We start from the raw sequence: 57,671 nt of genomic DNA on the forward strand, positions 1-57,671 counted from the left end.
AATTTAGAAGTCAGTATTATAGGGAAGCTCTCAATTATCTGAACCGGTTCTGGAAAGAGATTTTTGCCTACTTGGATGATGGTGAATTACCTATAGACAACAATCTGGCAGAGCGAACCATTCGAAAGCTGACTACCCAACGTAATAATTCACTTCATTATGGTAGTGATGCCGGTGCTGGGATGGCTGCAACATATCATAGTGTGATTGGAACGGTAAAGCTTCATGGCAGTTCTGTCTGGAACATCATCGGAACTTTTTTCAAAAATATTATTAACGGATGCAGGGATTATGTTAACATGGTTCCTGACAAAATCACTTTGGCTACCAGCCAATGTTAAATTCAAGACTAATTAATTAACAAAACTCGGTTTAGGGCACTGAAAAGTGCCCTTTCGAAGGGGGATGCCCTAAATTGAGTGCTTACAAAAAATGGCTATTAATTGAAAGTGATAACTTCGCTGCCCACCCAATTTATAGAATTATGTATAGCAGTGAAGATCTGTAAAGTTTTTACTTTCATTTAGGGCACTGAAAAGTGCCCTTTCAAAGGGGGATGCCCTAAATTGAGTGCTTACTGAGATTCTCTCTAATACAGACAAGTTCTTGTTTGCGGACAAAAGTAAGGCTTGTCTTTTTGTTGAAACCTATAACTATGCTTCTCATAATGGGGAGTGTTCGTTGCAATTGACAGAAAGCCACAGAACTTCCGCATCATCATTGTTACTCCAACTCAATGGTATATCCATTCTTCTTTTAGCACAATGGTAGAGTCCTACAGTTCCTTTGCTCTCCGCAAATGGAGAAACTTATTGAGTGGTTCAGAAGTGTAGTCGAACTTATGGTAAATCTATCTATGTGTAGTATACTTATTCTCAAGCAGGAGAAATTGAGGTGATTGACTATAGATGCTCTTTATAATAATTTGAAAAATATTAAATAATAATGGCAAAGACAGTTTATCTTGGTATGATAGGCGATATCATGCACCCGGGTTACATTAACATCATTAACAAAGCTACTGAGTATGGCGATGTGATAATCGGTTTGTTCACTGATAAGGCGATTGCTAACCACCGTAGACTTCCTTATCTCACTTGGGAGCAAAGAAAGAACGTTGTTGAGAGCATCAGGAACGTATCAAGGGTGGTCCCTCAGGATGATTGGAGCTATGTCTCTAATCTCCTTAAGTACAAGCCTGATTACATCATTCATGGTGACGATTGGCAGGTTGGTCCTGACAAGTATATCCGTGATGAGGTATTCAAGGTAATGGAAAAGTTGGGTGGTGAGGTTATCGAGATTCCTTACACCCAAAACATCTCTGCTTCTGGTATCAAACAAGAGATTGATGCTCTTGGTGTAACTCCTCAGATGCGTCTTTCTTCTCTCCGTCGCCTTATTGCAGCTAAACCGATTGTACGTATTCTTGAAAGTCACAATGGTCTTACTGGCCTCATAGCAGAACATACTAAGGTAGAGGTGAATGGTCAGGAGCGTGAATTCGATGGCATGTGGGCTTCCTCCCTTACCGACTCTACCTCTAAGGGTAAGCCTGATATTGAGGCTGTCGATTTGACTACCCGTCTCCATGACCTCAATGATACCCTTGAAGTAACCACAAAACCTGTTATCTTCGATGGCGATACTGGTGGCAAGATTGAACACTTCGGTTTTACCGTTCGCACCCTTGAGCGCTTGGGAATCTCTTGCGTTATAATTGAAGATAAGGTAGGCTTGAAACAGAATTCACTTTTTGGTACTGATGCTGTACAGACTCAGGATACAATCGAAGGTTTTCAGGCTAAAATCCGTGCGGGTAAGGAGGCGCAGATTACTCGTGACTTCATGATTGTCAGCCGTTGTGAGTCTCTCATTGCTGGTAAGACTGTAGATGATGCTTTGGAGCGTTGTCATGCTTACGTAGAGGCAGGTACTGACGGTATAATGATCCACTCCAAAGAGAAGTCTGGAGAGGACATCAAGGAGTTTTGCTTGCGCTTTCGCGAGAAGAATGCTCATACTCCTATCATCGTTGTGCCTACTACTTATAACCAGTTCACAGAAGAGGAACTTGCTGAATGGGGTATTAATGTAGTGATTTATGCTAATCACATGCTTCGTTCTGCTTATCCTGCAATGGTTAAATGTGCAGAAACCATCCTCTATACTAGCCGTTCGCTTGAAGCATCTGAGCAGTACTGTATGCCTATCAAACAGATTCTTAATCTTATTCCAGGCACAAAGAAGAAGTAAACATTAATTTCTTACCCCTTAAACTATTTTACAAATGGTAAGACCCGAATTTTTTGTAAATATACTCAAGGAACAAGGTATAGACTTTTATGCTGGTGTTCCTGATTCGTTGCTCAAGAACATTTGTGCATATATTACCGACCACCTTCCTGCTGAGCAGAATATTATTGCTGCTAACGAAGGAGGGGCCATGGGTATTGCTGTAGGTTATCATTTGGCAACAGGTAAGGTGCCTGTAGTTTATATGCAGAACTCTGGTGAAGGCAATATCATTAATCCGTTTGCCTCTCTTACCGACAAGGACGTTTATAACATTCCTGTGCTCCTCGTTATCGGTTGGAGAGGGCGCCCTGGAGTTCACGATGAACCTCAGCATGTGAAGCAAGGTAAGGTGACAATCGGTTTGCTTAATACCATGGGTATCAACTATGCTATTCTGCCAAAGGATGAAGAGGGAGCTGCAAAGCAGATAAAAATAGCTGTCGACTTCATGAAGGCAACCAACGAGTGCTATGCCCTTGTGATAGAGAAGGATACTTTCGATACCTATAAGCTTCAGAGCGTTGAGGTAAACGAACTGGCAATGTCTCGCGAAGAGACGATTCAGAAGGTGGCTTCAAACATTGAAGATAATGCTTGTATCGTATCAACTACTGGTATGATTTCTCGCGAGCTCTTTGAGGCACGTACTGCTTGGAGCCAAGGTCATGAACGTGATTTCCTTACTGTAGGGGCGATGGGCCATGCTTCCCAGATAGCTCTCGGCATAGCTCTCCAAAAGCCTGAGCGTCGAGTATATTGTTTTGATGGTGATGGAGCCAGCATCATGCACATGGGTAATATGGCTATTACAGCCAGCATGAAATGCAAGAATTATGTGCACATTGTGTTCAACAATGGCGCACACGATTCTGTTGGTGGTCAGCCTACTGTTGGTCTCAAGATTGATTTTTGTGCAATTGCTCAAGCTGTAGGCTACAAGGCTGCTTATAGTGTAGAAACTATGGAGGCACTTGAAGCAAAACTTGCAGAATTCAAGAACGCAGAAGGTCCTGTTTTCCTTCAGATTTGCGTAAAAAAGGGAAACCGCAAGGACCTTGGCCGTCCAACTACAACTCCTATTCAGAACAAAGAGGCTTTTATGGAATTTCTTAACAAGTAAAGTATGAAAGTAATTCTGTTTGCTGATATACACGCCAATCTTTCTGCTTTTGAGGCGGTTCTAGCTGATATTGAGAAACACTATCAGCCAGATGCCATGATTAGTCTAGGTGACTTTATCGACTATGGTATGCGTTCAAATGAAATTATTGAACGTATACAAACTGTTAATATTCCATTACTTGCCAATTTGAAGGGCAATCACGAGAAGGCTTTGATTGATGGGGAACTCTCATGTTTCTCTTCAGAAAGAGCTCGTGTGATGTCCAAATACACAAGAAACCATCTCACTCAGACATCTATTGATTATATAAGCAATGTGATGCAAGAGCCAATGCAAGAGTTGGAAATTGGTGGTAAGAAAGTACTTCTTTTACATGGAACTATTGATGATCCCTATTGGGGAAAACTGACTCCAGCAAAAGTGGAAGATGAAAAGTATCAGGATTTTGACTACGTATTGAGCGGTCACATTCATCAACCTTTTAAGATAGATGTATTCTTCAAAGTTGACAATCCAATCATGCGCAATCAGAAACGTACGACTTTTATCAACCCAGGTTCAGTTGGACAACCTCGCAATCAGAATCCATATGCACAATATGTGTATATCAATTTTGAAACGGGGGAAACCCATTTCAATGCAGTTCCTTACGATATTGAAGCTGAACAATCTCTTTTCCCCAAAGAGATAGATACTTTTTACAGCGAACGATTAAAATTTGGAATATAAATGAAGAACTTATATGTAATAAGTGGTGTTACTGGCATGACGGGTAGTGAACTGTCTCGTCAGTTTGTTTCTCAGGGTCATACGGTAATCGGTTTCGACAACTTCTTTGCAAGTTCTATTGATACCGTTAAAGACATTATTGACAATCCCTCGTTCATCTTCTATAATTACGACATTAACAAAGTCGCTCAGATGGATGAAGTATGCGATAAGGCGAAAGAACTCAAAATTGAGTGCGATGGTCGTCTGGTGTTTATCAATTGTGCTGCTGTTGTCCATACAAAGCATTTCTATGAGGTAGAGAGTACTTTTCAGACTAACGTCCTTGCTATGAAGGATTTCTTGGAGCGTGCCATTTCTATGAGGGCTGATACTTACATTAATTGTTCAACTTCGGAGGTTTACTCAATGCAGTCTTGGAATGAGAATGGCGGTGTGAAAGAATCTGATTATTTGGCAATGTCAACAGCGGAACATAGCCAACGTACAAGTTATGCTTGCGGCAAGTTGATGACTGAATTCTTTATGAAAGATGCTGTTGGCAAGGGACGAATTAAAGGTTGTTCTATTCGCTTTGCTAATGTATATAGCAGGCACGAGCGTTTTGCAGAGCACATTATCCCTCATATCATTGATAATCTGCTTGAAAGCCATACCGTAACCCTTCTTGAAAACTCGAAGGTGAACAAACGTACCTTCCTTCATAATATTGATAGCTGTCGTGCCGTTATGGAGCTCATCGCTTCTGAGGATGCTCTTGATGGTACTGTTTATAATGTGGCTACTGAAGAGGAAATTGCCATTATTGATCTAGTCAAGACGATTGCAATAAAAATGGGCATCAACGATGTGGATATCCGTTTCGAAGGTTACCGAAAGTCTGATCCTGAGCGTCGATTGCTCAATACGGACAAGATTCGTACCCGTACTAGCTGGAAACCTATCATCACTCTCGATGAAGGCCTCACGATGTGTGTAAATAGTATCAAGAAATGAAATATTTGATTATAACTGTTGCTGGAACGGCTACGCGTTTTAATCGCGACACTAAGGAAGAAACCCTCAAATGCTTGTATTATACCGATGAACCTCAATACGCTCTTCTTGCTCAATTGCTGAAGAATTGTGGTGAGTACGATAAATATATCCTTGTGGGGGGCTACCTTTATGAGAAGTTGGGAAGATTTGTAAAGAACGAACTCTCTGGTTATGGCAAAAAAATAGAACTTGTTTACAACGAGCATTTCAAAGACTATGGCTCCGGCTACAGTTTATACAAAGGTATAGAGGCAATAAAGGAGGCAGGTGATGTGACTTTCGTAGAAGGCGACTTGTTCTTTATGGCTACAGATTTCAGGCAAGTGTATAATTCGCCAAAGAGTGTGATTACCATTAACCGAGAACCAATCTACTCGAATAAGGCAGTTGCGTTATACATTAACGTTGATGGCAAACCAAGGTATTTATATGATACGAACCATCAGACATTGACTGTATCAGAGCCATTCAAGGCAATCTTCAACAGTGGTCAGATGTGGAAATTTTCTTCATCTGAGAGGCTTTTGAAGACTGTTGATTCGCTTACAAAAGAACAACTTCAAGGTACTAATCTTGAAATAATTCAGGCTTACTTTAGTGATATGAATAGTGAAGAGTATGATGTAGTGACTTTCACTGACTGGTTCAACTGCAATACTGTTGCAGATTATGATATTGTAAGAAAATTGATGTAAAAATGAATATGGCTGTATTAGAAAGAGATTACAGAATAGATGGAATAAAGTGGTTGCTCATTGTATTGGTTACATTCGGTCATGTAATAGAACCTGCTTTAAGCAATCCTATTGCCAATAAGCTCTATTCTATAATCTACATTTTTCATATGCCATTATTTGTCTTTATCAGTGGTTATTATGCAAATGTTAAGGATAAAGAAAAACTGATTAGTAAAGGTTTTATGCTTTTGGAAACATTTTTGGTTGTGATGATTCCTCAATGTTTTTATTATGGAAGTATCATCCCTTTACTAAATCCGGAGAACTCAGGCTGGTATTTAATCAGCCTAATAACTTGGTATATTATTTTTCTGTTGATTATCAATAAGCTAGTTGGCAAAATTGTCGTACAATATAATGGGTGCGGGGGGCAGTTATTGATATTCAGTTGCTTGTTGGCCGTATTTGCATACATGCTTCCGTTGAAACAATTTGGTAACCTGTTATCGTTCCAACGGTCGTGTATGTTTCTACCATTCTTTATGATGGGTTTCTTGAGAAGAGTAAAAGGCCTGCCTATTATTCCTGATGTTTCAAAATGCATAAAGCTTGTTTTGGCTATAGCCTCTTTAGTATGTTTTGCTTTTTGTCTCATCTATAGTGGCCGTATACTACATGTATTAGAGTTTAATAATGCCAATGTGTGGCACATGTCAAATTTGTACAATCAAAATATAGGAATGCTTCTTGTTTTGAAAGTATTGGTTTATATTGGATCAATTATTACTACATTCGCTGTTTTAATGTTTGTGAACCTCCCCAAGTCGATATGTGCTTATGGATCAAAGACTTTAGCATATTATGTAATACAAGGCATGTTTGCACACATATTATCAACCTATTTGCAAGTTAATTTTTACCAGGCCTTGTTTCTCTGTGTTTGCATATTAATCCTTACAACAGTTCTATTACGATTTGTTGATTCTAAATTTATTACAAACCCGTTTTCTACTTTATTAAAATGGAAATACTGAACAGAAAACTTTCCCTTCTCAAAGGGAAGGTTGAAAATAGTCAGCCAATAACTATTATGATTATTGGTTTGGGTAGCGTTGGATGCTACTTGTTGGATTATCTTGTATCACTAGGTGATTCACAACTTCGTCTTGTTGTGGTAGGACGTAATGCAGAAAAGATGCAGATGGATATAAATATTATTCGTACTGCTTCAACCATTCGTCATCAGTGCCGTAGCGAGATTAAGGTGGTTGATAACTGCGACCTTAACGATGTGAACAGCATTGCAGCTGTACTTGAAGCAGAAAAGCCTGACTTCATAGTAAATAGTAGTCGAGTTTACTCTGGTTTGAAGTATGGTAGCATCTCATGGAGTAATCTTCGTGCATACGGCATTTGGACTCCGCTTTCTATTCGATATGCAAAGAATATAATGGAGGCATACGATAAGGCCAACTGTGAGGCAATCTCAATCAATACTTCATATTCCGATGCTGTTATTCCTTGGCTAAAGTCTGCGGGTAAGGCTTATTTTGACTTTGGTAGTGGTAATTTGAATCATCTTGTGCCTCGTATAAAATTCTATATTGCAGAGAAATATGGTATAAAGAATTTTAATGACATTGATGTAACTATTGCGGTATCACATTTTCATGATGTTGTCATTTCTAAGGAAGGTCATGCAGAAGGTCAGGACATCTTGCTTGATATAAAGTTTCAAGGCAAGGATATGGATTTTAATAAGGAAGAACTTCTTAAATCCTGTTCTATAGCAATGCCTGTAGATCAGAAGCGCAATATGATGAATGCTTCCAGTAATTTTGATATCATATTCTCTGTGCTTACTGCTCTTCGAGAGGAAAAACAAGTCAAAATACATACTCCTGGGGTAAATGGTGAAATTGGTGGTTATCCTATAATTATTGATGGAGTAACTGCTACTGCCAAGTTTGATGAGTCTGTATGGACTATAGACCAGATGCGTAAAGCTAACCGTGAGTCAATTTATTGTGATGGAGTAGAGAATATAACTGACGCTACTCTCGTCTATACTGATGAACTTGTAGCTAAGGTAAAGAAGTCGTTTAATGTTGATTTGCCTAAGTCGGTAAAGTTTGTGGATATTGAAAATGTAGCAGATTTAATTATCAATCAGATAATTAAACCTCAAGTGTTTATTTTTGTGCAATAATTTGTAAACTAATGGCAGATAATAGATTGTTGTTAATTTTCTGTATAATCTTTAACTTATAGTTTTATGATATACACAGCTATGTAAGCACTTTAAAAAGTTCAAAATGAAATGTTAGCCTTCGTTGTAAATTAAAATTAGCAAGATATGTATAGCAGCGAAGATTTAGCAAGTTTTTATTTTCAGTACCAGACCAAGGCTTTACCTCATGTCAAGTTCCTCCAGTCCTTTTGTATGAAGCATAAAGTTCCTATAATATTTTTCATAAGTGGTATAAGGATACGCGTAATAAAATAATTACAGTTCTATATCTCCGATTGTTCAAATGAAAAATGTAATAAATATGGATATCACAACAAAGATAAAAAGAAGTAAATTACTTTATTACGTCTACTATTACGTAATGTCAGGTTTGGTAAATTTGTACAAGTTGTTCTTGAAGCCAGACGGTAAACTCATGCTTTTTGTATGTTATGGTGGACGTCATTATTCCGATAGTACGCGAGTGATTTATGAGGCCATGTTGAAGGATGAACGTTTCAAGGACTATATCATATATTGGGCTTTTAAGAATCCCGAGAAATATCCATTCATTCCAAATACGGTTAACGTCAACAGCCTTAAGTATTTCAATATAGCCTTGAGGGCTAGAGTTTGGGTGACGAACGTAATTGTGGAACGAGCACTCAATTTTAAAGGCATCAATACTTACTATATGCACACAACTCATGGAGTATTATGTAAGTTGGATGGTAAAGATGCTATTGATTCTGCTAATTTCAGGACTTTATCAACATTCAAGTGGGATTGCTGTTTTGCATCTTCTGATATTGAGAAGTATGTGTATGCTGGCATGTTCGGAATACCAATAGGCAAGATGCACGTAATCGGTATGCCTAAGAATGATATTTTGGTGCATTATACGGAAGACTACAGAAGTGAATTGCGCAAGAGAATTGGAATTCCAGAAGGAAAGAAGGCTATTTTGTATGCACCAACATTTAGAGAAGAGGCTAACTTTAAAGAGGTATTTGATGTGGATGTAAACCTTTGGAAACAGAATCTGGGCGATGATTATGTTTTGTTATATAGAGCTCATCCAGTCATCAGTTCGGATACAAAACAGAACAATGATTTCTTTATTGATGTAACAAATTATGAGGTCGTAGAAGACATTATGATTGCTTCTGACCTTCTTGTTTCTGATTATTCGGGCATTATTTTCGACTACTGCATTATGGATAAACCAATCTTCTTGTGGCCATACGATTATGATAAGTATAATGCCATCAGAGGTCTGTATTTTGACATTCGTAAGGAACTTTTGTATAAGGAAGATCAAGGTGAACTGACTAAGGTGATTAAGGAGGCAGATTTTAAAAAGGTAGTCGAGGAGTATGTTATTCCGTTCAAGAATAAGTATGAAACAGAATATGGAAATGCAACCAGCAAGGCTCTTGATTTGATTTATAACAACATTCAATAATAAATAAACTCTTTATAATAGATTGGATCTTCTTGTCTTCCTGTATATTGAGGACATCATTGTTATGTTTTCATGTTACTATATGTCTTCTTGTAAGGAAGAAAAAGAGTATGCATCGTAAGAAAGTTTTGCTGATTTTTTCTAAGACTCATATAGGCGTGACTGCTTAATAAATAGCGGGTACGCTATATAGGTCGCTTGTAATTGTAAGGAAATATTGCGAGGATTGTAAAATATAGGGATTAAGATGAGGATATTATTGTTAGCTAATAATGTGGCAGGGTTGATTAGTTTTCGCTTTGAAGTAGTAAAAGCTATTATTGAACAGGGGCATTTCATAACTATTTCTGCGCCTTTTGATAAAAGAATGAATGAGTTGGAAGCTATAGGAGCAAAATGTGTGACGACTGAAATAGACCGTAGAAGTACTAATCCTGTAAAAGATTTTATGTTGATATGCCATTATGTAAATCTTATAAGGAAAGAAAAACCAGATGTGGTTTTGTCCTATACAATCAAGCCCAATGTTTATGGAGGGATGGTTTGCAGATTATATGGTATACCTCAAATTGTGAATATTACTGGACTTGGAACTGCTGTTGAAAAAACATCAAGAATTCAGAAGATTGTATTTTTGCTTTATAAGATTGGTTTGAGAAAATCAAGAAGAATCTTTTTCCAAAATGAGGAAAATAAAAGATTTTGTGAAATGCACAATCTGACTCCTGATTGTGGTTCTATAATCCCAGGATCGGGTGTAAATTTAATCCGTTTTCAATTGATGGATTATCCAAATGATGACACGGTGAAATTTATTTTTATTAGTCGTATAATGAAACAGAAAGGGATAGAACAATACCTTGATACTGCGATTGCTATTCGTGAAGAGTATCCTAATACGGAATTTCATATTTTGGGTTATTGTGAGGATGCATATCAGGAGAAATTGAAAAAGTTGAATAATAATAAGACAATAATTTATCATGGGATGACTTCTGATGTCCGTCCTTTTATTGCAAACGTGCATTGTATCGTTCATCCTACTTATTATCCTGAAGGTATGTCGAATGTTCTTTTGGAAAGTTGTGCGAGTGGAAGACCTGTCATCACGACCAATCGTAGTGGTTGCAAAGAAATTGTAGATGATGGAGTTAATGGGTTTATTGTTGAACAACAGAATTCCGAAGATCTTATAGGTAAAGTCCGTAAGTTTCTTGATTTGTCTTTTGAAGAGAAGAAAAACATGGGCATAGCAGCAAGAAAAAAAGTTGAAAAACAATTTGATAGAAATATTATAGTAAAGGCTTATTTAGAAGCTATAGATAGTATTGGTAGCTAGTTGTAATAGCTTATGTACAAAAAACTTTTTAAACGAGTTACAGACTTTTGTGTAATCTTTATCGCTTTAGGCGTATTGTTTGCTCCTTTACTTATCATTACACTTTGGCTGTACTTTGCCAACAAAGGTGCAGGCGTATTTTTCATGCAGGAACGTCCGGGAAAGAACGGAAAGATATTCAAAGTAATCAAGTTTAAGACTATGACGGATGAGCGGGATGTGGATGGAAATCTGCTTCCGGATGCTCAGCGTTTGACTAAAGTAGGACGCTTTGTACGTTCCACTTCGATAGATGAACTTCCCCAACTGATAAATGTATTGAAAGGGGATATGGCCCTGATAGGCCCTCGTCCTTTGCTTCCCCAATATCTGCCGTTATACAGCAAGGAACAGGCGCGTCGTCATGAAGTCCGTCCGGGGATTACGGGCTGGGCACAAGTGAACGGTCGCAATGCCATCAGTTGGACACGGAAGTTTGAACTAGATGTGTGGTACGTGGATCATTGCTCTTTTTTACTTGATTTGAAAATCATTTTTATGACAATAAAGAAGGTCTTTGTACGCGAAGGTATTAGTTCGGAAACTTCGGTTACGATGGAGGCTTTTACTGGAAATAATTAATATTGGAAAATGTATTTATATGGTGCCAGTGGTCATGCCAAAGTGATCATTGATATATTGCGTGCGAATAATGAACCGATTGAAGCATTGTTTGATGATAATGAAAAAATCCATACTCTTTTTGACTATCCCGTATTACGTTCGTCGGAAGTCTGTGGTCCGTTGATAATCAGTATCGGGAATAATGGTGTTCGTAGAAAGATAGCAGAAAAGCTACAAGTGGAATATGGCCGGGGTTTTCATCCTTCGGCAATTATTTCGGAAAAGGCTGTGATAAAAGAAGGTACTGTTGTAATGCAGGGGGCTATCGTTCAGTCAGATTGTCGTATTGGGAGTCATTGTATCATTAATACAGGTGCTTCGGTAGATCATGAATGTAGGCTTGGGGATTATGTACATATTTCTCCTCATTGTACACTTTGCGGTAATGTACAAGTGGGTGAGGGGACATGGATTGGTGCCGGTAGTGTAGTCATTCCTGGAGTAAAGATTGGGAAATGGAGTATTGTAGGTGCTGGTTCAGTTGTCACAAAGGATATTCCGGATGGGGTTTTAGCGGTAGGAAACCGATGTAAAGTAATCAAGAATATAGTTTTGTAAATCATATATATATATCTTATGGACAAGCAAATTTATCTCTGCCTCGCCCACATGAGCAAAGCCGGATTGGAACAGAAATATGTGAAGGAGGCATTTGATACCAATTGGGTAGTACCTTTGGGACCTAATGTAAATGCTTTTGAGGAGGATTTGAAACAGTTTACGGGCGGCACACATGAAGTGGTGGCACTGAGTGCGGGTACGGCAGCAGTACATTTGGCATTGATAGCTTGCGGTGTCGGTCCGGGAGATGAAGTGCTGGTACAGAGCTTTACTTTCTGTGCCTCTTCGCATCCTATCACTTATCTGGGTGCCAAGCCTGTGTTTGTGGGTTCTGAGCCGGAAACTTGGAATATGGACCCTGTGCTGCTGGAGGAGGCGATAAAAGACCGTATCGCCAAGATAGGAAAGAAGCCAAAGGCGATTGTTCCGGTGGCTCTCTACGGTATGCCTTACGATTGCAAACGGATTATGGAAATTGCCGACCGTTACGATATTCCGGTAGTGGAGGATGCTGCCGAGGGCTTTGGCTCTAAGTTTGACGGACGGATATTGGGCACTTTCGGTAAGTTCGGTGTGTTGAGTTTCAACGGGAACAAGATGATTACGACTTCGGGTGGTGGCGCCTTGGTTTGTCAGAGCGTGGAGGACAAGAATACCGTCATGTGGTATGCCACGCAGGCGCGTGATGCTTATCCTTACTATCAGCATACGGCCATTGGCTACAACTATCGTATGAGTAATATTTGTGCAGGTATCGGTCGCGGACAGATGACGGTGGTACAGGAACATATCGACCATCACAAGCATGTGCAGGCTCTTTATGAGGAACTGTTGAAAGAGGTGAGGGGCGTGCATATCCATCGGCAACCTGCCGATTCGTGTTATGACTCTAATTACTGGCTCTGTACGGCTACGCTGGATGCCAATGTGAGGGTACAAGGTCAGGAGAATGCCTATAAAGAGGTGATAAAAACAGCCGTAGGCGGTGCTGCCGGTGTGATAAAAGCTGTGGAGAGTGCCACGACAGACTGTCAGCCCAATGACAACGTGGAGGCATTGCGTGTGTTTATGGCGGCAAACCGGATTGAAACCCGTCCGGTGTGGAAGCCCATGCACAAGCAGCCTGTATATGCAGATGCAGTGGTTTACACCAACGGAGTGGAGGAGGAAATCTTTAAGGTAGGTTTTTGTTTGCCAGCAGGTCCGTGGGTGACAGATGAAGATGTGAAATACATCGTTGAAAAGATAAAGGAAGCCATTCTCTAAGTGTAGTTGCGCAAAGCGCATTAATCCATCAATCATAACCATGAACGTATTAGTAACTGGAGCTGCCGGTTTTATCGGCAGCAATCTCTGTATGCGCCTGCTGGAGGAACAGCTCGATACCCTTGTAGTGGGTTTGGACAATTTGAATACCTATTATGATGTGAACATTAAGCAATGGCGGTTGGAGCAATTGACGAAGTTTGGAAACAGATTTGTCTTTGTCAAAGGAAACATAGCCGACAAAGCACTTGTCGACAAGCTGTTTGATGAGTATCAGCCGCAAATTGTTGTGAATTTGGCAGCACAGGCGGGGGGGCGTTATAGCATCACGAATCCGGGTGCCTATATCGAAAGCAATCTGATTGGCTTTTATAATATATTGGAAGCCTGCCGCCATTCGTATGATGAGGGCAGGGAGGGGGTGAAACACTTGGTCTATGCTTCTTCGTCGAGCGTGTATGGCTCGAACAAAAAGGTGCCTTATTCTACCGATGACAAGGTGGATAATCCCGTGAGCCTCTATGCTGCTACAAAAAAAAGTAATGAACTGATGGCACATGCTTACTCTAAACTTTATGACATTCCGTCCACAGGTCTCCGTTTCTTTACGGTATATGGTCCTGCAGGTCGTCCGGATATGGCTTACTTTGGTTTTACCGATAAGTTGCTGAAAGGTGAGAAAATCAAGATATTTAATTATGGGAACTGTAAGCGCGACTTTACGTATGTGGATGACATCGTAGAAGGCGTGATGCGTGTGATGGCAAAAGCTCCTGAACGTAGGATGGGTGAAGATGGTCTGCCTATACCGCCTTATAAAGTTTATAATATAGGCAATAATCATCCTGAGAACTTACTGGATTTTGTCCAAATATTGCAGGAGGAACTGATAAGGGCAGGTGTATTGCCTGCCGACTATGACTTCGAGGCACATAAGGAATTAGTACCGATGCAACCGGGTGATGTGCCTGTGACTTATGCGGATACTACTGCTTTGGGACGGGATTTCGGTTTCAAACCGAATACTTCGCTTCGGGAAGGCCTCAGAAATTTTGCTGAATGGTATAAGGACTTTTATATGAAATAATCCATCATTGATTTATATAACCCAATTGAACTGACATGAAAGATTTTGAGAAACTGCGGATTGCTGTAGCCGGTACCGGATATGTAGGACTGTCTATTGCGACACTGCTGGCACAACATCATAAAGTGACTGCTGTGGATGTGGTATCTGAAAAGGTGGAACTGATTAATAATAAGAAGTCGCCTATTCAAGATGAATATATCGAGAAGTATCTTTCGGAAAAGGAACTCAATCTGACAGCTACGCTGGATGGCAGGTCTGCCTACAAGGAGGCTGACTTTGTAGTAATAGCGGCACCTACCAATTATGATCCTCAGAAAAACTTTTTCGATACGCATCATATAGAAGATGTGATAGACCTTGTTCTTGAGGTTAATCCGGATGCCGTGATGGTGATTAAATCAACCATTCCTGTGGGGTATTGCCGTTCGCTTTATGTGAAGTATGCACCAATGTTCCAGTATAAATCGGAATTGAAAGGAAAAAAATTTAACCTGCTTTTCTCTCCGGAGTTTCTAAGAGAGAGTAAAGCTCTTTATGATAACTTGTATCCTTCGCGTATTATCGTTGGTTATCCGAAGATGATTGATTTGGAAGGCCGGGTGTCAGCGGAAGAGAATGCGGCAGTTCGTGCCATCGGAAATCCTGAGGTGGAAGAACTTGCACGTATATTTGCCCGGCTGCTGCATGAGGGTGCATTGAAAGAGAACATTGACACGCTCTTCATGGGCATGAAAGAGGCAGAGGCGGTGAAGCTCTTTGCAAACACTTATCTGGCACTGCGTGTGTCGTATTTCAATGAACTGGATACATATGCCGAGATGAAGGGGCTGGATGCGCAAGCCATAATCAATGGTGTAGGTCTGGATCCCCGTATCGGTACACATTATAATAATCCCTCTTTCGGTTATGGTGGGTATTGTCTTCCCAAGGATACCAAACAGTTGCTTGCCAACTATGACGATGTGCCTCAGAATATGATGTCGGCGATTGTGGAGAGTAACCGTACGCGTAAGGACTTTATAGCCGATAGGGTGCTGCACATTGCCGGTGCATACGGAAGTAACAGTGTATATGATGCGGAGAAAGAAAAGGAGGTAACTATTGGTGTATTCCGGTTGACCATGAAGTCAAACTCGGATAATTTCCGCCAAAGTTCCATTCAAGGGGTAATGAAACGTATCAAGGCTAAAGGTGCCAAACTGGTGATTTATGAACCTACATTGGAAGATGGCAGTACTTTCTTCGGCTCGCTTATCGTGAATGACTTGGAGGAATTTAAACGTATCTCGCAGGCCATTATTGCCAACCGCTATGATGCATGTTTGGATGATGTGGCTGACAAAGTCTATACGAGAGATATTTTTAAACGTGATTAAATAAGGTATCTTATTTATATCTGTTTCATGAAGAGATTCTTTGTTCTGCATCAATTATCTTATAATTAATACTTTATCACTTTTCTCAGAAAAACTACTCCCAAGCACCTTTTTTCTTTGGCTACATAGTTTTTAATCCTCACCTTTGCATCGTTGATCAACGAAACGTGTGAATAGGAAAACGAATTTAAATCTCTAAAGAAAAAAAGTATGAGTGTAATTTTTAGGACGGTGGAGAGACCGTCGGACCCCAGGGTTGAAAACTCTCCCAAGAAGTATTATCCGCAGTTGGTAACATTGGGGCAAAGCGTGGATTTGGCGTTTATTGCACAGAAGATGCAGGACCGCTCTTCTCTGTCTATCGGTGACATCAAGAGTACGATGCAGAACTTTGTGGAAAAGCTGAAAGAGCAGTTGCTGGAAGGAAAGACGGTTAATATAGCCGGGCTGGGTGTCTTTATACTGGCAGCCAAATCGAAAGGTGAGGAAAAGGCTGATGACGTGACAGCCAAGAGTGTGGAGAGCGTCCGTATCTGTTTTCAGGCGAATAGGGAACTGAAGATATCGAAGGCTGCTACCCGTGCTGGAGAAAGGCTGGATTTGGTGAGTTTGGATGATTATCTTAAGGGGAAGACTTCTACAGATGGCGGCTCCGGTTCGGAAGGAGGAGGCTCGGATTCGGATGGAGACCAAGGTGAGAATCCACTGGGATAACAGTAGCTATGAATTATTAATCAGATAATGGATAATCTTTATGAAGAAAACGTGGAATGTGATTTTGAAACTTATTATTGCCGTAGCGAGTGCTGTGGCAGGTGTGATTGGCGGACAGACAATGATGTTTTAGTCCGATAGGATTTGATAAATAAAAAATGAGAAGAGCTGCTGGCAGGAAATCTGTCGGCAGCTCTTTTTTTAATCCTTGTATGCTTCTTCGTGTACCCCCGCTACTGCTCGTCCGCTGGGGTCGTTCTTTCCTTGGAAAGAGGCGTCCCATGCCAGCGCTTCGGCGGTGGAGCATGCCACACTGGGTACGCTGGGAACACTCCGGGCTGCGCTTTCACTGGGGAAATGCTCTTCGAAGATGGTGCGATAGTAATACTCTTCCTTATTTTGCGGGGTATGTATCGGGAAGCGTTCGGCGGCATGTGCCATCTGTTCGTCGCTGACGGCAGCGGCAGTGACGGCTTTCAGCGTATCAATCCAACTGTAGCCCACACCGTCGGAGAACTGTTCTTTCTGCCGCCAGGCAACGCTCTGGGGGAGTATGTCGGCAAAGGCTTCGCGGACTACTTTCTTTTCTATCTCCTTGCCGGGGCACATCTTGACTGCCGGATTGATGCGCATGGCAACATCCAGGAATTCTTTGTCGAGGAAGGGGACACGTCCTTCCACTCCCCAGGCTGCAAGGCTTTTGTTGGCACGGAGGCAGTCGTACAGATGCAGTTTGGAGAGCTTGCGCACGGTTTCTTCGTGAAAGGCTTGCGGGGTGGGCGCCTTGTGGAAGTAAAGGTAACCGCCGAACACCTCGTCCGCACCTTCGCCGCTGAGTACCATCTTGATGCCCATGCTTTTGATGACACGTGCCAGCAGATACATGGGGGTGGAGGCGCGGACAGTGGTTATGTCATAAGTCTCAATGAAATAGATGACGTCGCGGACAGCATCGAGGCCTTCCTGAACGGTATAGTTTATCTCGTGATGCACGGTACCGATATGACGGGCCACTTCGCGGGCTTTAATCAAGTCGGGAGCACCCTTCAAGCCGACGGCGAAGGAATGGAGCTGCGGCCACCAGGCATCTGCCTTGTTGTCTGTCTCGATGCGTTTGGCGGCATATTTCTTGGCGATGGCAGAGATGACGGAAGAATCGAGTCCGCCACTGAGCAGGACACCGTAGGGGACGTCGGACATCAACTGGCGCTGTACGGCGGCTTCAAGTGCGTCGTGCACAGCCGTGACTTGTGTGCTGTAGGCTGTCCGGCCTATCGAAGCCGGCGCGGCATTGCGTTCGGCGGCAGGGGTGTAGTTGTCTTTCACAGCGGCATAGTCCATCCAGTCGCGGGTGTACCAGCGGTGCATCTTGCCCTCGCGCCCACGGTAGTAGTGGCCGGGAAGGAAAGGCTCGTACTCATCGCAGAAACCCTCAAGAGCTTTCAGCTCACTGCCGAAGTAGATGTGTCCGTCTTTGTCGCGTCCTATATAAAGGGGGATTACGCCGATGGGGTCGCGAGCGATGAGGTAATCGTCCGTTTCTTCATCATAGAGGGCGAAGGCGAAGATGCCGTTCAGCTCTTCGAGGAAGCGGATGCCTTTGTCTTTGTAAAGGGCAAGGATGACTTCGCAGTCGGAACCTGTCTGGAAGGCGTATTTTCCGGCATAGCGGGCACGGATGTCGCGATGGTTGTAAATCTCGCCATTGACGGCAAGCACCTGTTTGCGGTCGGGTGAATATAAGGGTTGTCCGCCGGATTCCGGGTCGACAATGGAGAGGCGTTCGTGGGCGAGAATGGCGGAGCCGCCTACGTAGATGCCACTCCAGTCCGGCCCACGATGACGGATTTTCTGCGCCATCCGTAGCGCTTTGTTTCTCAACTCAGGAGTTTGAGACTGTATGTTGAAGATTCCTGCTATTCCACACATGAGAATTAAAAATTAAAGGTTAAAAATTAAAGAAAGGGAAATCATTTCTTGTTTTCTTTTAGAGGTTCGAGGTAACGATCTATTTCTGTTGCCACTCGTCGTCCGTCGGCCAAGGCACGTACCACGAGGCTGGCGCCGTGGGCGGCATCGCCTGCCACGAATACGTTCTCTGCAAACTTCGGTTGCTCGGGCTTGAGGAAACCCATGGCAAGAAGCACCATATCGGCTTCGATGACCTCTTTCTTACCCGTAGATTTCATGATAGGGCGGTTACCGTCTGTTGCCGGAAGCCACTCCACTTCTTCCACTTCCACACCGCATACCCTGCCGTTCTTCCCGATGAACCGGGTAGAGGCGAGGGACCATCGACGGGTACAGCCTTCTTCGTGGCTGCTGGTGGTTTTCAGTACGACGGGCCATTGCGGCCAGGGAGTATCCGGGTTGTGTCCTATGGGCGGTTGGGGCATAATTTCAATCTGGGTTACGCTGACGGCTCCCTGGCGAATGCTGGTGCCTATACAGTCAGACCCGGTATCGCCGCCGCCGATGACGAGTACCCGTTTGCCGCGGGCGTTGACGAGTTGGTCTTTCGGGAAGGTATCTCCATCCAGAATATGGTTCTGCTGTGCCAGCATGTCGAGGGCAAAGTAGATGCCTTTCAGCTCCCTGCCCGGAATGGAGAGGTCGCGGGCGGTGGGCGTACCGGTACAAATGGCGTAGGCATCAAATCCGGCAGGCAGTTTCTGTACATCGACATGGACTCCCATCTTGAACAAGATTCCTTCGGCCTCGAGGATTTTCATGCGGCGGTCGATGACGGCTTTGTCCAGCTTGAAGTTGGGGATGCCATAGCGCAGCAGTCCTCCCGGCATCGGTTTGCTATCGAATAGGGTAACTTCGTAACCTTTGGCGTTCAGCCGTACGGCAACGCTCAATCCGGCAGGGCCGGCGCCGATGACGGCTACTTTCTTTCCGTTGCGTTCGGGCTGGAGGGGGGTGATGTAGCCCTCGCGAAAAGCAGCCTCGGCGATGGCGGCTTCGTTCTCGCGGATAGTGACCGGTTCGTTGCACGAGAGTTTCAGTACGCACGACTTCTCGCAAAGAGCAGGGCAGATGCGTCCCGTAAATTCCGGAAAATCATTCGTACTGTTCAGTATTTGATAGGCTTCGCGCCATTTGCCCCGGTAGAGCGCGTCTTGGAATTCCGGGTCTTTATTGCCCAGCGGACATGCCCAGTGGCAGAAGGGTACGCCGCAGTCCATACAGCGCGAGGCCTGGAGTTTGCGGTCGTGGCTGTTCAGTGTCTGTTCCACTTGGCTGAAGTCTGTGATACGTTCGTGTATCGGACGGTAACCCGCCTCTTGGCGGGGGATATTGAGGAATGCTTTTGGATCTCCCATGATGAACAAATTAAAAAGTTAAAGAATTAAAGAATGAAAGGGGAATTTCCTTAGTCTTTCATTCTTTCATTATTAATTCGCGATTCAATAATCGCGTTGCATTTCTGCAATCTTCTGTTGCAATTTCTGCATCTGCTCCTCTTGCAGCACTTTTTTGTATTCGATAGGGACTACCTGGATGAACTGGTCGGCATAGCGTGGCCAGTCATCGAGCATGGTGCGTGCCAGTTTGGAACCGGTGTACAGGTAGTGCTGGCGGATGAGCTCGTGCAGTTCCTTGCGGTAGGAGGCCTCTTCGATGAGGCTCAGTTCCACCATTTCCATGTTGCAGAAATAGTCGAAGTTGCCGTCCCGGTTCCATACGTAGGCCACACCGCCGGACATGCCTGCGGCAAAGTTGCGTCCCGTCTGTCCGAGTACTACCACGCGCCCGCCGGTCATATACTCGCAGCAGTGGTCGCCTACACCCTCCACTACGGCTGTGGCACCGGAGTTGCGGACGGCAAAGCGCTCGCCTGCACGGCCGTTGATGTAAACTTCACCGCTTGTGGCGCCGTAAAGCAGGGTGTTGCCTGCAATCGTGTTTTTCTCTGCCTCGAAGTTGCTCCGTACCGGAGGCAGGACGGCGATACGTCCGCCACTCAGACCTTTGCCCAGATAATCGTTGGCCTCGCCTTCCAGCTTGAAGTTGACACCCGGGACAAGGAATGCCCCGAAACTCTGCCCGGCGGAGCCTTTGAACTTCACGTTCAGCGTATGTTCGGGCAGCCCTTTTTCTCCGTATTTTGCGGCAATGACACCAGAGAGCATGGCGCCGCAGGCACGGTCGGTATTGGCGATGGTGTACTCCAGCGAGATTTCCTTCTGGTTCTCTACGGCTTCGGCGGCGGCATGTAGCATCTCTACATCTTTCACATGGTCGATGCCATGCTGTTGGTCGGTGACGTGGCGGATGGCGGCTTCATTGTCTACGCGTGCCAGTAGTTTGTCGAAGCTTATCAACTGATGTTTCCTGATTCCGTCATCCGGCTTGCGGACGATAAGGTCTGTACGTCCAATGATGTCGTCCAGGCGTTCCACCCCGATTTCCGCCAGGTATTCGCGTACCTCTTGGGCCAGGAAAGTGAAGAAGTTCACCAGATACTCGCTGCGTCCGCGGAAGCGCTTGCGCAGTTCTTCGTTCTGTGTCGCCACCCCTACGGGGCAGGTGTTCTGGTGACATTTGCGCATCATTACGCAACCCAGTACGATCAGGGCGCTGGTGGCGAAACCGAATTCTTCGGCTCCGAGCATTGCCATCAGTATGATGTCACGGCCTGTTTTGAGCTGTCCGTCCACTTGCAGCATCACTTGTCCGCGCAGGCCGTTCAGCACCAGTGTCTGCTGCGTTTCGCTCAAACCGAGTTCGGGCGAGATACCTGCATAGCGGATGGATGATGCAGGAGAAGCTCCCGTACCACCCTCTGCACCCGAGATGACTATCAAATCGGCCTTTGCCTTTGCCACACCGGCGGCAATGGTGCCCACACCGCTTTCTGCCACCAGCTTCACGCTGATTTTTGCCCGTGGGTTCACGTTCTTCAGGTCGAAGATGAGCTGTGCCAGGTCTTCGATGGAGTAAATGTCGTGGTGGGGCGGGGGGGAAATCAGCGAGATGCCCGGAATGGAGTGGCGTGTCTTGGCAATCACTTCATCCACTTTGAAGCCCGGCAGCTGCCCACCTTCGCCCGGCTTGGCGCCTTGGGCAATCTTTATCTGTATTTCGTCCGCATTCACCAGATATTCAGCGGTGACACCGAAACGTCCTGAGGCCACCTGCTTGATGGCGCTGCGCAGACTGGTGCCGTCTTCGCGCGGCATGAAGCGTGCCCGGTCTTCGCCTCCTTCGCCCGTATTGCTCCGGCCATGCAGCTTGTTCATGGCAATAGCCATGGCTTCGTGGGCTTCGCGGCTGATGGAGCCGTAGGACATGGCGCCGGTGACAAAGCGCTGTACGATGTTCTCTACCGGTTCCACCCGGTCTATGCTGATAGGAGCGCGGCGGAAGTCGAGGAAATCGCGTAGGAAGATGGGAGATTCCTTGCTGTCTACCATGGCAGTGAACTCCTTGAATTTCTTATAGCTTCCCAGGCGTGTGGCAAGTTGCAGTGTGCTGATGGTTTCCGGGTTCCAGGCGTGCTTCTCACCATCCTTGCGGAAGGCATACAGTCCGCGGTTCGGCAATAGCTCCGCTTCCCCCTTCTTTTTAAGAACCTCCATCCCTTCCTTGTGGAAGGCGATGGCGTCGCGTGCCACTTCATCCAGGCGTATGCCTCCGATGCGTGAACTCAGTCCGCCAAAGTAGGCATTGCTCAACTCCTCGCTCAGTCCTACGGCCTCGAAAATTTTCGCGCCCCGGTAAGAACGGATGGTGCTGATGCCCATCTTGCTCATAATCTTGAACAAGCCTTTGCAGACGGACTTGATATATTTCTTTTCGGCAGTGGCGTAATCGAGCTGTATTTCCTTTTCGTTCACCAGTTTGTCGATGACGGCAAAAGCCATATACGGATTCAGTGCGCTGGCTCCGAAACCCAGCAGCAGTGCGGCGTGCATCACTTCGCGGATTTCGCCGCTTTCTACAATCAGTGCCGTCTGCACCCGTTTGCCCACGGAGATAAGATGGTGGTGTACCGCCGACACGGCAAGCAGTGACGGAATGGCGGCATGGGCGGCGTCTACGTCGCGGTCGGAAAGCACGATGTAGTTCACTCCTTCGTTGACGGATTCTTCCGCCTGCTTGCAGAGGGTTGCCAATGCTTGCTGCAATCCCTGGCACCCTTTTGCCACTTCGAAGAGCAGGGGCAGTTTCACGGTCTTGAAGCCTTTGTACCGGATGTTGCAGAGAATATCCAGCTGGGCGTTGTTCAGGATGGGATGGTTCAACCTCACCATCTTGCAATGGTTTTCGCTGGGTGTCAGTATGTTCATGCCTACGGCTCCGATGTATTCGGTCAGCGACATTACCAGTTCTTCGCGTATCGGGTCGATAGGAGGGTTGGTGACTTGGGCAAACTGCTGGCGGAAATAGTTGTACAGTAGTTGCGCCTTGTCCGAGAGTACTGCCAGCGGGGTGTCATTGCCCATGGAGTTGATGGGTTCGGCACCGGTGGTACACATCGGGACAATCAGCCGTTCCACGTCTTCTTTGGAGTAGCCGAAGATGCGCAGCATGCTGTCGTAGTTCTCCACGCTATGGGAGACTTTGCGACCGCTTTTCAGTTCGTCCAGCTCGATGCGGTTGCCGGCCAGCCAAGTGCGGTATGGTTTGGCTTCGGCAAGTTGTTTCTTCAGTTCGCCGTCATAATATATTTCGCCTTTCTCGGTGTCTATAAGCAGTATCTTGCCCGGTTGCAGGCGTCCTTTTTCCTTGATGTCTCCCGGCTCGAAATCCATCACGCCGACTTCGCTGGCCACTACCATCATGCCGCCCTGCGTAATCAGGTAGCGTGCAGGGCGCAGTCCGTTTCTGTCGAGCATGCCGCCTGCATAGCGCCCGTCGCTGAAAAGCAGTGCCGCCGGTCCGTCCCACGGCTCCATCAGGATGGAGTGGTATTCATAGAAAGCTTTCAGGTCTTCGCTGATGGGATTCTTTTCGTTGAAAGATTCCGGCACGAGCATGGCCATGGCGTGCGGCAGGCTCAGGCCCGACATGATGAGAAACTCGAGCACATTGTCCAGCGAGGCACTGTCGCTCATGCCCGGTTGCACGATGGGGCGTATCTCCCGGATGTCTCCCAGGGCGGGAGAGGAGAGTACACTCTCACGGGCTTCCATCCAGCCGCGGTTGCCGCGGATGGTATTGATTTCGCCGTTGTGTGCCAGCAGGCGGAAAGGCTGTGCCAGTCCCCAGGTGGGGAAAGTGTTGGTGCTGAAACGGGAGTGCACCAATGCCAGTCCGCTGGTGAAGTAGCTGTTGGTGAGGTCGGGGAAGTAGTTGCGCAACTGCAAGGAAGAGAGCATGCCCTTGTAGACGATGTTCTTCGTAGAGAGCGAGACGATGTAGAAATCCTCGCGGGTGGGGATGTCCGACTTGCGTATTCTGTTCTCTATCCTTTTCCTTATTATATAGAGTTTGCGGTCGGCGGTTTCGCTTTCCGTAAATCCGGTGATGAAAATTTGCTTGATGTCCGGTTCGTTGGCAAGAGCCGCTTCTCCCAATATTTCGGGGCAAGTGGGCACGTTGCGCAGATGCATCAGGGTCAATCCCTCCTTTTCAATCTCTTCGATAATGACGCTCAAGATGACAGCCTGGTCTTTTCCGTCTTTGGGAAGGAAAAGCAGGCCGGTGCCGTATTTTCCTTTCTCGGGAACGGGAATGCCCTGCAACAGAATGAATTCGTGCGGTATCTGCAGCATGATGCCGGCACCGTCTCCGGTTTTGTTGTCCGCCCCTTCCGCTCCACGGTGGCGCATGTTTTCCAGTACCTTCAATGCCGATTCTACCAGTTCATGTGATTTTCCTCCCTGGATATTGACCAGCATGCCTACTCCGCAGGCATCGTGCTCATGGGATGCCTCATACAAGCCCAACTGTTTGGGCTGTCGCTGGTAATCCTCTGCTTTTGTTTTGTTGTTAAAAAGTTCTTGTTTCATGATTATAAGCTTTCTTTATTGCTGTATAATATTGTTTGTGGTTTCAAAATGTTCGGCAAATATATGGTATTAATTGCAAAATGATAATATGTGTTCCTGCCTTCTTTCTTGCAAAATTCCTGCGATAGAAGATGAAGTTATGAATTGATAGAAAACACCCTCTGTTTTCTTTTAATCCTAAATCAAAATCAGACGGTTTGATTTGGATTTATAAATTGAGCCTTTTGCTTTTAAAATAATACTTTCTTTAACTTTTTGATGTAAAAACAACTTTTTTCTATTCTTTTGATAAATAAATAGTGGAAAGATTAACTTTATGTTCTTAAGAATATGTATATTTGCAACGCAAAATCAAATACTGATACATTATGTGTGGAATAGTAGGCTATATAGGTCAAAGGAAAGCCTACCCCATTCTTATCAAGGGTCTGAAGCGGTTGGAGTACCGTGGATATGATAGTGCGGGGGTAGCATTAATCAGTGATAACCGACAGTTGAACGTGTACAAAGCGAAAGGTAAGGTTTCGGAACTTGAAACTTTCGTTGCTCAAAAAGATATTTCCGGTAGCATTGGTATTGCACATACACGTTGGGCCACTCATGGAGAACCTTGTTCCGTCAATGCCCATCCCCATTATTCCTCTTCCGAACGCCTCGCCCTCATCCATAACGGCATTATTGAAAACTACGCCGTCCTTAAAGAAAAACTTCAAGCCAAAGGTTATGTATTTAAAAGCAGCACTGATACCGAGGTGCTGGTACAGCTCATTGAATACATTCAGGTGACAAACCATATTGACCTGCTGACGGCGGTGCAACTTGCCTTGCAGGAAGTGATTGGGGCGTATGCCATTGCGGTGCTCGACAAGGACAATCCGGATGGGATAATCGCTGCACGCAAGAGCAGTCCGCTGGTGGTGGGCATCGGTGAAGGAGAGTTTTTCCTGGCTTCGGATGCCACGCCGATTGTGGAATACACGGATAAGGTGGTGTATCTGGAAGACGAAGAGATTGCCCTCATCCGTCGGGGAGAGAAGCTGAAGGTTGTTAACCTGAAGAATGTGGAATGTCCGCACGAGGTAAAGACGGTAGCGCTCAATCTCGGCCAGCTGGAGAAGGGCGGTTATCCGCACTTCATGCTGAAGGAAATCTTCGAACAGCCCGGCTGCATTCACGACTGCATGCGCGGGCGTATCAATGTGGAGGGTACGAACGTGGTTCTTTCTGCAGTGATTGATTATAAGGAACGTCTGCTGGCGGCCAAACGCTTCGTCATCGTGGCATGCGGTACGTCATGGCATGCCGCCCTCATCGGCAAGCATTTGATTGAAAGCTTCTGCCGTATTCCGGTGGAGGTGGAGTATGCCAGTGAGTTCCGTTACCGCGACCCGGTGATTGACAGCAACGATGTGGTGATTGCCATCTCGCAAAGCGGTGAAACGGCCGATACGCTGGCTGCCGTGGAGCTTGCCAGAAACCGTGGGGCATTTATATACGGCATCTGCAATGCCGTCGGTTCCAGCATTCCCCGTGCCACGCACACGGGTTCCTATATCCACGTGGGACCGGAAATAGGGGTGGCATCCACCAAAGCCTTCACCGGGCAGGTAACGGTGCTTACCATGCTGGCCCTGACACTTGCCAAAGAGAAAAAGACGATGGACGAAGGGCAATACCTGGCAATTGTCAAGGAATTGGGACATATCCCCGACAAGATGAAGGAGGTCTTGAAACTGAACGACCGTATAGCGGAACTTTCCAAGATATTCACCTATGCACACAACTTTATCTATCTGGGACGCGGATACAGTTATCCCGTAGCCTTGGAAGGCGCCTTGAAGTTGAAGGAGATTTCGTATATCCATGCCGAAGGCTATCCTGCCGCCGAAATGAAGCACGGCCCCATTGCCCTGGTGGATGCCGAGATGCCGGTGGTGGTTATTGCCACCCGGAATGGGCTTTACGAAAAGGTGCTGAGCAATATCCAGGAAATAAAGGCGCGTAAAGGCAGGGTTATCGCCATTGTGACAAAGGGAGATACGGTCATCAGTAAAATAGCCGACACTTGCATCGAGCTTCCCGAAACAATGGAGTGCCTTGATCCGTTAATAACTACGGTACCTCTGCAATTACTTGCCTATCACATTGCCGTGTGCAAGGGAATGGATGTGGACCGGCCGAGGAATCTTGCGAAATCGGTGACTGTAGAATGAGGACATGTACAATTTACCATTTACAATGTACAATGTACAATGGGGCTGCGCTTGGGAGGGGTAAATGTAAATGGTAATTGTATGCTATAATAAGGAAAAGAAAATTGTACACTTAAAATTGTACATTGTAAATGGTAAATTGTAAATAAATAGATGGAACAACTGAAGCATGAATGCGGCGTCGCCATGATACGCCTGCTGAAACCGCTGGAGTACTATGAAGAGAAGTACGGAACATGGATGTACGGACTCAACAAGCTCTATCTCCTGATGGAGAAACAACACAACCGTGGGCAGGAAGGTGCCGGACTGGCCTGCGTGAAACTGGAAGCCAGTCCCGGCGAGGAATATATGTTCCGTGAGCGTGCTCTCGGCTCGGGCGCCATTACCGAAATTTTCGGTACGGTGCAGGGTCACTTCAAGGACTTGACCAAGGAACAGCTGCATGATGCGGACTATGCCAAGCGTGTGCTGCCCTTTGCAGGGGAGGTCTATATGGGACACCTGCGTTACTCCACTACCGGAAAGTCCGGCATCTCGTACGTGCACCCGTTCCTCCGGAGAAACAACTGGCGTGCCAAGAATCTTGCCCTCTGCGGCAACTTCAACATGACGAATGTGGATGAAATCTTCGCACGCATTACCGCCATCGGCCAGCATCCGCGCAAATATGCCGATACCTACATCATGCTGGAGCAGTTGGGACATCGCCTCGACCGCGAAGTGGAGCGCCTCTTCAACCTTGCCGAAGCGGAAGGGCTGGCAGGCATGGACATCACCCGTTATATAGAAAACCACATCGACCTTGCCAACGTACTGCGCACTTCGAGCAAGGAGTGGGACGGGGGATACGTGATGTGCGGACTTACCGGAAGCGGAGAGACTTTTGCCGTACGCGACCCATGGGGCATCCGTACAGCCTTCTGGTATCAGGACGACGAGATAGCGGTGCTTGCCAGCGAACGTCCCGTGATACAGACAGCCCTTAATGTTCCTGTCGAATCCATCAAGGAGCTGCAACCCGGACAAGCCATGTTTATCAACAAGGCCGGCAAGGTGCGCACCGTGCAAATCAACAAGCCGCGCGAGGTGAAACCTTGTTCCTTCGAGCGCATCTACTTCAGCCGGGGCAGTGATGTGGACATTTACCGGGAACGTAAACTGCTGGGTGAGAAACTTGTACCCAACATATTGAAAGCCATCGACAACGATGTGGACCATACCGTCTTCTCCTTCATCCCCAATACGGCGGAAGTCGCCTTCTACGGTATGTTGCAGGGATTGGACGACTACCTCAACGAGGAGAAGGTGCAGCAGATTGCCGCCTTGGGGCATAGTCCCAGCCACGACGAACTGGAGCATATCTTGTCGCGGCGCATACGGAGCGAGAAAGTGGCCATCAAGGACATCAAGCTGCGTACCTTCATTGCCGAAGGAAACAGCCGGAACGACCTTGCCGCCCATGTGTACGACATCACTTACGGAAGCCTTGTCCCGGGAGTGGATAATCTGGTCATCATCGACGACTCGATAGTGCGTGGAACCACCCTGAAGCAGAGCATCATCGGCATCCTTGACCGTCTGGAGCCAAAGAAGATAGTCATTGTAAGCTCTTCACCGCAGGTACGCTATCCCGACTACTACGGCATCGATATGGCTAAGATGAGCGAATTCATCGCCTTCAAGGCTGCTGTGGAACTGCTGAAGGAGCGCGAGATGCGCGATGTAATTGCCGCCGCCTACCGCAAGTCCAAGGAGCAGGTAGGCCTGCCCAAAGAACAGATGGTGAATTACGTGAAGGAGATTTATGCTCCTTTCACTGATGAGGAAATCTCTGCCAAGATGGTGGAGCTTCTTACTCCGAAAGGGACGAAAGCCAAAGTGCAGATTGTCTACCAGCCTCTCGAGGGGCTGCATGAGGCCTGCCCCAAGCATCCGGGTGACTGGTACTTCAGCGGCGATTATCCTACGCCGGGCGGTGTGAAGCTGCTGAACAAGGCATTTATTGATTATATAGAACAAGTTTATCAATTTTAATTGAATCAATGAGAAATGTAACTCTAATCCTCGACGACGGGAGCCGCTTCCACGGCAAGTCGTTCGGCTTTGAAAAACCGGTAGCGGGAGAGGTGGTCTTCAACACAGCCATGACGGGTTATCCCGAAAGCCTGACCGACCCTTCGTATGCCGGACAGCTGATGACGCTCACCTATCCGTTGGTGGGCAATTACGGTGTGCCGCCTTTTACTCTCGAACCGAATGGGCTTGCCACTTTTATGGAGAGCGAGCATATCCATGCCGAAGCCATTATTGTAAGCGATTATAGCGAAAATTATAGCCATTGGAATGCCGTGGAAAGCCTCGGTGACTGGCTGAAGCGCGAACAGATTCCGGGAATCACGGGTATCGATACCCGCGAACTGACAAAGGTGCTTCGCGAGCATGGGGTGATGATGGGACGTATCGCCTTTGATGATGAATCGGATGAAATGCCTGAGGCCTCTTATGCCGATGTGAATTATGTGGATAAAGTTAGCTGCAAGGAGGTTATCCGTTACAACGAAGGAACCGGTAAGAAGAAAGTGCTCCTTGTGGATTGCGGCGTCAAGCATAACATCATCCGCTGCCTGCTGAAACGTGACGTGGAAGTGATTCGCGTTCCCTGGGACTATGATTATACTGGGATGGAGTTCGACGGATTGTTCATCTCCAACGGCCCTGGCGACCCCGATACCTGCGATGCTGCCGTGCAGCATATCCGCAAGGCAATGCAGAACGAGAAACTGCCCATCTTCGGCATCTGTATGGGAAACCAGTTGCTTTCCAAAGCTGGGGGCGCCAAGATATACAAATTGAAATACGGCCACCGCAGCCATAACCAACCGGTGCGTATGGTGGGTACGGAACGTTGCTTCATCACCTCACAGAATCATGGGTATGCCGTAGACAACAATACGCTGACAGAAGACTGGGAACCGCTTTTCATCAATATGAACGATGGTTCTAATGAAGGAATCCGCCACAAATGCAATCCCTGGTTCTCCGCACAGTTTCATCCCGAAGCTGCCAGCGGGCCGACGGATACGGAGTTTCTTTTTGATGACTTTGTGAAGTTGCTTTAGTAAGAGAATTTTATCAAGAATGGTTGTGTTTGTAATCTCTTGATAATCAGTATGTAAAAGACGGTATAATGAGTCCCGTACTGAATGTCATTCAGTCCCAGAGTGAATACCTTTCAGTCCTATACTGAATGCCATTCAATTAGTGACTGATTGTGTAAGGTAAGAGAAAGATAAGATTTTATTACTACTATTACATTTTTAATAAACAGATATGCAAATGAAAGAAAACAATATAAAGAAAGTCCTGCTGCTCGGTTCCGGTGCACTGAAAATCGGTGAGGCAGGAGAATTTGACTACTCCGGTTCGCAGGCGCTCAAGGCATTGAAGGAGGAAGGCATCTACACGGTTCTCATCAATCCGAACATTGCCACGGTGCAGACCTCGGAAGGAGTTGCCGACCAGATTTACTTCCTGCCCGTCACTCCTTACTTCGTGGAGAAGGTGATAGAGAAGGAGCGCCCGGACGGCATCATGCTTGCTTTTGGCGGACAGACGGCACTGAACTGCGGTGTCTCCCTCTATAAAGACAAGATTTTCGAGAAGTACGGCGTGACGGTTCTCGGCACTCCCGTGCAGGCCATCATTGACACGGAGGACCGTGAAATCTTTGTGCAGAAACTGAATGAGATTGATGTGAAGACCATCAAGAGCGAAGCCGTGGAGAATGCGGCGGATGCCCGTCGCGCAGCCCGGGAACTGGGATACCCGGTCATTGTCCGTGCCGCATATGCGCTTGGCGGACTGGGTTCGGGCTTCTGCGACAATGAAGAAGAGCTGAATGTGCTGGTGGAGAAAGCCTTCTCCTTCTCCCCGCAGGTGCTGGTGGAGAAATCGCTGAAGGGATGGAAGGAAGTGGAATACGAGGTGGTGCGCGACCGCTTCGACAACTGCATCACGGTCTGCAACATGGAGAACTTCGACCCCCTGGGCATCCATACGGGTGAGTCCATCGTTATTGCCCCGTCACAGACGTTGAGCAATACGGACTATCATAAATTGCGTGAACTCGCTATCCGCATTATCCGTCACATCGGCATTGTGGGAGAGTGTAACGTGCAGTATGCCTACGACCCGATGAGCGAGGACTACCGGGTAATCGAGGTAAATGCACGCTTGAGCCGTTCGTCTGCACTTGCCTCTAAAGCAACGGGTTATCCGTTGGCATTTGTAGCGGCAAAACTCGGCTTGGGCTATGGCTTGTTCGACTTGAACAACTCTGTGACAAAGACCACAAGCGCTTTCTTCGAACCCGCCCTGGACTATGTGGTTTGCAAGATACCGCGTTGGGATTTGGGCAAGTTCCACGGGGTGGACAAAGAGCTGGGTTCGAGCATGAAGTCGGTAGGCGAGGTGATGGCTATCGGCCGTACTTTCGAGGAAGCCATCCAGAAGGGGCTTCGCATGATAGGCCAGGGCATGCACGGCTTCGTAGAGAACAAGGAACTGGTGATTGCCGATTTGGACAAGGCTCTGCGCGAACCGACGGACAAGCGTATCTTTGTCATCTCCAAAGCCTTCCGTGCCGGGTATACGGTGGACCAGGTACACGAATTGACCAAGATAGACCGTTGGTTCCTGGAGAAGTTGATGAACATCATGGATACCAGCAGGGAACTGCACTCTTTTATGGCTGATGGAGAGTTGCCAATGATTCCCGTGGACTTATTGCGTAAAGCCAAAGTACAAGGCTTCTCTGATTTCCAGATAGCCCGTGCCCTCGGCTTGGAACAAGCAATGGACGGCGAAGAAGCCATCCTTGCCGTCCGCAATTTCCGCAAGAGTGCAGGCATTCTGCCCGTAGTGAAGCAGATAGATACCCTTGCCGCCGAATATCCCGCACAGACCAACTATCTCTACCTGACGTATAGCGGCACGGCAAATGATGTCCGTTACCTCGGCGACCGCAAGTCCATTGTCGTATTGGGCTCCGGCGCCTACCGCATCGGTTCTTCCGTAGAGTTCGACTGGTGCGGCGTGCAGGCCCTGAACACCATCCGCCAGGAAGGCTACCGCAGTGTCATGATAAACTACAACCCCGAAACCGTGTCTACGGACTATGACATGTGCGACCGTCTTTACTTCGACGAGCTCACCTTCGAGCGCGTGATGGATATTCTCGAACTGGAGAATCCCCACGGGGTGATTGTCTCTACCGGTGGTCAGATACCGAATAACCTTGCCCTGCGCCTCGATGCGCAGAAGGTACCTATTCTCGGCACAAGCGCCAGGAGCATCGACAATGCCGAGGACCGTGACAAGTTCTCCGCCATGCTCGACCGCATTGGTGTAGACCAACCCGAATGGCGGGCGCTGACCTCCCTGGAGGACATCAACGCCTTTGTGGATAAGGTGGGCTTCCCGGTATTGGTCCGTCCTTCCTACGTATTGTCCGGCGCTGCGATGAACGTCTGTTCCAACCGGGAGGAGCTGGAACGCTTCCTGAAGCTGGCGGCGAATGTCAGCAAGAAACATCCCGTAGTGGTGAGCCAGTTCATTGAGCATGCCAAGGAGGTGGAGATGGATGCTGTGGCGCAAGATGGAGAGATTATCGCGTACGCCATCAGTGAGCATATCGAGTTTGCCGGAGTGCATTCCGGTGACGCCACTATCCAGTTCCCGCCACAAAAGTTGTATGTGGAGACGGTGCGCCGCATCAAGCGCATCAGCCGCGAGATTGCCCGTGAGCTGAACATCTCCGGTCCGTTCAATATCCAGTATCTGGCACGCGAGAACGACATCAAGGTGATTGAGTGCAACCTCCGCGCCAGCCGTTCGTTTCCGTTTGTCAGCAAGGTGCTGAAGATAAACCTTATTGAACTTGCCACGAAGGTGATGCTCGGCATTCCGGTACAGAAGCCGGACAAGAATCTGTTCGATTTGGATTATGTAGGCATCAAGGCGAGCCAGTTCTCCTTCAACCGTCTGCAGAAGGCCGACCCGGTACTGGGGGTGGATATGGCAAGTACGGGCGAGGTGGGTTGCATCGGCAGCGATACTTCCTGCGCCATTCTCAAGGCGATGCTCTCCGTGGGATATCGTATTCCAGAGAAAAATATCCTGCTTTCTACCGGTACTCCGAAGCAGAAAGTGGACATGCTTTCTGCCGCGCGTATGCTTCAGAAGAAGGGGTATAAGATATTTGCCACGGGTGGTTCCAGCAATTTCCTTACGGAGAACGGTGTGGAGAATACGCGCGTCTACTGGCCCAGCGAACCCGAACGCCAGCCGCAGGCACTCGACATGCTGCACCGCAAGGAGATAGACATGGTTGTCAATATTCCGAAGAACCTCACCGCAGGCGAGTTGGATAACGGCTACAAGATACGCCGCGCCGCCATCGACCTCAATATTCCTTTGATAACGAATGCCCGTCTGGCAAGTGCGTTCATCAATGCATTCTGCACGATGACGCCAGATGATTTGGCCATCAAGTCGTGGGCAGAGTACAAATGATAATTTAATTTGCTATCTTTGCTGAAAACTAAGTTCGATGGAAACAATTTTGACCCAATACTATCAATCTCCTTATGGCGAGTTGCTCCTCGGCTCTTTCGGCGATAAACTCTGCCTATGCGACTGGATGCTGAACGAGAAACGTAGAGTAACCGTTGATAAGCGCATACGGCAGGCGCTGCATGCCGATTATGAGGAAGGCACTTCGGAAGTGATTGCAAGGGCAATCATTCAGTTGGATGAGTATTTTGCCCGTAAGCGGACCATATTCGATGTTCCACTGCTTGCAGTCGGAACAGAATTCCAGCGGACGGTGTGGCAGGAGTTGCAGAACATCCCTTACGGAAAAACAGTGTCCTACGGCGAGCTTTCACGAAAGCTGGGCAATCCGAAAGCCGTACGTGCGGTGGCGGCTGCCAATGGGGCAAATGCCCTCTCCATACTCATCCCCTGCCATCGTGTGGTGGGCAGCAACCATACGCTGATAGGCTATGCCGGTGGACTGGCAGCCAAACAAGGGATGCTGGCATTGGAAGCGGACTCTTGCGACGGACCGTCAGGCTCCCGTATAGGACAGCTGTTTTGAGGTCAGGTTTGTTTCTGGTATTCCGCCGGTGTCATCCCCGTCATACGTTTGAAGAACTTCGAGAAGAACGACGGATTGGGAAAGTTCAGTTCGTCTGATATTTGAAACACCAGTAGATTACTGTGTTTCAGCAATACTTTGGCTTCGAGGATAACTGCTTGATTAATCCATTGCATCACGGTTTGTCCGCTTGTTTCACGTATCACCGAGCTCAGATAGTGCGGTGTCAGGCATAGCTTGTCGGCATAGAAGTTGACGTTGCGTTCGTGCTTGCTGTGTTGGTTCACCAAAGCGATGAAGCGGCGGAATAGCTCTTCCTGGCGTGAAAGGCGTGCCGGAGTTGACTTGCATGTGTGCTCGTGGATATACTTAAGGTTATAGAGAAGTGAGACAATCAAGTGCTGTACAGCTCCGCGGCGGTAGGGCAAACAATGTAGTATATTCCACAATAAAGAGAAGAAGCTGCTGATGTGTGCCCATTCCTCGTTGTTGCATGAAAGGCGGATTCCGTTTCGTGTATAAGCTTCCGAAAGAATGGAATTCTGTAGTACGGGCAGAAAATTGGCAGTGGGCATGATGACTTGGAATTCGTAGTCGGGACTGACTTCCGATATTTCTATCAGCGAATTGTCAGGGATGATAATAATATCGTGGGCTGTAGCTTCATATTCGATAAGATTGATGGAGATTCGGCCCTTACCTTGCATGATGCGTACAATCCTTCCTTCTTTGGCACGATAAGGTTGCTGGGTGCGGAATAGCCTGAATCCCATTGCTTGAAAACTGATGACCATTCCCAAATCGTCGTTTATAAATCTGTATTCGGAATGTTCTATAAAATCCGGATTGTTGCGGATGTCCTCGAATGCGACGCTTATCGGTTTGTTCTTTTCCATATCTTTCCCTTTATGAATAATGTATATTTCCACCGCAAAGATAATAAAGTGTTCCTATTATTTGTCTTTTTCTACGAAATGTCGTACTATTAGAACATCTTTGCGCACAAATGGATTGTAAGGTTATAGGGTTATGCCTTTATCTTTGCATGTGTATAGAACAAAACCATGTAGAATAAACAAGAAACAGAATGGATATGAAACGAACCGTTTTCTTTTTTACCCTTTCTCTTGCCGCCATGCTGGCACATGCCCAGCTCACGTTGGAAGAGTGCCAGCGCCGGGCGCAAGACAATTATCCGTTGGTCAGGCAATACGGACTGATAGAAAAGGCACGCGGGTACGACCTCTCCAATGCCGGAAAAGGTTACTTGCCCCAGTTTTCCCTATCCGGCAAGGCCACGTACCAGAGTGACATCACCCGGCTACCGGTCGAAATCCCTAATCTCGACATCAAGACTGCTTCGAAAGACCAGTACCAGGTGATGCTCGAAGTGCAGCAGACCCTCTGGGATGGTGGGGATATACGTTCCAGAAAACGATTGACGCGTGCCGCCTCGGAAGTGGAACTGGAAAAACAGCATGTAGACATGTATGCCTTGACTGACCGGGTGAACCAGCTCTTTTTCGGCATCCTGCTGTTGGACGAACAGCTGAAACAGAACAGCCTCTTGCAAGAAGATTTAGGAAGAACCCACAAGCAGGTAGCCGACTATATAGCCAATGGCATCGCCACCCTGAGCGACCTGGATGCAGTCAGCGTAGAGCAACTGAACACCAGGCAGCACCGTGTGGAATTGGAGACCACCCGCCGTGCATACCTCAGCATGCTTGCTGCCTTTACGGGCAAGGACCTCTCTTCCGAAACGGTTTTATTGAAACCGGCTGCCGAAGAAAACATAGACCGGCAGATGAACAACCGTCCCGAACTTCGTTGGTACGATGCGCAGGGAGAGCAACTCCACCAGCAGGAGGCAGCCTTGAACACCCGGTTGATGCCGCGTTTCGGCCTTTTTGTACAAGGGGCATACGGCAATCCGGGATTGAATATGCTGAAAGATGAATTCAACGCCTATTACATGGCGGGGGTGCGCATGTCCTGGAATTTCGGCAGTCTGTATACGTTGAAGAACGACCGCCGCAGGATAGACAATACCCGCCAACAGATAGAGACCGGCCGGGATGTGTTCCTTTTCAACATTCGCCTGCAGGCTACGCAGCAGGATGCGGGCATTGTATCCATGCGCCGCCAGATGGCGGATGATGACGAGATTATCCGTCTGCGTGGGAATATCCGCCGTGCAGCCGAGGCCAAGGTGCAGAACGGGACAATGACCGTGACCGATATGCTGCGGGAGATTACCAACGAAAGTATGGCACGACAGACCAAGGCATTGCATGAGGTGCAGTTGCTGATGAACATCTGGCAGCTGAAATATACGCTGAACAATTAATGACTATAATCCGTAATTTATAACTTGAAATAGTATGAAATCATTGAAATTATTTCCTTTTTTATTTCTCCTTGCCGCCTGTACCGGCGGTACTCCGAAATATGATGCGACGGGAACGTTCGAGGCTACCGAAGTCATCGTTTCTGCCGAGGCGTCTGGAAAATTGCTGAGTTTCGACATCGAGGAAGGCACGACACTGAAAGACGGGCAGGAGGTAGGCATTATAGATACCGTCCAACTCTATCTGAAGAAACTCCAGTTGGAGGCCAGTGTCAAGTCCGTGGAAGGCCAGCGGCCTGATATCCTGAAGCAAGTAGCCGCCACTCAGGAACAGATTGTGCAGGCACGGCGCGAGCGCGACCGTGTGTCCAACCTGCTCCGTGTGGGTGCCGCCAACCAGAAGCAACTGGATGATGCCGAGTCCCTTCTCGAAGTCCTCCGCAAGCAGCTCGACGCACAGAACTCCACCCTGCGCAACAGTGACCGGAGCCTGACGTGGCAAAGTTCCTCTGTCGGCATCCAGGTGGCGCAGATAGAAGACCAGTTGCGCAAATGCCACATCACCTCTCCGCTGACGGGAACCGTCCTTGCCCAATATGCCGAAGCCGGAGAACTGGCTGCTCCCGGCACCCCTCTTTTCAAAGTGGCGGATATGGAGCAGATTTACCTCCGTGCCTACATCACCTCCGAGCAGCTTGCCGAAATCAAGCTGGGGCAGCAAGTGAAGGTTTATGCGGATTATGGAAAGGAAGTGCGGAAAGAATACCCCGGCATCGTCACCTGGATTTCCGATACGTCCGAGTTCACTCCAAAAACTATCCTGACGAAAGACGAGCGCGCCAATCTGGTCTATGCTGTAAAGATTGCCGTGAAGAATGACGGGATGCTGAAAATAGGAATGTATGGAGGCTGTAACTTTAACTAATATCTCCAAACGTTACGGCAGCGTGGAAGCCCTGCGGGGTGTCTCTCTGTCAGTGGCTCCCGGTGAGCTTTTCGGCATCATCGGGCCGGACGGTGCGGGCAAGACATCGCTTTTCCGCATCCTCACCACTTTGCTGCTTGCCGACGGAGGCTCGGCTTCGGTCTGCGGTCTGGATGTGGTGAAGGACTACAAAGCCATCCGCAGGCGGGTGGGGTATATGCCCGGACGCTTCTCCCTCTATCCGGACTTGACGGTGGAGGAGAATCTCAATTTCTTCGCCACCGTCTTCCACACCACCATCGAGGAGAATTATGATTTGGTGCGCGACATTTACCGGCAGATAGAACCTTTCCGCAAGCGCCGCGCCGGAGCGTTGTCCGGCGGCATGAAGCAGAAACTCGCCCTTAGCTGTGCCCTTATCCATAAACCGGATGTCCTCTTTCTGGACGAACCCACTACGGGCGTCGACCCCGTGTCCCGCAAGGAATTCTGGGGAATGCTTCGCCGACTGAAGGAGCAGGGTATCACCATCATTGCTTCCACCCCCATCATCGACGAAGCGCGCCAATGCGACCGCATCGCCTTCATCAACGAAGGAGAGATAAAAGGCATCGATACCCCCGACCGTATCCTGACACGCTTTGCGGGCATCCTCTGCCCTCCGGGCTTACAGCACGAACGGGTGGAAAACCACGAAAACAAGGTGATTGAGGTGGAAGGGTTGACCAAGCGGTTCGGTAATTTCACCGCTGTAGACCACATCTCCTTCCAAGTCCATCGGGGCGAGATTTTCGGTTTCCTGGGAGCCAACGGGGCAGGCAAGACCACCGCCATGCGCATGCTTACGGGACTTAGCCGCCCCACCGGCGGCAAGGCATGTGTGGCAGGTTTCGATGTGGCTTCCCAACCCGAAGAAGTGAAGAAGAACATCGGCTACATGAGCCAGAAATTTTCCCTTTACGAAGACCTCAAGGTGTGGGAGAATATCCGCCTCTTTGCCGGTATCTACGGCATCCCCGAAGCGGAGATTGCCCCCAAGACGGATGAGCTGCTCCTCCGCCTCGGGCTGGAAAAGGAACGGGATACACTGGTGAAAAGCCTTCCGCTGGGCTGGAAGCAGAAGCTGGCCTTCTCCGTCTCCATCTTCCACCGTCCCAAGATTGTCTTTCTGGATGAGCCTACGGGTGGGGTGGACCCTGCCACGCGCCGCCAGTTCTGGGAGCTGATTTACCAGGCTGCCGACGAGGGCATCACCGTCTTTGTCACCACCCACTTTATGGACGAGGCGGAGTATTGCGACCGCATCTCCATCATGGTAGACGGCGTCATCCGTGCACTCGACACTCCCGGGGAGCTGAAACGGCAGTTCAATGCCACTACGATGGACGATGTATTCCAACAACTGGCTCGTCAAGCTGTGCGAACCGCCGACTGAAAATCCGTGAAATCCGCATTATCCGAGCCTAAATATAAATATAGACAATGAAACAATTCATATCTTTCATCCGAAAAGAGTTCTTCCATATCTTCCGCGACCGGCGCACGATGCTGATTCTGCTGGGCATGCCCATCGTGCAGATAATCCTTTTCGGTTTTGCCATCACCACCGAGGTGAAGAACGTGCGTGTGGCGGTGCTCGACCCGTCGAATGACGTAGTTACCCGCCGTATCATCGACCGCATGGATGCAAGCGAATACTTCACCGTCATCCGCCGCCTGCATTCTCCCGCCGATATGGAGGCTTCTTTCGGAAGAGGGGAGATTGACATGGCGCTTGTTTTCAGCGAGCGTTTCTCGGACAAGCTTTATACCGGCGAGGCGCGCGTGCAGCTTGTCTCCGACGCCACAGACCCCAATATGGCGACTATGCAGGCAGGCTATGCCGCAAACATCATCTCCTCTGCCGGGCAGGAGATGCTTCCGCCGGGAGTGCATGCCGCTGCCATTGTACCCCAGCTCAAGCTGCTGTACAATCCGCAGATGAAGAGTGCCTACAACTTCGTGCCGGGTGTCATGGGGCTTATTCTGATGCTGATTTGCGCCATGATGACCTCCATCTCCATTGTGCGCGAGAAGGAGAAGGGGACGATGGAGGTCCTGCTGGTTTCTCCCGTCAAACCGCTTTTCATCATTCTGGCAAAGGCGGTGCCCTATTTTGTGCTGTCGTTTGTCAACTTGACCACCATTCTTCTGCTTTCGGTCTATGTGCTCAATGTTCCCGTGGCGGGCAGCTTGTTCTGGCTGGTGGTGGTGTCGCTGCTATTCATCTTTGTCTCCCTGGCGCTGGGGCTGCTGATTTCCACGGTCACCCGGACGCAGGTTGCCGCCATGCTGGTGTCCGGACTGATGCTGATGATGCCCACCATGTTGCTTTCGGGCATGATATTCCCCATTGAGAGTATGCCCGTTATCTTGCAGGCCATTTCAGCTGTGCTTCCTGCACGCTGGTATATCCAGGCGGTGCGTAAGCTGATGATTGAGGGAGTGGATGTTTCGCTTGTGCTGATGGAGGTCGGCATACTTGCCACGATGGCGGTATTGCTGATAACGGTGAGTTTCAAGAAATTCAAGCATCGGCTTGAGTAAAGAGCGGATATGAATTTTATATTAATTATTCAGGCAGAAGAACATAAGGACAAAAGGATACGGGAAATCTGTTCTTTTGTTCTTATGTCTAAAATCTTTAAAATATCGTCTTATGATAAAGTTTCTCATTGAAAAGGAATTCAAGCAGTTGTTCCGCAACTCCTTCCTGCCCAAGCTGATTTTCATTTTCCCGTGCATGATTATGATACTGATGCCCTGGGCCGCCAATCTGGAGATAAAGAACATCAATCTGAATATAGTGGACAATGACCACAGCGTCTTGTCTCGCCGTCTGGTAGATAAAATCGGTGCATCCACTTATTTCCGCCTGACAGCGCTTCCCGATACATATGATGAGGCTTTGCTGGCCATTGAAGCAGGTTCGGCAGATGTCGTGCTGGAGATTCCCCGTGATTTCGAAAAGGATTGGGTGAAGGGAGAGGCGCCCCGCCTGCTGGTGGCGGCCAATGCCGTGAACGGCACGAAGGGCAGTCTGGGAGGATCCTACTTGTCTTCCATCATCAGTGACTATACCTGTGAACTGGGTTCGGAGTCGTCTTCGCAAGGGCTTGCCGGGAAGCCGCTTTCCCGGGTGGACATCACTACGCAGAACCTTTACAACCCCACGCTGAACTACAAGCTTTTCATGATTCCTGCCCTCATGGTGATGCTGCTGACGCTGATTTGCGGTTTTCTCCCTGCCCTCAATGTGGTGGGCGAGAAGGAGGTGGGCACCATCGAGCAGATAAATGTCACCCCCGTCGGCAAGTTCACTTTCATTGCCGCCAAGCTGATACCTTACTGGCTGATAGGTTTTGTGGTGCTGACCATCTGTTTCGTTCTGGCATGGGTACTTTACGGCATTCTGCCGGCGGGACATTTCCTCACTATCTACGGCATGGCGCTGTTTTTTCTACCGGTGGTGTCGGGGTTCGGGCTGGTCATATCCAATCATTCGACCACGTTGCAGCAGGCCATGTTTGTCATGTGGTTCTTCATGCTTATCCTTATTCTGATGAGTGGTCTTTTCACCCCTATCCACAGTATGCCTGAGTGGGCGCAATGGATTACGTGCATCAATCCGCTACGCTATTTTGTGGAGGCGATGCGTACCATCTATCTCCGTGGCGGCGGATTTGTCGAACTGCTTCCGCAACTGGGAGCCGTGTTGGTCTTTGCATTGGTCTTCAATCTGTGGGCGGTAAAAAGTTATAAGAAAAGTAGTTAACTGATTTTTCTTTATTATTATCCTATTTGGCTCTCTTTTTTGAAGAAGGGCTACACCATTTGCCTTGGATAGCTACACCCTTTTGTGTTTAAGGCTACACCATGAGAAGGAAAAGGTGTAGCCCTTTTATTATGGATAATAAAAGCTGTTTTTTGTGCGGAAAAAAAGGTGCAAGTAGTGATATGTATCTAATGATAAAGACAACTGTTATACTTGTCAATTAATTGATAGAGTTTATATGATATCTATCAGTTCCCTTATTGGAAAAAACTCTTATCTTTGCACGCGAATAAATAAATATCTTATACCAAAATGAATACACGAACTACTTATCTTGCCTCGAAACCGCATTATGAGATTCTTGACGGACTTCGTGGCGTGGCGGCTGTCATGGTTATTATCTTCCATCTTTTTGAAGCACATGCAGGTGGCAGCCATCTTACTCAAATTATCAATCATGGTTATCTGGCAGTGGATTTCTTCTTCATGCTTTCCGGTTTTGTTATCGGCTATGCTTATGATGACCGTTGGAACCGGATGACCGTGGGCACTTTCTTCAAACGCCGTATCATCCGCCTGCATCCTATGGTGATTATGGGAAGCATTGTGGGCGCTGCCTTTTTCTATTTTCAGGAGTCGTCTTGTTTTCCACCTATCGAGAATACGTCCATCGGAACAATGCTGCTGGTGATGTTGCTGGGCTGTACCTTGCTTCCTCTTCCGCTGAAGTTCGACATTCGCGGCTGGACGGAAATGCATCCGTTGAATGGCCCGGCATGGTCGCTCTATTATGAATATATCGGTAATATCCTGTATGCGTTGTTTGTACGCAAGTTCAATAAGGTGGCCCTGTCGGTGCTGGTATTTGTGGCAGGGTGTTTTACGGTGTACCGTTGTCTGACTGCTCCTGCCGGCGATATTGTGGGTGGTTGGGCCTTGAACTGGGAACAGCAGTATGTGGGTATGGTCCGGCTGATGTATCCGTTCTTCGGCGGATTGCTTCTGTCACGCCTCGGCTGGCTGATACGGCTTGAAAAGCGTGCTTTCTGGTGGTGCAGCCTGCTGATTGTGGTGGTTCTTTCCATTCCCCGTATCGGAGGTGAGGATGGTTACTGGATGAACGGGCTTTACGAGGCTTTCTGTATTATCTGCATCTTCCCGGTCATTGTTTCGATGGGAGCGGGCGGCAAGGTGACCGGTAAGCGCTCTACTGCCGTATGCAAGTTCCTGGGAGATATTTCCTATCCGATTTATATCACCCATTATCCGCTGGTATATACTTATACGGCTTGGGTATGCAACAATAACGCTACAATGGCGGAAGGTATCCCTTATATGATACTTACTTTCGTGGGAGCCGTTGTCCTTGCTTATGCTTGTTTGAAACTGTACGACGAACCGGTGCGCAAGTGGCTGACAGACCGTTTTCTGAAAGGGAAGAAGAAATAGTTCCGTATGGCTATGGATATAAAAAATCTCCCGTTGCATTATCTTGTGCAGCGGGAGATTTTCTTTTTAATGGCCGGGCGTTATTTTACGTCGATGAATTTCTTGGCCTTTTCTTTTTCTGCTTCTGTAAACTTAGGCAATGTAATGTTCAACACGCCGTTTTCTACATGGGCGCCAATCTTTTCCTTATCGACATCGTCCGGAAGAATCATGGTTTGCTGGAACTTGGTGTATGAGAATTCGCGGCGCAAGTAGCGGCCTTCCTTCTTTTCGTCCTTGTTGTTCTCTTCCTTGCTTTCTGTTTTCTTTTCCATGCTGATGACCAGATTGTTTTCTTCATCGATGTGAACGTTGAAGTCTTCTTTTGTCATACCGGGAGCAGCCAATTCAACTTTGTACTCTTTTGCTGTTTCGAATACGTTGATGGCAGGGGCGGTGGCATTTGCTTTTACCATCCAATCATTGTCAAAGAAATCATTAAAAATACTCGGTAACCAATTTTGGTTTCTTCTTACAGGCATCATAGTTATAGTCTCCTATTGTTTAAGTTAAACATGCTGTTTAGTTTTGAACTCCGGTTCTTTGTCTTCGGGTGTCTGCCTTTTGGGTTTTCACCATCCGTTTCTTGAACCGTCGTTCGCTAACAATATTGCAAACCTTATGCCAACCAGTTTTCACTGACTTTATTGACTATTTGTCATTGAAAAACTGACTTATTTGCTTGTTTAATGCCATTTTGCTATCTTATTTATTAAAAATTGATAGATTTTCAGACTAATTTAAAACGCATTCTCCAACGCTTGGCTTCTTCGTCCCAATCGTGACTGATGATTTTGAAGGTTCCGATTTCTGATGTATTCTCCACATGTACTCCGATGCAGAGGCATTCGTCGTAATCGCCTACTTTCACGACACGTACCGTTTCCGAAGCACCATCGGGCAGGCGTTCCAAGTCGAAACGTCCTTGCGCTTCCTCTTGCGTAATGAATTCTGTTGTGACGGGCAGCTGTCGGGCGATTACCTCGTTTACGGCCTCTTCCAGCTTCTTTATTTCTTCTTCTGTGGGGCAGGCGGCAAGGAGATAGTCCAGCTTGCTCTTCTTCCGTTCTATGTGTGCTGATATGGAGCGGCCGCAACCGAATAACCTTATCATGGTCTGGTTGATGATGTGCTCCGTGGTGTGCATAGGAGGGTACTCCTGCTTGTTGTGGTCATTGAGATGAGGTTGTTGTTCCATGTATAATTTCAATAGTTGATATATATTTGATATTTTATCGTTTGAGGTTGGCCAGCACTTCTTCTTTCAGGATGCTGTATATATGTATATCTGTATATTCTCCAGAAGCCAGCAGTTCTCCGCAACGTTCTGTTCCCTCATGGACGAAACCGAGGCGAACCGGTACGGCGTTACTGGCTGCATTGCCCACGGCACAGCGAATTTGTATCCGCTTTATCTCTTTTTCTTGTACGGCCCACAGACACAGCTTGCGGACACTTTCAGTAATGATGCCCCGATGCTGGTATTCCGGCAGTAGCCAATAGCCGAGTTCTGTACGGTGGTTGTCGAAATCGGAGAAATGGAAACCTATCAGTCCGCAGATTTCATGTTGTTGGTTCCAAATACCGAATATTGGCTCATTTCGTTCGGCAGGAGCAGATAATACCTGACGTAAAAAAGCTTCTTCATCAGCTATTGTGCGCATATTATCCACAAATGGCAGCCATGTTCTTAAGTAGTCCCGGTGTGTGTCGATGGCATGGTAGATGGCTGCGGCATCTTCTATTCTGATTTCCTGCAGATAAATGTCCGGAAGGATGGGGAAGGAAATGGGAGAGGGGAGGATATGTACGTCTCCTGATTGGGACAGCTGTATCCTTTCCTTGATTTTTCCCCAGGCATGTGTATCGAACAGACAGCTTTCGCGCATGGTGTGATACATTTCCTTGAATCGGGACATGGGGATAGTGAAGCTCAATAAGTCCGCTTCGAAGTATGGGCGGACGGAGGGGTCGAAGAATCCCAGGAAAGTACGTTTCCCTTGTTTCCGGTTTTCAATGATGGTTTGGGTAATGACGGAACAGCAGCCGGAGCCGAATGGGGCTGCTACGGCATCCGATGCATTGTTGTCGAAGAAGGTCCATGTCGCCAGTCCGGATAGAATGTCGGGAGTTGGCAGGAACAGCAGTCCTTCCACTTCATCAAAGGAAGGTATCTTGTCTATGCGGGCAAAATGCAGATAGGCTTTGTCAGTTCTGGAAATCTGTAGCTCATTGACAAAATCTACCACCATTTCGGGAGTCTTCTTGTATTTCTCTTTCAAAGAGACAAACCCCGGGACGCGCTCGGGCATTTCAGTAAATCCGGTATAGAACTTGCCTCCTCCGCAGGTAATTGTTTTGTTGCTGAGACTGACGATTTTGCCGTCTCTGACTTGTTTCATGCATTTGAAGAGACAACCGGTTACTTTCTCTGTAGATGCCCCCATTCGGTCTGAATACCAAAAGGCGATGGGGAGTTCGGCGTGTTGGCCGAAAGCTTCCTGATAATTGGCAATAAATGTGTGTATATCCATGATGCTCGGATGATATTTATGATATGGTCTTTCTTTGGATTTTCCGTAAAGGTAATTCAATATTTTGATTCTTTTGCTTGCAGTATGCCTTTTTATCACTCTGCTTTCGAGCTTTTAATGATAGTAGAATAGGTTTTTATGGTATTTTAATTACTTTTGCATGAGGATTCTCAAAAAGTATTGCCTTTAACTAATCGGAAAGCCGGATGAAAAATATAATCATATTCTTGTGTCTTTGTACCATCTGTATGTGCCGCCTTCATGCTGCAGACAGCAGCCGGGCGGATTCTTTGCTGCTGAAACTGGACCAGGCGATAAAGGAGCGTCCCATATACATGGAGCAGAAAGAGCTGAAACTGGTGGAACTGAAAAGACAGTTGCATCGGCAGATACCGGATGAAGAACGTTTTGCCATTCTTGGCACATTGCTGGATGAGTACCGTTCGTTCAATACGGATTCTGCATTGCACATGGCCGAGGAAAGGGAACAGATAGCCATACGTCTTGGAAACCGGGAATACATAGACAATGCCCGCATGAATAAAGCAGATGTTTTGGGAATGACCGGTATGTATAAGGAAGTTATGGATTTGATGCGGAATATCCATATAGACCGGTTACCGGTGGATATCCATCCATATTATTACCATATCTACCGTACGGTCTATGGCCTTATGGCCGATTATGCCGTGACGGCATATGAAAAGAAGCTTTATACGGAGCTTACGGACAAATATCGTGATTCGTTGCTGTTGGTCAATAAAGATAATCTTCTGATACATACCTTGATTCAGTCCGACCAGTATAATGTACGCAATGAATATGACAAGGCCATCCGTTTGCTGACGGATTATCTGGCGCTGCAGAAGGACTATGAACACGACGTTGCGATTTGTGCCTATACTTTATCAGAGTCTTACCGGCTGAAAGGGGACAAAGAGAAGGAAAAGGAATACCTGATTGTTTCTGCTATGGCGGATATGAAAACCGCTGTCCGTGAATATATCTCTTTACGCAAGCTCGCCGTACTGCTTTACCAGGAAGGAGACATCGAGCGTGCCTATTCTTATGTAAAGATATGTATGGAAGATGCAGCCGCCTGCAATGCCCGGTTGCGCAAGCTGGAGATTCTGGAAATCTTTCCTATCATTAATGATGCTTACCAGCAAAAGACGGAGAAGCAGCAGGAGCAGATGAAATGGGCACTGGTATCTATCAGCCTGCTTTCACTTTTTCTGTTGCTTGCCATATTTTATGTATACAAGCAGATGAAGAAAGTGGCTGCCGCCCGCAGGGAAGTGATTGACGCCAACAAACGGTTGAAGGAGCTGAATGATGAGCTTCACCTTTCCAATGCACAACTCAAGGAGGCCAACCACAGCATTGCCGAAAACTCCTATCTGAAGGAGGAGTATATCGGCCGTTATATGGACCAGTGCTCGGTCTATTTGGAAAAGATGGACAATTACCGCCGGTCGCTGGGAAAGATTGCCGCTACCGGAAATGTGGAGGAACTCTACAAGAACATCAAGTCTTCTAAATTCATAGAGGGGGAATTAAAGGAATTCTATACCAACTTTGATAATACCTTCCTGCAGCTGTTTCCTACTTTTGTAGAAGACTTCAATGCCCTGCTTGCCGATGATGAGCAAATATCCTTGAAAGCCGGCGAACGGATGAATACAGAGTTGCGCATCTTTGCATTGATACGTTTGGGTATTACTGACAGCGTGAAGATAGCCCAGTTCCTTCGGTATTCTGTTACCACCATTTATAACTATCGTACGAAGGTTCGCAACAAGGCTGCCGGTGACCGCGACTTGTTGGAACAGGAAGTGATGACAATTGGCAAGTCGAAGAACTGAGAATAGGGGTTTTGAAGCTTGGAAGTGTCTCTTTTACGCTTATATTTTCACTACTTTTTTAGTTGGGTAATAATTTTATATATTATTGGTATATAGTGGTTTAAGCCTTTTTGAATGATGTAAACCACTACTTTTTTACTCTTTCCTCCACTATTGGCTTCTCTTATCTGATACATTTGCATTGTTCCTCTTCGGAAAGAGTGACACATGTGATTTATGTTTTTATTATTAACTTTAAATTCTTATATTATGCAAAAGTACAAAATGCCAATCAGCAGGCTACGGATGATGGTTTGTCTGATAGGAATGTTACTTCCGATGTGCATGTTCGCACAGCAAATTACAGTACAAGGTGTAGTGAAAGACCAGACCGGTGAAACGGTTATTGGCGCCAGTGTAATGGAAAAAGGAACCACAAATGGGACAATAACCGGTATTGACGGTGATTTCTCTTTGAACATGTCTCCGAACGGTACTCTTGTCGTTTCATTTGTAGGCTATAAGACTCAAGAGGTGCAGGTGAAGGGACAGAAACAGCTTCAGGTAGTTTTGTCTGAAGATGCCGAAATGCTGGATGAAGTGGTGGTGATAGGGTATGGCACCATGAAGAAAAGCGACCTTACAGGAGCAGTGTCCTCCATCGGTAACAAGGATATCAAGGATTCCCCCGTATCCAATTTGGGACAAGCCATCCAGGGAAAAATCTCAGGTGTGCAGATTGTAGATGCCGGTAAACCGGGAGACAATGTATCCATCAAGATTCGTGGTTTGGGTTCTATCAACAACTGCGACCCGCTGGTCGTGATTGACGGAGTGCCTACCGACTTGGGCTTGTCTTCCTTAAATATGGCCGATGTGGAACGTTTGGATGTATTGAAGGATGCTTCGGCCACAGCCATCTACGGTTCCCGGGGAGCTAATGGAGTTGTGATGATTACCACCAAACGCGGTACGGAAGGAAAAGGAAAACTTGCTGTATCTGCCAATTACTCTTTCCAGAATGCTACGAACGTACCTTCTTTATTGAACGCGGCGCAGTATGCCGAGTTGAGTAATGACATGATGGTGAACAGTGGACGCAATCCTAATCCGGAATGGGCCAATCCTTCTGAATTGGGTGCAGGTACCGACTGGATGGATGAATTGCTCCGTACGGGTGTGATGCAGAACTATACGGTAAGTTATTCCGGCGGTAACGAGAAATCCCATTATTATGTGTCCGGTGGTTTTCTGGATCAGTCCGGTATCGTGAAGAGTGTGAATTACCGTCGCTTCACATTCCAGTCCAACAGTGATGCGCAAGTCTTGAAATGGTTGAAGTTCTCCAATAACATTACGTTCAGTGCCGATACGAAGAAGTCGGGCAGCTATAATATAGGTGATGCGCTGAAAGCGCTCCCCATTTATCCGGTGAAGAATGAAGATGGCAGTTGGAGTGGCCCTGATGGTAACTCGGAATGGTATGGCAGCACGCGCAACCCCATTGGACCGACGGAACTGAACAAGAGTCAGACTGATGGATATAACTTCCTGGCCAACTTGACGGCAGAACTTACTTTTACCAAATGGCTTAAGTTTAAAAGTACTTTCGGCTACGATGCCAAATTCTGGTTCATAGACAACTTTACCCCCAAGTATAACTGGAAACCCACTCCCACAGAGGAGACTTCACGTTATAAGAGCGATAACAAGTCGTTCACTTATTTGTGGGACAACTATTTCCTATTCGACCATACTTTTGCAGAAAAACATCGTGTGGGATTGATGGCCGGTATGTCTGCCCAATGGAACACCAACGACTACCTGAATGCGCAGAAGAATGTGTTTATGTTCGACAATGTGCACGAAATGGATAATGGCGAGGAAATGTATGCCATCGGTGGAAACGAGACAGAGTGGGCATTGCTCTCTTACATGGCACGTGTCAACTACTCTTACGAAGACCGCTATTTGCTGACTGCAACCATTCGTCGTGACGGTTCCAGCCGTTTCGGTAAGAAACATCGCTGGGGTACTTTCCCTTCCGTATCTGTGGCATGGCGTGCCTCTCAGGAAAAGTGGTTTCCAAAAAACGACTATATCAATGACCTGAAAGTGCGTGCGGGATACGGTGTGACCGGTAGCCAGGCAAGTGTTGGAAACTACAGCTATCTGGCATCCTACAATACTAGTGTATATCCTTTCGGCATTTCGAGCGGCAATCAGACAGCGCTGGTTTCTTCTACTCTCGCCAACCCGTATATCCATTGGGAAGAGGTGGCACAAACCAACATCGGTTTTGATGCCTCACTGTTCAATTCACGCGTTATGTTCTCGTTCGATGCTTATCTGAAGGAGACGAGAGACATGCTGGTAAAGGCGTCTATCCCCATCACATCGGGATTTGAAGATACTACAACCACGTATACCAATGCCGGAAAAGTACGTAATCAAGGTATTGAAATGAGTCTGCATACCATCAATCTTACCGGTGAACTGGGATGGGAAACGAACCTGACCGCCACTTACAATAAGAATAAAATTAAGGATTTGAACAGCGACGTTCCTTATTACATTAACCAAATCAATAACTCCTATGTAACGATGCTGGCAAAGGACTATCCCATTAATGTCTTCTACGGCTATGTTACGGACGGAATCTTCCAGAACCAGTCTGAAGTGAATACACATGCCGTGCAGCCGGGAGCTGAGCCGGGTGATATCCGTTTCAGGGATTTGAACAACGATGGTGTCATCAATGATAGTGACCGTACCGTCATCGGTAACCCGAACCCAAGTTGGCTGTTCTCCATGAACAATAGCCTTTCCTATAAGGGTTTCGAACTTTCTGTTTTCTTACAAGGTATAGCCGGAAATAAGATATACAATGCCAACAATATCGACAATACCGGTATGGCAGCTGCCTATAACCAGACTACCGACGTACTGAAGCGTTGGCAAGGAGAGGGGACCAGCAATTCGATGCCGCGTGCCGTGTTCGGCGACCCCAATCAGAATACACGCGTGTCAGACCGCTTTGTGGAGAATGGTTCTTATCTGCGTTTGAAGAATATCACACTCTCATACACTTTCCCGAAGCAGTGGTTACAGAAAGCCCAGATTGAGAATGCACGCCTTTCCCTATCTTGTGAGAATGTGGCTACCATCACCGGATATTCCGGTTTCGACCCTGAAGTGGGTATTAACGGAATAGACCAGAACCGTTACCCCATTTCCCGTACGTTCAGCTTAGGATTAAACTTTAACTTTTAATGATTGACTCGGATATGAAAAAGATAACAAATTTACTATATATGCTGGCAGTATTGCTGCTGGCTTCCTGCAACGACTTTCTGGACAAGTCTCCTAAAAATACGGTTGACCCGGAAACGACGGTGACCGATGATGTGGCCATTGCTCTGACCAATGCCTGCTATCGCACCCTTCAGTCTTCCAATATGTACAACCAGCGTATCTGGACACTGGATATTGTGGCGGGTAACAGTTTGGTGGGTGCCGGTGGCGGTACCGACGGCCTTGAAACGATACAAGCTTCTAACTTCATAACGCAGAGCGACAATGGCATGGCATTGTACATGTGGCGTTCTCCCTGGGTGGGGATAGGACAATGCAACATTGTGTTGAATAGTCTTCTGGAGGCTGAAGCCGTGTCAGAGAGAATCAAGAACCGCTGTCTGGGAGAGGCTTATTTTCTCCGTGCACATTATTACTATGTATTGGTACGTCTGTACGGTGGTGTTCCACTGCGTTTGGCTCCTTATAATCCGGGAGAACCGACAGACATTGCACGCGCTACAGTCGAAGAGACTTATGCCCAGATAATTTCCGATTGTAAGAATGCGGTTGACCTGCTTCCTGCCAAGTCTTCTTACGACGACGAGAACGTGGGACGTGCCTGCAAAGATGCAGCTTTAGCCATGTTGGCAGATATTTATCTGACGCTGGCTCCTAATCATACGGAATATTATCAGGAGGTGTCTGATTTGTGTGATGAGATAACAAATTTGGGGTATGACCTTTCTTCCTGCAAGTATGAGGATAATTTCGATGCATTGGTCAATAACGGGCCGGAATCTTTGTTCGAGGTCCAGTATTCGGGCAATACGGAATATGATTTTTGGGGAAACAATCCGCAGTCTTCCTGGCTTTCTACTTTCATGGGTCCCCGTAATTCGGACTTTGTTGCCGGCAGTTATGGCTGGAACCAGCCTACAAAAGAATTTGTGGGTCAATATGAGAGCGGTGACAAACGTAAGGATTTGACCGTGCTTTATGCCGGATGTCCGGATTTTGACGGTAAGGCTTACAAAAGCTCTTATTCCAATACGGGATACAATGTACGCAAGTTTCTGGTGTCGAAAACGGTTTCTCCGGAATACAATACCAATCCTGCCAACTTCGTGATTTATCGTTATGCGGACGTCCTGCTGAAGAAGGCCGAAGCTTTGAATGAAATGGGACGCCCTGACCAGGCTGCCGTGCCTTTGAATATTGTACGTAAGCGTGCCGGACTGCCGGAGGTTTCGGGCTTGTCACAGGAAACCATGCGTGAAAAGATTATCCATGAGCGCCGCATGGAACTAGCTTTCGAAGGGCATCGCTGGTTCGACATGATTCGTGTCAACAATGGAGAGTATGCCATTAAATTCCTGCATTCCATTGGAAAGAGCAACGTGAACAAGAACCGCTTGCTGTTCCCTATTCCGCAGACGGAGATGGATGCTAATACCTTAATGGTGCAGAACCCGGGTTATTAATTAATTTAATCAGAAGAATATGAAGAAATATATTTCACACCTTGTATTTGCCTTACTGGGCTGTGCAGCCTTATCTGCTTGTGTAGATGATGATTACATGGAATTGGATAAAGGACAGAATGAACTTGTACTGACGGCCAGCAAGACGGAAGTTGTTTTGAATGAGCAGGCACATGCCGATGATGCCCTGGAGCTTTCCTGGACTACGGGAACCAATTATGGGACGGGTAATAAAATTTCCTATACGCTGGAATTGACCAAGACCGGCAGTGATTTTGCAGATTCTTATGTAGCTGTGGAGAATGCTGTACAAGAATACTCATGGAAAAAGAGCGTGGAGGAATTGAATGACATCCTGCGCAACCATTTTGGGGCAACTGCCGGGGAGAACATTTCGTTGGAAGCGCGCTTGACAGCTACTGTAACAGAACGGGACGAAAAACAGGTGTCTACCACTGCTTTCAGTGTTACAGCCTATAAACCGCTCACATCCACCCTTTATCTGATAGGTAGTGCCACTCCGGGCGGCTGGAGTGCCGATGATGTGACAGAGATGACCCGCAAGGACAATGGTATCTTTACATGGACGGGCCGGCTTGTGGCCGGTGAATTTAAGTTCATCACGACCTTAGGCTCATTCCTGCCCTCTTACAACAAAGGAACAGATGGATTGCTGGTTCTTCGTAGCAGTGATGACCAGCCGGATGAACCTTTTGTTGTCGAAGAAGACCATAATTACATCGTCGAAGCCAATCTGTTTACCGGTGTTCTTACATTGACCCAGACAGAGACGTTGGCACCTGCCTACGACCAGCTTTATTTTGTGGGTAACGCTACGGATTGGGGATTCGTGAAGATGAAACAAGATGTGCTCGATCCATACTTGTTCCGCTTCGGCAAGTTCTTTGAAGTGGGCAAAGGAGGGGAATTCAAGTTCGGAACCTCCGATGGAAGTTGGGAGAACATGTATAAGGCCAAGAATGCCGATGCTGCTTATACCGATACAGAAGTGGTGTTTGTGAAAGGGTTCGACCCGGACAATAAATGGGTGCTGAAAGACGGGGAATGCGGCAAGGCCTACAAGATTTGCATGGATATCCGTAGTGGTAAGGAACGCATGATGATGAGCGAATTTACTCCGTATGAGATGATTTATATGGTAGGTGATGCTACGCCGGCCGGTTGGACGATTGGTGATGCTACGCCGATGCAGACAACGGATAATCCGTATGTGTTTACTTGGAAAGGTACGCTGAATGCCGGTGAGTTGAAATTTACTTGTGATAAGCAGGAAGATTGGAATGGAGCCTGGTTCATGCCGGCTGTAGCAGACAAACAGCCTGCAGGAGAAACAGAACCGATGCTTTTCCTTGATAAATCAGACGAAGCGTTCAAAGCGCAATATCTGGACGTGATGGTAGGCGGCATCGACCAGAAGTGGAAGATTACGACAGCAGGTTCCTATCTGATTACTTTGAATCAGCTGGAAGAGACAATTTCAATCGTGAAACAATAGGTATCTACAATAGATGAAGAAGATAGTTTATACAACAATGGTAGCCTTGCTGCTGGTTGCATGCAGCAAGGAGAGTGATGATACCGGTAGCGGTACCGGTGGAGGCGGAGAGAGTGGAGGGGTTACGGAAGTAACCCCAGTCACCTCGGACTTGACGGTCAATCTCACTACCGACAAGGCATGTTACCGGCCGGGCGAGAGTGTTTCTTTTACAGCTGACGCCCTTCCTGCCGGAGCTAAAATCCGCTACCGGACAATGGACAAGGTTGTATCGGAGCAGGCTGCTGTCGGTACTACTTGGACTTGGACTGCTCCGGCAACCGATTATACCGGTTATCTGGTGGATGTATACCGTACAAAAGAGAATGGAACAGAGGTTATTCTTGGTACTATTGCCGTAGATGTATCCAGTGACTGGACACGTTTTCCACGTTATGGTTTCGTTGCCACTTTTGATGCTTCGAAAAAGATGGATGGAGTGATAGAGAAGGAGATGGCTTTCCTGAACCGTTGCCACATTAACGGGGTACAGTTTCAGGATTGGCACAACAAGCATCATTGGCCGTTGGGCGGTACGCGTGAGCATCTGGACGAGGTCTATAAGGACATTGCCAACCGGGAGGTCTATACCGAGGTAGTGAAGAAGTATATCTCTACACAACACAGCCTGGGCATGAAGTCCATGTTCTACAATCTATGTTTCGGAGCTTTGGACGATGCCGTTTCCGACGGAGTAAAGGAAGAATGGTACATATTCAAGAACACGGGACGCATGGATAAGGATTCGCATGACTTGCCCTCCAGTTGGAAAAGTAATATCTTCCTACTCAATCCCGCCAATACGGAATGGCAGGCATATATTGCCCAAAGAAACGATGATATTTATGCCAATCTGGACTTTGACGGTTATCAGATAGACCAACTGGGAAACCGGGGTGACCGCTATGACTATGATGGCAATAAGGTAAATCTGCCTAAGGGATATGCCTCGTTCATCGAAGCCATGAAACAGAAGCATCCGGACAAGCGTTTGGTGATGAATGCCGTCTCCAGCTATGGAGCTTCCCAGATAGCTGGTACGGGTAAAGTGGATTTCCTTTATAATGAAGTATGGGGCGATGAGGCAGGCTTCAAGGATCTGCACACCATTATCAAAGCGAACGACCAGTATGGCAACCATGCCTTGAAAACGGTGTTTGCCGCATATATGAACTATGACAAGGCAGGTAGCAGTACCGGTGAGTTCAATACACCGGGTGTGCTGCTGACGGATGCTGTGATATTTGCTTTGGGAGGCTCTCATTTGGAATTGGGTGACCACATGCTATGCCGCGAGTACTTTCCAAGCACGGCTTTGCAGATGAACGATGTACTGAAAACAGCCATGATTCGTTATTATGACTTTATGACGGCTTATCAGAACCTGCTTCGTGATAAAGATACGGAGGCGGAGATTTCCGTTTCTCTGAACTGTACGGATGCTGCGCGGAATCTTTCTCTGAATGCATGGCCGCCGCAGAAGTCTGCCATCACTGTATATGCCAAGAATGTAAATGGCAGGCAAGTCATTCATCTGCTCAACTTCCTCAATGCGGATAACTTAAGCTGGAGGGATTTGAACGGAACAATGCCCGAACCGCGTCTGGTGTCCGACGTGCCGTTGAAGATGAATGTTTCCGGTAAAGTGAACAAGATATGGGTTGCATCGCCCGATTTCCATGCCGGTGCTTCGCAGGAACTGTCATTCGAACAGAAGGACGGCACGGTTACCTTTACCTTGCCCTTGCTGAAGTACTGGAGCATGCTTGTGATGGAATAAGAATATCCAATAAAGGAACAAACAGATTATAGTAATGAAGAAATATATATTTTTATTTTTTGCCGTCTGTGCATTTTCAGTATATGCGAATGCACAGAACCGCACCGGAGACTGCACTTCCTATACCAGTGACGACCGCAGTGTGACCTTCTATTTAAATGACAGTTCTGCCATACAATTACGTCTGTGTAGCCAGTCTACGGTACGTATATGGTTTTCTCCCGACGGTAGTTTCCAGCGGAGTAATCCTTCCTTTGCCGTCGTCAATGAGGACCTGGAGGATGTCGGTACCGTCCATGTGGACGAACAGAATGCCTGCTACGAGATTTTTACCCCTAAACTCCGTATCCGGGTAAACAAGTCTCCGTTTAACTTACAGATATTCGACAAGTATCAGAAACTGCTGTTCAGTGATTATGCCGATAAGGGGCATATCAGTAACGGGCAGCGCAAATTGGAATACAAGACCCTCCGTCGTGACGAACACTTCTTCGGCTTGGGAGAAAAGACCGGCAAGCTGGACCGTCGCGGCGAAGCCTACAAGATGTGGAACAGTGACAAGCCTTGTTATAGTACCGTTGAGGACCCGCTCTACAAGAGTATTCCGTTCTTTATGAGCAGTTATCGTTATGGTATTTTCCTGGACAATACGTATAAGACCGAATTTAAGTTTGGTACGGAAAGCCGCGATTACTACAGTTTCGAGGCTCCTGGGGGAGAGATGATTTATTATTTCATCTTCGGGAAGGATTATAAGGAAATCATGAAACAATATGTCGACCTGACGGGAAAACCCATAATGCCTCCTAAATGGGCATTGGGCTTTGCACAATGCCGGGGACTGCTGACGAGCGAGAAATTGTCTTATGAAATAGCTGAAGGCTATCGTAAGCGCGGAATTCCTTGTGATGTTATTTACCAGGACATAGGCTGGACACAGTATTTGCAGGATTTTGAGTGGCGGAAAGGGAACTACGAGAATCCGAAAAAGATGCTTGCAGACCTCAAGGATATGGGCTTCAAGGTGGTGGTTTCGCAAGATCCGGTCATTTCACAAGCCAATAAGCGGCAATGGGAGGAAGCTGATAGGTTAGGGTATCTGGTAAAGGACTCCACCAACGGCAGGAGTTATGACATGCCCTGGCCCTGGGGTGGTAATTGTGGCGTAGTGGACTTCACCCTTCCTGCTGTGGCAGACTGGTGGGGAGCTTATCAGCAGAAGCCCATTGATGATGGCATTGCCGGTTTCTGGACTGATATGGGTGAACCTGCCTGGAGCAATGAGGAGCAGACGGAACGCCTGGTGATGAAACACCATTTGGGCATGCATGATGAGATTCACAATGTTTATGGTCTTACGTGGGATAAGGTGGTGAAGGAGCAGTTTGAAAAACGGAATCCTAACCGTCGCGTATTTCAGATGACACGTGCCGCTTTTGCGGGCTTGCAACGCTATACCTTCGGCTGGACCGGTGACTGTGGAAACGGTGATGACGTGACGCAGGGTTGGGGACAGATGGCCAATCAGATTCCGGTACTGTTGTCTGCCGGTTTGGGAATTATTCCTTTTACTACTTGTGACATTACCGGTTATTGCGGAGATATAGAGGATTATCCTGCGATGGCTGAACTTTATACGCGGTGGATACAGATGGGCGCTTTCAATCCCCTGAGCCGCATTCATCATGAGGGCAACGTGGCTGTGGAGCCGTGGCTGTTCGGCGAAGAGGCCGAGAAGAATGCCAAGGCGGCCATCGAATTGAAGTATCGCCTTTTGCCTTATATCTATACGTATGCCCGCGAAGCACACGAAACGGGGTTGCCTCTCATGCGACCGATGTTTCTGGAATATCCGGCAGATATGGAAACGTTCTCTACGGATGCCCAGTTCATGTTTGGCAGCGAACTGCTGGTTGCTCCGGTGGTAAAGAAAGGAGCGCGAAACAAGAATGTGTATCTTCCTGAAGGAACTTGGATTGACTACAACAACAAACACACAGCATATAGCGGTGAGCAATGGATGACGGTGGATGCTCCCCTCAATACTATTCCTATGTTTGTAAAGCAGGGAAGTATCATACCTCAAATGCCGGTCATGAACTATACGGATGAGAAACCGGTCTATCCGGTTACGTTTGAGATATTTCCTGCTGCAGCGGGCAGTGAAACTACCTTCTCGCTTTATGAAGATGCAGGAACTGATTTAGGATATTTGCGTGGAGAGTTCATGCGCACTCCTATTACTTGCCAGACTACCGACAAAGGCTATACGCTGAAAGTAGGTACACGGACTGGTGAGAAATATAGCTTACCCGGCCAACGAAACCTGATGTTCTGCATCTATACGGAACAGATGCCGAGAACAGCTTTGCTGGACGGTCAGAAAATCAAGAAAACGAATGTCGGAAAGCTGGAAGAAAATCGGGAGACAGAGTTTACGATAACTACCTGGTGTCCTGACAAGAAGCTGGGGACTTGCCTGCTGAGGTTGCCGGATGATGGAAAGGAACATATCATTGAGTTTATCTATTAACACAAAAAACATATCATTATTATGAAGAAATTTGTACTTAGCGCGGCTTTGCTTTTTTCTGCCCTGGCGGGGAATGCTGAAGGCATTTCATCCCCTTCGGGCATGGTGAAGCTGGATTTTGAACTGACAAAAGACGGGAGACCAGCCTATCAGGTGGATTAT

General features: G+C 47.2%; 42 protein-coding genes (1 of these 42 running past the window's edge). 35 read left to right on the top strand and 7 right to left on the bottom strand.

Annotated elements, in window-relative coordinates; genetic code table 11:
• The 17 genes from DWY55_RS15120 to DWY55_RS22020 all read left to right on the top strand — a co-directional run.
• Nucleotides 1-341 (top strand): IS66 family transposase (locus DWY55_RS15120; RefSeq protein WP_165859519.1); only part of this gene is annotated, 341 nt, incomplete at its 5' end.
• 604 nt (nt 342-945) lie between these two features.
• A complete protein-coding gene (gene aepX, locus DWY55_RS15125; RefSeq protein WP_005829461.1) occupies nt 946-2,256 on the top strand; it encodes a phosphoenolpyruvate mutase in 1,311 nt (436 codons plus the stop codon).
• 34 nt (nt 2,257-2,290) lie between these two features.
• A complete protein-coding gene (gene aepY / locus DWY55_RS15130) occupies nt 2,291-3,418 on the top strand; it encodes a phosphonopyruvate decarboxylase (RefSeq protein WP_005829459.1) in 1,128 nt (375 codons plus the stop codon).
• Nucleotides 3,419-3,421: 3 nt separating this feature from the next.
• Complete coding sequence (locus DWY55_RS15135) at nt 3,422-4,150, top strand: metallophosphoesterase family protein (RefSeq protein WP_120178131.1); 729 nt, start codon at nt 3,422-3,424, stop codon at nt 4,148-4,150.
• Nucleotides 4,151-5,146, top strand: coding sequence for an NAD-dependent epimerase/dehydratase family protein (locus tag DWY55_RS15140; protein WP_005829455.1), 996 nt, complete (start codon nt 4,151-4,153; stop codon nt 5,144-5,146).
• Nucleotides 5,143-5,883 (top strand): DUF6564 domain-containing protein, encoded by a 741-nt coding sequence (locus DWY55_RS15145; protein ID WP_005836616.1) that lies wholly within the window; start codon nt 5,143-5,145, stop codon nt 5,881-5,883. Before DWY55_RS15140 ends, DWY55_RS15145 begins: the two co-directional genes overlap by 4 nt.
• An 8-nt stretch (nt 5,884-5,891) precedes the next feature.
• Nucleotides 5,892-6,899 carry an acyltransferase family protein gene (locus tag DWY55_RS15150; protein ID WP_120178137.1) on the top strand — a complete coding sequence of 336 codons (1,008 nt, stop codon included), beginning with the start codon at nt 5,892-5,894 and terminating at the stop codon, nt 6,897-6,899.
• Nucleotides 6,887-8,074 carry a hypothetical protein gene (locus tag DWY55_RS15155; RefSeq protein WP_034523161.1) on the top strand — a complete coding sequence of 396 codons (1,188 nt, stop codon included), beginning with the start codon at nt 6,887-6,889 and terminating at the stop codon, nt 8,072-8,074. The genes DWY55_RS15150 and DWY55_RS15155 overlap by 13 nt, the downstream gene beginning before the upstream one ends.
• Nucleotides 8,075-8,417: 343 nt before the next feature.
• Nucleotides 8,418-9,560 (top strand): CDP-glycerol glycerophosphotransferase family protein, encoded by a 1,143-nt coding sequence (locus DWY55_RS22400; protein WP_158589291.1) that lies wholly within the window; start codon nt 8,418-8,420, stop codon nt 9,558-9,560.
• 247 nt (nt 9,561-9,807) lie between these two features.
• Complete coding sequence (locus tag DWY55_RS15170) at nt 9,808-10,899, top strand: glycosyltransferase family 4 protein (RefSeq protein WP_117589591.1); 1,092 nt, start codon at nt 9,808-9,810, stop codon at nt 10,897-10,899.
• 12 nt (nt 10,900-10,911) lie between these two features.
• Nucleotides 10,912-11,520, top strand: a complete 609-nt coding sequence (locus DWY55_RS15175) for a sugar transferase (RefSeq protein WP_117589590.1) — start codon at nt 10,912-10,914, stop codon at nt 11,518-11,520.
• Nucleotides 11,521-11,529: 9 nt separating this feature from the next.
• Nucleotides 11,530-12,120, top strand: a complete 591-nt coding sequence (locus DWY55_RS15180; protein ID WP_117589589.1) for an acetyltransferase — start codon at nt 11,530-11,532, stop codon at nt 12,118-12,120.
• A gap of 18 nt (nt 12,121-12,138) precedes the next feature.
• A complete protein-coding gene (locus DWY55_RS15185; RefSeq protein ID WP_117589588.1) occupies nt 12,139-13,389 on the top strand; it encodes a DegT/DnrJ/EryC1/StrS family aminotransferase in 1,251 nt (416 codons plus the stop codon).
• Between the two features lie 40 nt (nt 13,390-13,429).
• The gene (locus tag DWY55_RS15190) at nt 13,430-14,476 is read left to right on the top strand and encodes an NAD-dependent epimerase/dehydratase family protein (protein ID WP_133303488.1); all 1,047 of its coding nucleotides are present in this window, start codon (nt 13,430-13,432) and stop codon (nt 14,474-14,476) included.
• Between the two features lie 35 nt (nt 14,477-14,511).
• Complete coding sequence (locus DWY55_RS15195; protein WP_117589587.1) at nt 14,512-15,855, top strand: nucleotide sugar dehydrogenase; 1,344 nt, start codon at nt 14,512-14,514, stop codon at nt 15,853-15,855.
• 210 nt (nt 15,856-16,065) lie between these two features.
• A complete protein-coding gene (locus tag DWY55_RS15200) occupies nt 16,066-16,569 on the top strand; it encodes an HU family DNA-binding protein (RefSeq protein ID WP_005827604.1) in 504 nt (167 codons plus the stop codon).
• A 40-nt stretch (nt 16,570-16,609) separates the two neighbouring features.
• A complete protein-coding gene (locus DWY55_RS22020; protein ID WP_005837261.1) occupies nt 16,610-16,702 on the top strand; it encodes a smalltalk protein in 93 nt (30 codons plus the stop codon).
• Between the two features lie 68 nt (nt 16,703-16,770).
• Here the strand turns inward: DWY55_RS22020 and asnB are convergent, their stop codons facing one another.
• The 3 genes from asnB to gltB all read right to left on the bottom strand — a co-directional run bounded on the left by asnB (nt 16,771) and on the right by gltB (nt 24,536).
• Complete coding sequence (gene asnB, locus DWY55_RS15205) at nt 16,771-18,498, bottom strand: asparagine synthase B (protein ID WP_057256479.1); 1,728 nt, start codon at nt 18,496-18,498, stop codon at nt 16,771-16,773.
• Between the two features lie 41 nt (nt 18,499-18,539).
• Nucleotides 18,540-19,898, bottom strand: coding sequence for a glutamate synthase subunit beta (locus DWY55_RS15210; protein ID WP_117589607.1), 1,359 nt, complete (start codon nt 19,896-19,898; stop codon nt 18,540-18,542).
• A gap of 84 nt (nt 19,899-19,982) precedes the next feature.
• The gene (gltB, locus tag DWY55_RS15215) at nt 19,983-24,536 is read right to left on the bottom strand and encodes a glutamate synthase large subunit (protein WP_371413377.1); all 4,554 of its coding nucleotides are present in this window, start codon (nt 24,534-24,536) and stop codon (nt 19,983-19,985) included.
• A 365-nt stretch (nt 24,537-24,901) separates the two neighbouring features.
• Here gltB and glmS point away from each other — a divergent pair, with 365 nt between their 5' ends.
• The 5 genes from glmS to DWY55_RS15240 all read left to right on the top strand — a co-directional run bounded on the left by glmS (nt 24,902) and on the right by DWY55_RS15240 (nt 33,908).
• Nucleotides 24,902-26,746, top strand: coding sequence for a glutamine--fructose-6-phosphate transaminase (isomerizing) (gene glmS, locus DWY55_RS15220; RefSeq protein ID WP_120178133.1), 1,845 nt, complete (start codon nt 24,902-24,904; stop codon nt 26,744-26,746).
• 153 nt (nt 26,747-26,899) lie between these two features.
• Nucleotides 26,900-28,783 (top strand): amidophosphoribosyltransferase, encoded by a 1,884-nt coding sequence (locus DWY55_RS15225; RefSeq protein WP_005837255.1) that lies wholly within the window; start codon nt 26,900-26,902, stop codon nt 28,781-28,783.
• An 8-nt stretch (nt 28,784-28,791) separates the two neighbouring features.
• Complete coding sequence (carA, locus tag DWY55_RS15230) at nt 28,792-29,868, top strand: glutamine-hydrolyzing carbamoyl-phosphate synthase small subunit (RefSeq protein WP_057253062.1); 1,077 nt, start codon at nt 28,792-28,794, stop codon at nt 29,866-29,868.
• A gap of 217 nt (nt 29,869-30,085) precedes the next feature.
• Entirely contained in the window at nt 30,086-33,322 is a 3,237-nt protein-coding gene (gene carB / locus DWY55_RS15235) for a carbamoyl-phosphate synthase (glutamine-hydrolyzing) large subunit (RefSeq protein WP_034529837.1), read from the top strand.
• 37 nt (nt 33,323-33,359) lie between these two features.
• On the top strand, nt 33,360-33,908 hold the full coding sequence (locus DWY55_RS15240) for a methylated-DNA--[protein]-cysteine S-methyltransferase (protein WP_057253060.1): 549 nt from the start codon (nt 33,360-33,362) through the stop codon (nt 33,906-33,908).
• A gap of 2 nt (nt 33,909-33,910) precedes the next feature.
• Here the strand turns inward: DWY55_RS15240 and DWY55_RS15245 are convergent, their stop codons facing one another.
• Nucleotides 33,911-34,804 (bottom strand): helix-turn-helix domain-containing protein, encoded by an 894-nt coding sequence (locus tag DWY55_RS15245; protein WP_044468007.1) that lies wholly within the window; start codon nt 34,802-34,804, stop codon nt 33,911-33,913.
• A gap of 191 nt (nt 34,805-34,995) precedes the next feature.
• Here DWY55_RS15245 and DWY55_RS15250 point away from each other — a divergent pair, with 191 nt between their 5' ends.
• The 6 genes from DWY55_RS15250 (at nt 34,996) to DWY55_RS15275 (ending at nt 42,446) form a co-directional block, all read left to right on the top strand.
• Complete coding sequence (locus DWY55_RS15250) at nt 34,996-36,258, top strand: TolC family protein (protein WP_035448616.1); 1,263 nt, start codon at nt 34,996-34,998, stop codon at nt 36,256-36,258.
• A gap of 34 nt (nt 36,259-36,292) precedes the next feature.
• Nucleotides 36,293-37,183 (top strand): HlyD family secretion protein, encoded by an 891-nt coding sequence (locus DWY55_RS15255; RefSeq protein WP_009038348.1) that lies wholly within the window; start codon nt 36,293-36,295, stop codon nt 37,181-37,183.
• Nucleotides 37,161-38,618 carry an ATP-binding cassette domain-containing protein gene (locus DWY55_RS15260; RefSeq protein WP_016273870.1) on the top strand — a complete coding sequence of 486 codons (1,458 nt, stop codon included), beginning with the start codon at nt 37,161-37,163 and terminating at the stop codon, nt 38,616-38,618. The genes DWY55_RS15255 and DWY55_RS15260 overlap by 23 nt, the downstream gene beginning before the upstream one ends.
• 47 nt (nt 38,619-38,665) lie before the next feature.
• Complete coding sequence (locus DWY55_RS15265) at nt 38,666-39,769, top strand: ABC transporter permease (RefSeq protein ID WP_005827637.1); 1,104 nt, start codon at nt 38,666-38,668, stop codon at nt 39,767-39,769.
• A gap of 112 nt (nt 39,770-39,881) precedes the next feature.
• On the top strand, nt 39,882-40,997 hold the full coding sequence (locus DWY55_RS15270) for an ABC transporter permease (RefSeq protein ID WP_120178134.1): 1,116 nt from the start codon (nt 39,882-39,884) through the stop codon (nt 40,995-40,997).
• A 312-nt stretch (nt 40,998-41,309) separates the two neighbouring features.
• Nucleotides 41,310-42,446, top strand: coding sequence for an acyltransferase family protein (locus DWY55_RS15275; protein ID WP_057097884.1), 1,137 nt, complete (start codon nt 41,310-41,312; stop codon nt 42,444-42,446).
• An 80-nt stretch (nt 42,447-42,526) separates the two neighbouring features.
• On the opposite strand, the gene DWY55_RS15280 is transcribed toward DWY55_RS15275, so the two are convergent.
• The 3 genes from DWY55_RS15280 to DWY55_RS15290 all read right to left on the bottom strand — a co-directional run bounded on the left by DWY55_RS15280 (nt 42,527) and on the right by DWY55_RS15290 (nt 45,019).
• Complete coding sequence (locus tag DWY55_RS15280; protein ID WP_005827646.1) at nt 42,527-42,970, bottom strand: Hsp20/alpha crystallin family protein; 444 nt, start codon at nt 42,968-42,970, stop codon at nt 42,527-42,529.
• Nucleotides 42,971-43,215: 245 nt separating this feature from the next.
• On the bottom strand, nt 43,216-43,683 hold the full coding sequence (locus DWY55_RS15285; RefSeq protein ID WP_005827650.1) for a hypothetical protein: 468 nt from the start codon (nt 43,681-43,683) through the stop codon (nt 43,216-43,218).
• Between the two features lie 34 nt (nt 43,684-43,717).
• Nucleotides 43,718-45,019 carry a GNAT family N-acetyltransferase gene (locus DWY55_RS15290; RefSeq protein WP_117588861.1) on the bottom strand — a complete coding sequence of 434 codons (1,302 nt, stop codon included), beginning with the start codon at nt 45,017-45,019 and terminating at the stop codon, nt 43,718-43,720.
• A 206-nt stretch (nt 45,020-45,225) separates the two neighbouring features.
• On the opposite strand from DWY55_RS15290, the gene DWY55_RS15295 reads away from it, so the two are divergent.
• The 7 genes from DWY55_RS15295 to DWY55_RS15325 all read left to right on the top strand — a co-directional run.
• On the top strand, nt 45,226-46,884 hold the full coding sequence (locus tag DWY55_RS15295) for a DUF6377 domain-containing protein (protein WP_008664452.1): 1,659 nt from the start codon (nt 45,226-45,228) through the stop codon (nt 46,882-46,884).
• 249 nt (nt 46,885-47,133) lie between these two features.
• A complete protein-coding gene (locus tag DWY55_RS15300; RefSeq protein WP_005827660.1) occupies nt 47,134-50,136 on the top strand; it encodes a SusC/RagA family TonB-linked outer membrane protein in 3,003 nt (1,000 codons plus the stop codon).
• A 14-nt stretch (nt 50,137-50,150) separates the two neighbouring features.
• Nucleotides 50,151-51,641, top strand: a complete 1,491-nt coding sequence (locus DWY55_RS15305; protein ID WP_034523432.1) for a RagB/SusD family nutrient uptake outer membrane protein — start codon at nt 50,151-50,153, stop codon at nt 51,639-51,641.
• A gap of 19 nt (nt 51,642-51,660) precedes the next feature.
• Nucleotides 51,661-53,157: a SusF/SusE family outer membrane protein gene (locus tag DWY55_RS15310; RefSeq protein WP_117588860.1), complete on the top strand. Its 1,497-nt coding sequence runs from the start codon at nt 51,661-51,663 to the stop codon at nt 53,155-53,157.
• A gap of 13 nt (nt 53,158-53,170) precedes the next feature.
• Complete coding sequence (locus tag DWY55_RS15315; RefSeq protein ID WP_117588859.1) at nt 53,171-54,976, top strand: glycoside hydrolase family 66 protein; 1,806 nt, start codon at nt 53,171-53,173, stop codon at nt 54,974-54,976.
• A 34-nt stretch (nt 54,977-55,010) separates the two neighbouring features.
• Nucleotides 55,011-57,509 carry a glycoside hydrolase family 31 protein gene (locus DWY55_RS15320; RefSeq protein WP_057256486.1) on the top strand — a complete coding sequence of 833 codons (2,499 nt, stop codon included), beginning with the start codon at nt 55,011-55,013 and terminating at the stop codon, nt 57,507-57,509.
• Between the two features lie 21 nt (nt 57,510-57,530).
• Nucleotides 57,531-57,671, top strand: partial view of a glycoside hydrolase family 97 protein gene (locus tag DWY55_RS15325; protein ID WP_005837230.1) — the start only. 2,013 nt of this gene lie beyond the right edge of the window; only the first 141 of its 2,154 coding nucleotides appear in the window; the start codon lies at nt 57,531-57,533; the stop codon falls past the right edge of the window.

This window comes from Bacteroides sp. AF25-38AC (assembly GCF_003602995.1).
Taxonomy (GTDB): Bacteria; Bacteroidota; Bacteroidia; order Bacteroidales; family Bacteroidaceae; genus Bacteroides; species Bacteroides uniformis.

Excerpts from the sequence above, each read along its gene's own strand:
- DWY55_RS15140 (WP_005829455.1), top strand. The coding sequence starts at position 4,151 with ATGAAGAACTTATATGTAATAAGTGGTGTTACTGGCATGACGGGTAGT.
- DWY55_RS15175 (WP_117589590.1), top strand. The coding sequence starts at position 10,912 with ATGTACAAAAAACTTTTTAAACGAGTTACAGACTTTTGTGTAATCTTT.
- glmS (WP_120178133.1), top strand. The coding sequence starts at position 24,902 with ATGTGTGGAATAGTAGGCTATATAGGTCAAAGGAAAGCCTACCCCATT.
- DWY55_RS15190 (WP_133303488.1), top strand. The coding sequence starts at position 13,430 with ATGAACGTATTAGTAACTGGAGCTGCCGGTTTTATCGGCAGCAATCTC.
- DWY55_RS15195 (WP_117589587.1), top strand. The coding sequence starts at position 14,512 with ATGAAAGATTTTGAGAAACTGCGGATTGCTGTAGCCGGTACCGGATAT.
- DWY55_RS15155 (WP_034523161.1), top strand. The coding sequence starts at position 6,887 with ATGGAAATACTGAACAGAAAACTTTCCCTTCTCAAAGGGAAGGTTGAA.
- DWY55_RS15310 (WP_117588860.1), top strand. The coding sequence starts at position 51,661 with ATGAAGAAATATATTTCACACCTTGTATTTGCCTTACTGGGCTGTGCA.
- carB (WP_034529837.1), top strand. The coding sequence starts at position 30,086 with ATGAAAGAAAACAATATAAAGAAAGTCCTGCTGCTCGGTTCCGGTGCA.
- DWY55_RS15270 (WP_120178134.1), top strand. The coding sequence starts at position 39,882 with ATGATAAAGTTTCTCATTGAAAAGGAATTCAAGCAGTTGTTCCGCAAC.
- DWY55_RS15275 (WP_057097884.1), top strand. The coding sequence starts at position 41,310 with ATGAATACACGAACTACTTATCTTGCCTCGAAACCGCATTATGAGATT.
- DWY55_RS15285 (WP_005827650.1), bottom strand. The coding sequence starts at position 43,683 with ATGGAACAACAACCTCATCTCAATGACCACAACAAGCAGGAGTACCCT.
- DWY55_RS15225 (WP_005837255.1), top strand. The coding sequence starts at position 26,900 with ATGGAACAACTGAAGCATGAATGCGGCGTCGCCATGATACGCCTGCTG.
- DWY55_RS22400 (WP_158589291.1), top strand. The coding sequence starts at position 8,418 with ATGGATATCACAACAAAGATAAAAAGAAGTAAATTACTTTATTACGTC.
- DWY55_RS15265 (WP_005827637.1), top strand. The coding sequence starts at position 38,666 with ATGAAACAATTCATATCTTTCATCCGAAAAGAGTTCTTCCATATCTTC.
- DWY55_RS15315 (WP_117588859.1), top strand. The coding sequence starts at position 53,171 with ATGAAGAAGATAGTTTATACAACAATGGTAGCCTTGCTGCTGGTTGCA.
- DWY55_RS15255 (WP_009038348.1), top strand. The coding sequence starts at position 36,293 with ATGAAATCATTGAAATTATTTCCTTTTTTATTTCTCCTTGCCGCCTGT.
- DWY55_RS15170 (WP_117589591.1), top strand. The coding sequence starts at position 9,808 with ATGAGGATATTATTGTTAGCTAATAATGTGGCAGGGTTGATTAGTTTT.
- DWY55_RS15180 (WP_117589589.1), top strand. The coding sequence starts at position 11,530 with ATGTATTTATATGGTGCCAGTGGTCATGCCAAAGTGATCATTGATATA.
- carA (WP_057253062.1), top strand. The coding sequence starts at position 28,792 with ATGAGAAATGTAACTCTAATCCTCGACGACGGGAGCCGCTTCCACGGC.
- DWY55_RS15250 (WP_035448616.1), top strand. The coding sequence starts at position 34,996 with ATGGATATGAAACGAACCGTTTTCTTTTTTACCCTTTCTCTTGCCGCC.
- DWY55_RS15290 (WP_117588861.1), bottom strand. The coding sequence starts at position 45,019 with ATGGATATACACACATTTATTGCCAATTATCAGGAAGCTTTCGGCCAA.
- DWY55_RS15145 (WP_005836616.1), top strand. The coding sequence starts at position 5,143 with ATGAAATATTTGATTATAACTGTTGCTGGAACGGCTACGCGTTTTAAT.
- DWY55_RS15150 (WP_120178137.1), top strand. The coding sequence starts at position 5,892 with ATGGCTGTATTAGAAAGAGATTACAGAATAGATGGAATAAAGTGGTTG.
- DWY55_RS15305 (WP_034523432.1), top strand. The coding sequence starts at position 50,151 with ATGAAAAAGATAACAAATTTACTATATATGCTGGCAGTATTGCTGCTG.
- DWY55_RS15210 (WP_117589607.1), bottom strand. The coding sequence starts at position 19,898 with ATGGGAGATCCAAAAGCATTCCTCAATATCCCCCGCCAAGAGGCGGGT.
- DWY55_RS15300 (WP_005827660.1), top strand. The coding sequence starts at position 47,134 with ATGCAAAAGTACAAAATGCCAATCAGCAGGCTACGGATGATGGTTTGT.
- DWY55_RS15245 (WP_044468007.1), bottom strand. The coding sequence starts at position 34,804 with ATGGAAAAGAACAAACCGATAAGCGTCGCATTCGAGGACATCCGCAAC.
- DWY55_RS15200 (WP_005827604.1), top strand. The coding sequence starts at position 16,066 with ATGAGTGTAATTTTTAGGACGGTGGAGAGACCGTCGGACCCCAGGGTT.
- DWY55_RS15135 (WP_120178131.1), top strand. The coding sequence starts at position 3,422 with ATGAAAGTAATTCTGTTTGCTGATATACACGCCAATCTTTCTGCTTTT.
- DWY55_RS15280 (WP_005827646.1), bottom strand. The coding sequence starts at position 42,970 with ATGATGCCTGTAAGAAGAAACCAAAATTGGTTACCGAGTATTTTTAAT.
- DWY55_RS15320 (WP_057256486.1), top strand. The coding sequence starts at position 55,011 with ATGAAGAAATATATATTTTTATTTTTTGCCGTCTGTGCATTTTCAGTA.
- DWY55_RS15185 (WP_117589588.1), top strand. The coding sequence starts at position 12,139 with ATGGACAAGCAAATTTATCTCTGCCTCGCCCACATGAGCAAAGCCGGA.
- aepX (WP_005829461.1), top strand. The coding sequence starts at position 946 with ATGGCAAAGACAGTTTATCTTGGTATGATAGGCGATATCATGCACCCG.
- DWY55_RS15240 (WP_057253060.1), top strand. The coding sequence starts at position 33,360 with ATGGAAACAATTTTGACCCAATACTATCAATCTCCTTATGGCGAGTTG.
- asnB (WP_057256479.1), bottom strand. The coding sequence starts at position 18,498 with ATGTGTGGAATAGCAGGAATCTTCAACATACAGTCTCAAACTCCTGAG.
- DWY55_RS15260 (WP_016273870.1), top strand. The coding sequence starts at position 37,161 with ATGGAGGCTGTAACTTTAACTAATATCTCCAAACGTTACGGCAGCGTG.
- DWY55_RS22020 (WP_005837261.1), top strand. The coding sequence starts at position 16,610 with ATGAAGAAAACGTGGAATGTGATTTTGAAACTTATTATTGCCGTAGCG.
- DWY55_RS15295 (WP_008664452.1), top strand. The coding sequence starts at position 45,226 with ATGAAAAATATAATCATATTCTTGTGTCTTTGTACCATCTGTATGTGC.
- aepY (WP_005829459.1), top strand. The coding sequence starts at position 2,291 with ATGGTAAGACCCGAATTTTTTGTAAATATACTCAAGGAACAAGGTATA.